Genomic DNA, 51,529 nt, shown 5'->3' with positions numbered 1-51,529 from the left:
TTATGTGTACACCTGTAGGAGCTGCCGAAGGCTGCGATCTTTTGATTTTGCTTGATCTTAGTTGTCGTAACCCAGGTTCGGCGCCAGCCAACGCTCGGTTACGCTCAGCTCCTGACCTTTACGCGAGGTGTAACTCTGCACCTGATCCTTGTCGATCTTGCCCACGGCGAAATACTGCGCCTGCGGGTGAGCGAAGTACCAGCCGCTGACCGCTGCCGCCGGGAACATCGCGTAGTGCTCGGTGAGGAACACACCGCTGCGGCCGGCCTTGAGTTCTTCCGCTTCCGGGTCCAGCAGCTTGAACAGCTGGGCTTTCTCGGTGTGGTCCGGGCAGGCCGGGTAGCCCGGTGCCGGACGGATGCCGGTGTATTGCTCCTTGATCAGTGCCTCGTTATCCAGCGCCTCATCCTTGGCATAACCCCAGTAGTCTTTACGCACCTGCTGGTGCAGCCACTCGGCACAGGCCTCGGCCAAGCGGTCGGCCAAGGCCTTGACCATAATCGAGTTGTAGTCGTCGCCCGCATCCTGATAGGCCTTGGCGACCTCTTCGGCACCGATCCCCGCGGTGGTGATGAAGCCACCCACGTAGTCGGTCACTTCACTGTCTTTGGGCGCCACGAAGTCGGCCAGGGAGAAGTTCGGCTTGCCATCGGTCTTGATGATCTGTTGACGCAAGTGGTGCAGCTTGGCCATTGGCTTGCCGTCATCGCCATAGAGCTCGATGTCGTCGTCATGCACCTGGTTGGCCGGCCAGAAGCCAAACACCGCGCGGGCGCTGATCAGTTTCTCGTCGATCAGTTTGGTGAGCATTTCCCGGGCATCTTTGTACAGCGAGGTGGCGGCTTCACCGACCACTTCGTCCTGGAGGATGCGCGGGAACTTGCCGGCCAGGTCCCAGGATATGAAAAACGGCGTCCAGTCGATGTATTCGGCCAGAACGTTGAGGTCGATGTTGTCCAGCACCCGCGTACCGGTGAAAGTCGGTTTGACCGGCGTGTAGCTCGCCCAGTCGAATTGCGGCTTCTTGGCGACGGCCGCGCCGTAGCTCAGGCGTTCGGTGCGGGCGCTGCGGTTGGCAGTGCGCTCGCGAACCTCAATGTAGTCCAGGCGGGTTTTCTCGACGAAGCCGGCCTTGAGTTCCTTGGACAGCAACTGGGTCGCCACGCCCACGGCGCGGGAGGCGTCGGTGACGTAGATCACCGCGTCGTTGCTGTACTTCGGCTCGATCTTCACCGCCGTGTGCGCCTTGGAGGTGGTCGCGCCACCAATCATCAACGGCAGGTGGAAGTCCTGACGCTGCATTTCGCGGGCGACGTGGACCATTTCATCCAGCGACGGGGTGATCAGGCCGGACAGGCCGATGATGTCGCACTTCTGTTCCTTGGCCACTTGCAGGATTTTTTCCGCCGGGACCATCACGCCGAGGTCGATGATGTCATAGCCGTTGCAACCCAGCACTACGCCAACGATGTTCTTGCCGATGTCGTGCACGTCGCCTTTCACGGTCGCCATCAGGATCTTGCCCTTGGCCTGCGGCTTGTCACCTTTTTCCAGTTCGATGAACGGGATCAGATGCGCCACGGCCTGCTTCATCACCCGAGCGGATTTCACCACCTGAGGCAGGAACATTTTACCGGCGCCGAACAGGTCGCCGACGATGTTCATGCCGGCCATCAACGGGCCTTCGATCACTTCGATCGGGCGGCTGAAGGACAGGCGTGATTCTTCGGTGTCTTCAACGATGTGGGTGGTGATGCCTTTGACCAGCGCATGCTCCAGACGCTTGTTGACGTCCCAGTTGCGCCACTCTTCGGTCTCGGCTTCCTTGACGCTGCCGTCGCCCTTGTACTTGTCGGCGATGGCGAGGAGGGCGTCGGTGCCTTCCGGGGTGCGGTTGAGGATCACGTCTTCCACGGCGTCGCGCAGCTCCACCGGGATCTGGTCGTAGATCTCCAGTTGGCCGGCGTTGACGATACCCATGGTCAGGCCGTTACGGATCGCATACAGCAGGAACACCGAGTGAATCGCCTCGCGCACCGGGTTGTTGCCACGGAACGAGAACGACACGTTGGACACGCCGCCGGAGGTCAGGGCGTACGGCAGTTCGTCACGGATGTAGGCACAGGCGTTGATGAAGTCCACAGCATAGTTGTTGTGTTCTTCGATGCCGGTGGCCACGGCGAAGATGTTCGGGTCGAAAATGATGTCTTCCGGCGGGAAGCCGACTTCGTTGACCAGAATGTCGTAGGAGCGTTTGCAGATTTCCTTCTTGCGCGCTTCGGTGTCGGCCTGGCCGGCTTCGTCGAAGGCCATCACCACCACGGCGGCGCCGTAGCGCTTGCACAGCTTGGCGTGATGGATGAACTGCTCGACGCCTTCTTTCATGCTGATCGAGTTGACGATGCCCTTGCCCTGGATGCACTTGAGGCCGGCTTCGATCACTTCCCACTTCGAGGAGTCGATCATGATCGGGACGCGGGAGATGTCCGGTTCGCCGGCGATCAGATTGAGGAAGGTCACCATGGCCTTCTTCGAATCGAGCATCCCTTCGTCCATGTTGATGTCGATCACCTGGGCGCCGGCTTCGACCTGCTGCAGGGCGACTTCCAGGGCTTCGGTGTAGTTGTCTTCGCGGATCAGGCGGGCGAACTTGGCGGAGCCGGTGATATTGGTGCGCTCGCCGACGTTGACGAACAGCGAGCTGCGATCGATGGTGAACGGCTCAAGGCCCGAGAGGCGGCACGCCTTGGGAATGTCCGGAATCTCGCGCGGCGCATATCCGGCCACAGCCTTGGCGATGGCTTCGATGTGGCCCGGCGTGGTGCCGCAGCAACCGCCGACGATGTTGAGGAAGCCGCTCTGGGCGAATTCTTCGATGACCTTGGCGGTTTCCGATGGCAATTCGTCGTACTCGCCGAATTCGTTCGGCAGGCCGGCGTTCGGGTGCGCGGAAACGTGGGTGTTGGCCTTGTTCGACAGCTCTTCGAGGTACGGGCGCAATTCGCGGGCGCCGAGGGCGCAGTTCAAACCGACGGAAATCGGCTTGGCGTGGGCCACGGAGTTCCAGAACGCTTCGGTGGTCTGGCCCGACAGGGTGCGGCCCGAGGCGTCGGTGATGGTGCCGGAAATCATGATCGGCAACTCAATGCCCAACTCCTCGAACACGCCCTGGACGGCGAAGATCGCCGCCTTGGCGTTCAGGGTGTCGAAAATGGTTTCGATCAGGATCAGGTCGGCGCCGCCTTCGATCAGGCCTTTGGTGGATTCGGTGTAGTTCTCCACCAGTTCATCGAAGGTCACGTTGCGGTAGCCGGGGTTGTTCACGTCCGGGGACAACGAGCAGGTGCGACTTGTAGGACCGAGCACGCCGGCAACGAAGCGCGGCTTGTCCGGGGTTTCCAGGGTCTTGGCGTCGGCGACCTTGCGCGCCAGGCGTGCGCCTTCTACGTTTAACTCATACGCCAGGCCTTGCATGCCATAGTCAGCCAGAGAGATCTGGGTGGCGTTGAAGGTGTTGGTTTCCAGAATGTCGGCGCCGGCGTCCAGGTAGGCTTTTTCAATGCCGCCAATCACATCCGGGCGAGTCAGTACCAACAGGTCGTTGTTGCCTTTGACATCGCTCGGCCAGTCAGCGAAGCGTTTGCCACGGTAATCCTGCTCTTCGAGCTTGTAGCTCTGGATCATCGTGCCCATACCGCCATCGAGAATCAGGATGCGCTCTTTGAGGGCGTGCTTGAGAGCTTGAAGGCGAGCGCTGCGATCGGACATTTGGACTACTCGGTAAGACCATGACGAAGGGCCGGGATGATAGCAAACCTGTGCGCTTTTGGAGCAAGACTCGAATTTGCATGAATATCGTTCATGTTGGCAAGGATGACAGACCGGTAGAATCGCGGCGTTTTTCCAGGATTCAGGACCAGGGACATGTCGTATCGCTTCGTCATCAGCACATTGTTTTTGTTTTTAAGCTGGGGCGCTGTGGCGCAAAGTCCGGCGATTTCTTCTGTCATTTCATACAGCCGCGACATTCAACCGATCTTCACTGAAAAGTGCGTGGCCTGCCACGCCTGCAACGACGCCGCCTGTCAGCTCAACCTGGGCAGCGGCGAGGGCGCGGCACGGGGCGCGACGAAAATCCCGGTCTACGACGGTGACCGCCGCCAGGCCGTTGCGCCGACCCGACTGTTCTATGACGCCTCCGGCAAACAGGCCTGGCAGCAAAAGGGCTTCTATTCGGTGCTCGATGCCCGGGGCAGCCAGGCCGCACTGATGGCGCGGATGCTGGAACTGGGCCACAAAACCCCATTGCAGCCCAGCGCCAAGCTGCCGGAAGACATCGTCCTGGGCCTGAACCGGGAAAACATGTGTGCCATGCCCGCGGAGTTCGACGGCTACGCCGCTTCGCACCCGAAAGAAGGCATGCCACTGGCAGTGACCGGCCTGACTGACCAGCAGTACCAGACGCTGCAACGCTGGCTGGCGGCAGGCGCGCCGATCGATCAGCAGGCGCTGGCGCCCAGCGCCAGGGAAGCCTTGGAGGTGGTGCAATGGGAAAACCTGCTCAATTCCCCGGGAGCCCGGGAAAGCCTGGTGGGGCGCTGGCTGTTCGAGCACTGGTTCCTCGCCCATCTCTACTTCAAGGATGGCGAGCCTGGGCATTTCTTCCAGTGGGTGCGTTCGCGCACCCCGACCGGCCAGCCGATCGACCTGATCAACACCCGTCGCCCGAACGATGATCCGGGCACGCAGTTTTACTATCGCTTGTGGCCTGTGCAGGGCGTGATCGTGCACAAGACCCACATCACCTATGCGCTGAGTGCGGCGAAACTGGCGCGGGTCAAGAGCCTGCTCTACAGCGGCAACTGGCAGGTCGACGCATTGCCGGGCTACGGGCCGCAGAGCCGGGCCAACCCGTTTGCCACCTTCGAAGCGATCCCGGCCCAGGCGCGCTATCAGTTCATGCTCGATAACGCCGAGTACTTTGTGCGCACGTTTATCCGCGGCCCGGTGTGCCGCGGGCAGATCGCCACGGACGTGATCCGCGATAATTTCTGGGCGCTGTTCCAGGCGCCCGAGCACGATCTCTATGTCACCGATCCGAACTATCGCGGGCAGGCCACGCCGTTGCTGGCGATGCCGGGGCAGAACGACGACGTCGGCAGCGTCCTCAGCCTGTGGCACGACTACCGCGACAAACGTAATGAATACGAAGCCTTGCGTCGGGACAGCTACGCTGACCTGCCGGCGCCAAGCTGGTCGACCCTGTGGGCGGGCAACGACAATGCGCTGCTGAGCATCTTCCGCCATTTCGACAGTGCTTCGGTGACCAAAGGCCTGATCGGCGACGTGCCGCAAACGATCTGGCTGTTCGACTATCCGCTGCTGGAGCGTACTTACTATCAACTGGCAGTGAACTTCGATGTGTTTGGCAACGTGTCCCACCAGGCCCAGACGCGGCTGTATTTCGACCTGATCCGCAACGGTGCCGAGCAGAATTTCCTGCGCCTGATGCCTGCCGATTCCCGGGATGGCTACCTCGACGACTGGTATCAGAACAGTGGAAAATTCAAGATGTGGCTGGACTACGAGTCCATCGACGATGACAAGCCGACTGCGTTGAATCTCAATCCGCAGGATCCCAAGCGCGACTTTGCCATGCAGTTGCTGGCCCGTTACGGCGATCTCAATGCCAGACCCGACCCGATCAACCGCTGCGACGGCGCCTACTGCTCGCGGCCGAACATTGATCCGGACCTGCAAAGTGCCGAACAGACGCTAAGCCGCCTGACTTCGCGTCCGGCGGCCGGGTTGAAAGTGATTGATCAACTGCCGGAAGCGACCCTGCTGCGCATCGAAACCCGTAGCGGCAAGCGTGAGGTCTATAGCCTGCTGCGCAACCGTGCCCACAGCAACGTCGCATTCCTGCTTGGCGAATCGCTGCGCTATCAGCCGGGGCTCGACACTCTGACGATTTTCCCGGGTGTACTCAGCAGCTATCCGAACTTCATGTTCAACATCCCGGCCGGGCAAGTGCCGGCGTTTGTGGATGCGATGGAAAGCGCCAAGGATACCGACAGCTTCGAGAAAATCGTCGAACGTTGGGGAATACGCCGCAGTCATCCGCAATTCTGGGCTTATTTCCATGACCTGAGCCGCTACATCCAAGAAACCGATCCGGTGGAAGAGGGCGTGCTGGACATGAACCGCTACGAGAATCTCTGAACCACCACAAATCCCCTTGTAGGAGCGAGCTCGCTCGCGATGGTCTCAAGTGCTCCGCGTAAACCCGGGAGTGCGCGTTATCGTTGGCGACCATCGCGAGCAAGCTCGCTCCTACAGAAAACCAGGGGGATCGTCGGAATCTTTCCCGACAAAAATACTAGGACTTTGTCCGGCGCGTTGATTGGCGTAAACTGCGCCCAAGCCTGCGAGGAGTTTCCATGACCGCTATTACCATCACTGACGCCGCCCACGATTATCTGGCTGATCTGCTGTCCAAGCAGAACACCCCGGGCATCGGCATCCGCGTCTTCATCACCCAGCCTGGCACCCAGTACGCCGAAACCTGCATTGCCTACTGCAAGCCGGGCGAAGAAAAACCCGAAGACACCGCGCTGGGGCTCAAAAGCTTCACCGCGTACATCGACCACTTCAGCGAAGCCTTCCTGGACGATGCGGTTGTCGACTACGCCACCGACCGCATGGGCGGCCAGCTGACCATCAAGGCGCCAAACGCCAAAGTACCGATGGTCAATGCCGACAGCCCGGTCAACGAGCGCATCAACTACTACCTGCAAACCGAGATCAACCCGGGGCTGGCCAGCCATGGCGGTCAGGTCAGCCTGATCGACGTGGTCGAAGACGGCATCGCCGTCCTGCAGTTCGGCGGTGGTTGCCAGGGCTGCGGCCAGGCCGACGTGACGCTGAAGGAAGGCATCGAGCGCACTTTGCTCGAGCGCATCCCGGAGCTCAAAGGCGTTCGCGACGTGACCGACCACACGCAGAAAGAAAACGCCTATTACTAAGGTGTTCGCTGCGGATTGAAAAAACGGCGCCCCGTGAGCGCCGTTTTTTTATGGGTGAAATTTACTGACGCCATCGCGAGCAAGTCGGATCGCCGCACCGTCGCTCCCACAGTTGACCGCATTTCAATGTGGGAGCGAGCTTGCTCGCGATGGGGCCCTACGGGCGATACAAATGAGCATGCCCCGCGCGATAAAGCGATGACTCGCTGAAGTGGTCGCTGCCCAGCACCCGACCCACCAGAATCAACGCCGTACGGCGAAAGCCCTTGGCTTCAACCTTCCCGGCAATATCCTCGAGTGTTCCCATCACCCAATCCTGATCCGGCCAGCTCGCGCGGTGGACCACCGCAATCGGGCAATCGGCGCCGTAATGGGGCAGCAGTTCCTCAACGATCTTCGCCAGGTGATTGACCCCCAAGTGAATCGCCATGGTCGCGCCGTGTTGCGCGAGGCTGGAGAACTCCTCTCCGGGTGGCATGGTGGTCTTGTCGGCGTAGCGCGTCAGAATCACGCTCTGCGAAACGTCCGGCAGCGTCAGCTCCGCACCCAAAAGCGCAGCGCAAGCGGCTGTGGCCGTCACGCCTGGGACGATTTCGAACGCAATTCCCAACTCGCGCAGATAGCGAATCTGCTCGCCAATGGCGCCATAAAGACTCGGATCGCCGGAGTGCACCCGGGCAACATCCTGACCGTTGGCGTGGGCGGTCCTGATCAGGTCGATGATCTGTTCCAGGTGCAGTTCGGCGCTGTTGACCACCTGTTCGGCACAGTGACCTTCCAGTACGGCGGCCGGTACCAGGGAACCGGCATAAATGATCACCGGACAACTGCGAATCAGCCGCTGGCCCTTGACGGTAATCAGTTCGGGGTCGCCGGGACCTGCGCCAATGAAGTAGACGGTCATCGTCGGTTCCTGTGGGGAAAAAAGGGGCTGAACAGGGCTTCAGATGAAGAGTGTTCATGATCAACGGTGGGGATTATCGGGTTTTTTATGCCGCGCCGGCCAATGCCAGGGTTGCCTGGGCGTATTTTTGTCGTGGAATCAGCAGTTTTGCCGGGGCCTGGGCCAGTTGTTCCGCCAGGGCCAGTGCGGCGCTTTCCGCCACGCCGTAGCAACCGGTGCGTTCAAACGCTATTTGCGATTGATGACTGAGTTGCGGTTCATAAGCGGCCAGTTGTTCACTGCTGAAATACATCAATTCCAGGCCAAGCTGCTGGGCCAGTTCGATTAGCGCAGGTTCGTCACGCTTGGAGTCGATGCTGGCCAGGGCCTTGATTTCATGACGAGCAATCTGGTGCGCCTCCAGTGCCTGATCGAGCAGCGCCAGCAACGTGCTGACGGGGCAGCCGCGCTGGCAGCCCAGGCCGACCACCAGGGTCGGCGCTGTGCTGATATCCGTCATGCGTGGTATTGACCATCGCTTTTGCGACGGAACAACCAGGCGCTGATCAGGCCCAGGGCCAGCCAGAACGCCACGTTGGTCAATTGCGAAGCGATTTTGAACTGGGCTTCCAGTGCCTCCGGAGCGAGCATCGAATGCACTTCCGGTTGCGGCGCGCCAATCACATGGGGGACGGCGAGAATCGCTGCGCCGAGGACTTTCATCAGCCAGTGACGGCTGAATACGATCAGGGCGATACCGACGGCAGTGGAAGCAGCGGTGCCAATCCACCACAGTTGCCGTTGTGCCAGATCGGCGGCGGCAGTGCCGGGCAATTCAGGTGGCAGGCCGAGCGTCGGCGCGAGCACGAACGTCGCATAACCGGCCAGGCCCCAGAGCAGGCCCTGGGAGGTTTTGGTCGGCGCACGCAAGGTGTACAGGCCGGCGAGCATCAGGGCGAAACCGACCGCTACCACCAGGTTGCCGCCGGTGGTCGACAGCACGCGCTGCCAGCCGTCTTCCGGCTCCCAGGCTTGCGCATCGTGAGTGTGGGCAGCCATCGCACCGTCGGCGTGTTCATGCATTTCAACAGCGGCCGGCTCGGATTTTTCGTAGGTCTCGGCCTGCAAAATCAGCGGAGCGACCCAGAAGCTTTGCAGCAGGGTCAGCAACAGGGCGGCCAGCAACCCGGTGAAACCTGCGGTTTGCGCAATACGCTTGATCATGACGACAGCTCTCAATGGCACGGGAACGCGGAGCTGTGACGGGTATCGTGGGCGGCGTTGTGCACGGCTTCGATGTGCGAGAAACCGGCAAAATACACAAGGCAGGCGCCAAGGATCGACGCGCAGACGGCGACGGTCAGACGTTGGGTCAGGGTTGAGGTGGTGCTCGCGGATGTGTGTTCGGCGCTGCTGATGATCGACATGGCGTTTCCCTCTGGTCTGTCAGCGGGGATTAAGAGCGCATGCAAAAAACCGCACGACCAGGCGCGCAAGGTTTCAAACAGCGCCCGCCCACCGCGGGTTTGTTGGTTCAGTGACCGTACTGGTCACTTTGTGTTGCGGGCCGGTCTCCGGGCTCACGAGGGGCAAAGGCTTGGCCTGAACCTGAAAGCATCACCTTCCCATGCCGTATTGGCACAGTGGATCTGACGCTTCGCTCGCTTACCGTTGCGGGGGCAGCACCGGACTGACATGGCCTTAGAGTAAAGCACATGATTCACCGGTTTCCCGTTTCACCCTGTGAAGGGCACCCGTAACAAGGTGCGTAGGAGAGCATGGGCGGGGGTTGGGCGTCAATTGGCAAGGGTTCTCAATTCGGAACCGGGTCGACCCAATCGCGAGCAAGCTCGCTCCCACATTTGACCGCATGCTCCTGACAGAACTCGATCCCCTGTGGGAGCGAGCTTGCTCCGGGCGGCGTTCCGACGATGGCGTCATTTCAGGCACTAGAGAACTCAGCATGAACATTGACCCGCCCCAATACCATGCGTAGCCTTGCGCTTTCGAGGTTCTTCGGCGTTTGCCGAAGCTAAGAAGGGAACGCGGTCGATGCCGCGGCTGCCCCCGCAACTGTGAACGGTGATGTTCGTTGCCACGCCACTGCAGGCTCAATCCATGAGGCCGGCGGGAAGGCGCAGCGAATGCCAGGCTCAAGGCCGGCACACCGTCAGCCAGGAGACCTGCCTCGTCACAGATTCTCACTTTCAACCGGGCGGGGTGATCCGGTGGCGAACTCTTCAGGCACACGCGCCCGCGTTGCCGGTCGTCGTCCCGTATGCCCGCCACCTTAGCCATAGGGCATCCGATGAAAACACTGGCCAAACTCCCCGTCACCATCGTCACCGGCTTTCTCGGCTCGGGTAAAACCACACTGCTGCGGCACATGCTCGACAACGCCCAGGGTCGCCGCATCGCGGTGATCGTCAACGAATTCGGTGAGTTGGGTATTGATGGCGAAATCCTCAAGCAATGCTCCATCGGTTGCACCGAAGAAGAAGCCAACGGCCGTGTCTATGAGCTGGCCAACGGCTGCCTGTGCTGCACCGTCCAGGAAGAATTCTTCCCGGTGATGCGCGAACTGGTGGCCCGTCGCGGCGATCTCGACCATATCCTCATTGAAACGTCCGGCCTGGCCCTGCCCAAGCCGCTGGTGCAAGCCTTCCAGTGGCCGGAAATCCGCAGCGCCTGCACGGTGGATGCGGTAATCACCGTGGTCGACAGCCCGGCCGTGGCCGCCGGCACCTTCGCCGCCTTCCCGGATCAGGTCGACGCCCAGCGCAAACTCGACCCGAACCTGGACCACGAATCGCCGCTGCACGAACTGTTCGCCGACCAACTGGCCAGCGCCGATCTGGTGATTCTCAACAAAGCCGACCTGATCAACCCGGCGGACCTGGCCCGCGTGCGCCTGGAAGTCGCCGAGGAATTGCCGCCAGCGGTGAAAATCATTGAAGCCAGCAGCGGTCGCCTGCCACTGGACGTGCTGATCGGCCTGGGTGCCGGCTCCGAAGAACACATCGACAGTCGTCACAGCCACCACGACCATCATCACGATGGTGACGATGATCATGACGACCACGATCACGACGCCTTCGATTCGATCTCCATCGAGCTGCCGCAAGCCGACGAAAGCTTGCTGCTGGATGCGCTGACCCAATTGGTGGTCCAGCACGGCATCCTGCGGGTCAAGGGTTTTGCGGCGATCCCGAACAAACCGATGCGCCTGCTGATCCAGGGCGTGGGCACGCGTTTCGACAAGCACTTCGACCGCCAGTGGGGCGCCGAAGAAGCACGCGTAACCCGCCTGGTGCTGATCGGCCAGGAACTGGACGCCGCCGTGCTCGAAGCGCAATTGCGCGCCGCGCTCAGCGTGTAAGCCATGCACCTGCTCAGGACCCAACCCGGCGGTTTCGTGTCGGATGACAACATTGCCGACCTTGGACAAACCCCTGCCGAGCTGGTGGTCCTGTGTAGCGGCGATTCCAGCCTGGCGCTGCTCGCCGAAGCGGCGCAGCAATTGCCCGAAGATTACCCGAGCGTGCGCCTGGCCAACCCGATGCTGGTGCAGAACCATGCCTCGGTCGATTTGTACGTCGATGAAGTGCTGCGTCACGCCAGGGTGATCCTGATTTCACTGCACGGCGGCATCGCCTATTGGCGTTACGGCATCGAGCGCCTGGTCGAACTGTCGCAGCGCGGCGTGCAGGTGATTCTGGTGCCGGGCGATGATCGTCCGGACCCGGAGCTCAGTGACCTGAGCACCGTCGGTGCCGAGGATCGCGACCGGCTCTGGCAGTTTCTGCGTCAGGGTGGCATGGGTAACGCCCTGGATTTCTTCCGCTGTCTGGCCAACCGCTGGCTGGCGCGTGATTACACCTGGGGCGAGCCGCAAACCCTGCCGCGCACGGCGATTTACCATCCGCACCAACATTCTGCCGCACTGAGCGACTGGCAAGCCGACTGGCACGCCGATCAACCGGTGGCGGCGGTGCTGTTTTACCGCTCGCATTTGCAGGCGGCGAACACCGCTTTCATTGATGTTTTTTGCCAGCGTTTACAGGCGGCGGGGTTGAATCCATTGCCGATTGCGCTGGCCAGTCTTAAAGAGCCAGCTTGCCTTTCCATGGTCGAGGACTGGCTGGACGAGGCCAGCGTCTCGGTGATCCTGAACACCACCGGTTTCGCCCAGTCCAGTCCCGAAGCGCCGCACCTGCGGCCGTTCCGTCGCGATATTCCGGTGATCCAGGCGATTTGCGCCCAGGACAACGAGCCGGGTTGGCGTGCCAGTGAACAAGGGCTTGGCCCTCGCGACCTGGCGATGCACATCGCCTTGCCGGAACTGGACGGGCGTATCATCAGCCGTCCGATCAGCTTCAAGGACCTGGCGTGGCGCAGTGAGCGCAGTCAGTCGGATGTGGTCTGCTATCGGCCACAACCGGAACGCATGGATTTCGTTGCCGAACTGGCGCGGCGCTGGGTCGATCTGGCGCGGGTGCCAAATGCAGAAAAACGCATTGCCCTGATTCTTGCCAATTACCCGACCCGCGACGGTCGCATCGGTAATGGCGTCGGCCTCGACACCCCGGCCGCCGCGCTGAATATCCTGCGGGCGCTGCATGCCGAAGGTTATCCATTACCGGTTGAGTTGCCGGACAGCGGCACCGCGCTGATCCAGCAGTTGCTGGGTGGCGTCAGCAACGATCTCGAGACCCTCGACCTGCGTCCGTGCCAGCAAAGCCTGGGCATGGATGATTATCTGGCGATGTTCAATGCACTGCCCGAAGCCAACCGCGCGGCGGTGCTCGAACGTTGGGGCGCGCCGGAGAGCGACCCGATGTGCCGCAGCGGACGGATGATGATCGCCGGCCTGCGCTTGGGCCTGACCTTCGTCGGCATTCAACCGGCGCGGGGTTATCAGGTCGACCCGAGCGCGGTGTATCACGACCCGGACCTGGTCCCGCCCCACGGTTACCTGGCGTTTTACTTCTGGCTGCGCAACACCTACGGCGCCCACGGCGTGATCCACGTCGGCAAGCACGGCAACCTCGAATGGCTGCCAGGCAAAGGCGTGGGGCTCTCGGAAAATTGCTGGCCGGATGCACTGCTCGGGCCGCTGCCGAACATCTATCCGTTCATCGTCAATGACCCGGGCGAGGGCGCCCAGGCCAAGCGGCGCACCCAGGCGGTGATCATCGATCACTTGATGCCACCGCTGACCCGCGCCGAAACCTACGGCCCACTGCGTAACCTCGAACTGTTGGCCGACGAGTATTACGAAGCGCAGTTGCTCGATCCGCGCCGCGCCCGCGAGTTGCAGCGCGACATCCTGCAACTGGTGCGCGACACCCACATCGACCGTGAACTGCAGCTGGACGAGCAGCTCGACAGCGATGCCGATGCAGCGATCTGGTTGCCGCGACTCGACACTTATCTGTGCGACTTGAAAGAGTCGCAGATCCGCGATGGCCTGCATGTGTTCGGCGAATCGCCCACCGGGCGTTTGCGTATCGATACCTTGCTGGCGTTGTTGCGCATTCCACGGGGCGATGGCCGCGGTGCGCAGTCGAGTCTGCTGCGGGCACTGGCCAAGGCCTTCGGACTAGGGTTCGATCCGCTCGATTGCGCCTTGGCCGAGCCGTGGACCGGACCGCGTCCCGAGCCGCTTTTGCTGATCAGCGACGAGACCTGGCGTACGGCGGGCGATACCCGCGAACGCCTCGAGCTGTTCGCCACCCAACTGATCTCGGATGCTTTGGCTGACCATTGTGGGAGCGAGCCTGCTCGCGATGGAGTGTCAGTTGGCATCAATGTGGCTGTCACTCCATCGCGAGCAGGCTCGCTCCTACAGGGGGGCGCGGACTGGATTGAGGTACAAGCCATTATCGATGGTTTGCGTGACGTCATTGCCCCGCGTCTGGACGCCTGCGGCCCCGCAGAAATGCGCGGCTTGCTCGATGCCCTGAGCGGTCGCTTCGTCCCGGCCGGTCCCAGCGGCGCGCCGAGTCGTGGTCGCCTGGACGTACTGCCCACCGGGCGCAACTTCTATTCGGTGGACGTGCGCAACCTGCCGACCACCACGGCGTGGCGCATCGGGTTCCAGTCGGCCAACCTGATTCTCGAGCGCCACCTGCAAGACCACGGCGATCATTTGCGCCAGCTCGGTCTGTCGGTGTGGGGCACCGCGACCATGCGCACCGGCGGCGATGACATCGCCCAGGCCATGGCGCTGATGGGCGTGCGTCCAGTCTGGGCGACCGGCAGCCAGCGGGTCGATGATTTCGAGATTCTGCCGCTGAGTTTGCTCGATCGTCCGAGGGTGGACGTGACCTTGCGTGTGTCCGGTTTCTTCCGTGATGCCTTTGCCAATCTGATTCGCTTGTTCGACGCGGCGGTGCAAGCGGTCGCTGACCTCGATGAGCCGGACGACCTCAATCCGTTGGCGGCCAAGGTACGCGCCGAGCGTGTAGCCTTGCTGCAATCGGGGCTCGATGAAGACGCTGCGCGACGTCAGGCCGGCTGGCGGATTTTCGGGGCCAAACCCGGTGCCTACGGCGCGGGTGTGCAGGGCGCCATCGACGGTCGTCTGTGGCAAACCCGCGAGGACCTGGCCGAGGTTTACCTCAACTGGGGCGGCTACGCTTACGGCGGTTCCGACGAGGGCACCGCCGCCCGCGAACAGTTCAGCCAGCGCTTGAGCCAGGTACAGGCGGTGCTGCAAAACCAGGATAACCGCGAGCACGACTTGCTCGACTCCAACGATTACTACCAGTTCCAGGGCGGTATGCTCGCGGCGGTGGAAAGCCTGAAGGGCGAGGCCGCAGCCAGCTATCATGGCGACCACAGCCAGCCGGACCTGCCGAAGATTCGCACCTTGAAGGAAGAGCTGAACCGGGTGATCCGTTCCCGTGCGGCCAATCCGAAGTGGCTCGAAGGCGTTAAGCGTCACGGCTACAAAGGTGCGTTCGAAATGGCCGCGACAGTCGACAACCTGTTCGCCTTCGATGCCACCACGCAGTTGATCGACGATCACCAGTACGCGTTGCTGGCCGATGCCTATTTGCTCGATCCGGACACCCGGGATTTTGTCCGCGAACACAATCCCCACGCCTTGCGCGACATGACCGAGCGCATGCTCGAGGCGCAACAGCGCGGGCTGTGGAAGGAGCCGGGCGAGTACCGCGAGGCACTGGAGAGTCTGTTGCTGGATATAGAAGAAGACAGCTGATGCGCTTAAACCTGTGGGAGCGAGCTTGCTCCGGGCGGCGTTCCGACGATAGCGGTCTATCAGGCAACATCTTTTTCGACTGAACAAATGCCATCGCGAGCAAGCTCGCTCCCACAGGTATTGGTGTTTCTACCCCCGACCATGACTGAGATAAAACAATGACCGACACCCCGCATTTCCCGCTCTCCGCCGTGGTCGGCGCCGACGAATTGAAGCTGGCCCTGTACCTGACCGCCATCGACCCGAAAATCGGTGGTGTGCTGATCGAAGGCCCGCGGGGCATGGCCAAGTCGACCCTGGCCCGGGGTCTGGCGGACCTGCTGGCCAGCGGTCAGTTCGTCACCTTGCCATTGGGCGCCACCGAGGAACGCCTGGTCGGCACCCTCGATCTCGATGCGGCGCTGGGCGAGGGGCGCGCACAGTTTTCCCCCGGCGTACTGGCCAAGGCTGACGGTGGCGTGCTCTATGTCGACGAGGTCAATCTGTTGCCCGATCACCTCGTTGACCTGCTGCTCGATGTGGCCGCCAGCGGCACCAATCTGGTGGAGCGTGACGGCATTTCCCATCGGCACTCGGCGAAGTTCGTGCTGATTGGCACCATGAACCCGGAAGAGGGTGAACTGCGTCCGCAACTGCTTGACCGTTTCGGCTTGAATGTCGCCCTCGGTGGTCACACTGCGCCGACCGAGCGCGGGCAGATCATCCGCCGTCGCCTGGATTTCGACAGTGATCCGCAAGGTTTCTGCGCCGAATGGGAATCGGCGCAGGCGTCTCTGCGCGAGCGTTGCCGGAACGCACGCAATGCACTGGCTAGCATTCCCCTCGACGACCAGGCGCTGGCACAGATTACCGAGCGTTGCTTTGCTGCCGGGGTCGATGGATTGCGCGCCGATCTGGTCTGGCTGCGTGCCGCACGGGCTCATGCCGCCTGGCGCGGGGCGAACGCCATCGCCGAGGAAGATATCGACGCAGTCGCCGAGTTCGCCTTGCGCCATCGTCGTCGCGAGCATTCAGCTCCGGCGCCTCAGCCATCCCAGGCGACGCAACAATCGGCGCCGCAGCACGCCAACCCAAGCGAAGGGCAGGGCCAGTGGGGCGAGTTGCCTGCCCAGGCGCTCGCGGTCGGCGCACGACGTGAAGTGCCGAGCTGGCCAAAAAAGCCCTAGGCATTCGCCCTCGCTGCGACGCGGGGGCGAATGCCAGACCCCGGGCCGGGCGGCTGGACCACGGCAAACAAGGCAAGCGTCATGCAGCACGTAGCGGTTCGGTCAACTGGCCCGGCACCTTGCTTAATGGTCGGCCCCGTCAGCGTGCTGATCTGTTGTATCAACTGCGCACCCGTTCGCCCCAAGAATTGTGGCTGGTGATTGTCGATGCGTCGGCTTCGACCCGCCGTCATCAGGCGTTGAGTGATGCCAAAGGCTTGCTGGCGCAGCTGTTCGATGATGCCTACCGCCAACGTGCGCGCCTGGCGTTGCTGACCGCCAGCGGCTCGGTGCCCAAGTGGCAGGTGCAAGGGTTGAAGGCTTCCAACGGTTTGCGCCATTGGCTCGATGGGCTCGGCGCAGGCGGCGGAACGCCGTTGCTGGCGGCGCTGGGTGAGGCGAGGCACTGGCTGACCGCGCGGCAAAAACGCTTTCCGGCGGAACAGCAAAGACTTTTATTGGTGACCGATGGGCGGCTGAAGGACTGGTCCATGCTGCCGGCAATCGAATGCCCAGGGCTGGTGATCGACATCGAACGCGGGCCGATTCGTCTTGGGCGCAGCAAAGTATTGGCTGCGCAGCTGCAATCGGATTATCGACATATGGACGATCTGCCTCCAGGCTGAACATTGCGCTGTCTGTGCTGGCCTCTTCGCGAGCAAAGTTGCTCCCACATCAGATCTGGCAAAGATCCGGTGTGGGAGCGGCGGTGCGGCGATCCGACTTGCTCGCGACGGCATCAATCCGGTTTCGGGTCGTCAGGGTAAAAATTCATCGACGATCTATGCTCACCGGGCAAATCCATCACAGGAGTGAACCATGCGTATCCTGGCCGTCAATGAACAGGGCGATTTTCGCGTCAAGGCTTACGCCGGCACCAATGGCGTGCTGTTGGCCATGGACCTGGCCGAATCCCGTCGCATTGGCCTGTTGGGTTTTGCCATTGAAAAACAGCAGGGCAGCAAACCCTGGATGTTTCTGTTCAATAGCCTGACGTTCCCGGACAAGGACCATACCTTCCCCCAGTTGCACGCCACGCCCAGTGATATCGCACCGTTACAGAAATTCCGCTGGGCCGATTACGCGGTCAATCCGGGGATGACGATCCATTATCGGGTCTACCTGGTCTACGGCAGCCACAATGCGCCACAACTGGGTGAGTGCCTGGAGGTAACGGTCACCTCCGACGATGGCCATCCCGGCAACCAAAGTGTCAATTTCAACCGCGCAGTAGCCGCCAGTCAGGCGTTCGAGCGCAAGTTTCCCGATCTCGATGCACTCATTGGCAAAAAGAACAAGCTGCCCATCGAAGCCTGGCCCGATGCCCCGCGTAGATGGTTGGAGAACGGTTTGCTCGGGCGCTTGTTGGGGTTTATCGCGCGTGCTGTCGATGGCCAGTGGGCGCTGGATATCGCCATCTATGAGTACCAGTTACAGGTGATAGTCGACGCAGTGGAGGCTGCGCTGGAACGCGGCGTGAAAGTTCGCGTCCTTTATCACGCGCAACCGGGCGACGACACTACCGTCTTGAACGAGGTCAGCCTGAAAAATATCCCCCAGGCGAACAAACGCGGGCGGGTCACCCACAATATCTTTCACAACAAGTTCATGGTCTTGAGTCGGCTCGACGCAGCGGGGCAGTATCAGCCCGAAGCGGTACTCTGCGGCAGTACCAACTTCACCCCCAACGGCGTTTACCGTCAGGCCAACGTGGTGCATGTGCTGGACGATACGCGGCTCAGTACCCGTTATCTGCAAACCTTCGAGCAGGTCTGGAGCACGCCGGCAGATGTCGGCGCCACGCGGCAATGGATCACGCAGCACAACCCGATGGATCCGACGCAGGCACTTTTCGCCGGGTTCTCGCCGCGCTCGGGCGGGGGTGACCTGGATGAGTTCGTCTCGATCATCAATGCCGCGAAAAAGGACGTGCTGTTCGTCACTGCGTTCGCCTTGCCCGACGCCATCCTCAACGCCTTGCTCGGCTTGCCCCATGACGACATCCTGCGCTATGGCCTGCAAAACACCGCCAGCGAAATCACCGGGTTTCACGCCGACCGCACCGCTGAATTCACCACCGTTGCCCTGCTCGACAAAGGGCTGGAAGGCTGGCTCAAGGAAAGCAGGGAGGGTCAGAAGGGCAATATCCTGGTGCACACCAAAGCCATCGTCACTGACTTCACCAGTGATGCGCCGACGATCATAAGCGGTAGCCACAACCTCAGCGACGCAGCCAGCAACGGCAATGACGAAAACTATCTGATCATTCGCGGCGATACCGATCTGGCAGACCGTTATGGCCTGGAGTTGCTGCGGTTCTACGAGCATTACCGCTTTCGCTATTTCGCGAAAAAACTTGCGCTCAAGCAGGTCCAGCCGTTGGCGACGGATAACAGCTGGACTGATCACTATTACCGCGCGGGGGATCTACGGATGTTGTCGCGACTGCGGTTTACCGGCCAATAGCGATCCATCAGTCCGCGTTCATGGCCTGCCGATACTGCCGGGTCCGCCTGGCGATGTACAACTGATCCAGAATCAACGCCAACAACGCCGAAACCTTGGGTCGGGTTTTGCGCCCACGACTCAAGCGATGCAGCTGGAACTTGACCACCGCCATGTTCGCCAGCGCCGCCAGGGGCTTGCGCTTCCAGCGGATCGGCGGCAGTTGCGGATGGCTGTTCTGGCCTTCGCGCCAATGCTTGACCAAGTGCGGCTCCACGGCCAGTGCGGTGCCGATTCCGGTCATGGCGATGCCGCTTCGAGGACCTGTTCGACGATTGCCAAACGCCGGATCCCGCCCGTCACCATCACCGGCATCCGCGCCGAAGGCATGACCTGCGATGAAAATGCCGAACGGGTTATGACGTCATTCAAGCACCAGGTCAGGTCGGGACACGGGAGCAATCCAGACCGCAATACTGGCGATCTAGATCAATATGCAAAATGTGTGTAGCCGATCAAATTCATGCTTTAAGCCCATCCGGCGCCAATTTTTTCAGCACTTCATCTTCATTGGTTTTGTACATCGCCGACCTTGTTGTTGTGCTGGTTGTCGAGAATCGCTTTACCCCACGGTCGGTAGCGCAGGGAGAAAACCGACGTCGGGTGGCAGCGCGGCGAGGTTGATTGCGGGGGCATCGGTTCGGCGCGGAAGGGTTGCCCGGCAGCGCTGACTTGCCGGAACGCTTCCCTGACGATACCAATGGAGCAGGGCAGTGCATTGGCGTAGCCGTTGCGAACCAACAGTGGCAAGCGCTCTGTGCCTGCACCGTCTTGCCACCACACCTGAATCCCGGTGTTCGCCAATTCACCCAGCCACTGGCCATTCACCTGTGGCGCGAGCTTGCCGACGCTGAACACGCTGATGTGCAGCGGTGCGTCGAGTTTGCCGGAAAAGTCCTTGAGCTGGCGTTGCAGGGTTTGCCGGCGATTGAGCGGCAGGAAGTGCAGGTCATCCAGTTCCATGGGCAAATACCAGCCGCTGACCGGGAGTTTCCAGTCTTTGCGCAGCTTCTGCTGCTGGGTCAGCGACTGCCCAAGTTGCGCCTGCCAGTACGTCGCCAGTCCGGCACTGTCCAGTTCATCGATGCGTTGGTAATAGGCCGGGTCCATGCGTAGCCCCAGCACCAGTTTCAAGCCTTGGGCCTGGGCCAGTTTCAGGCTGCCGGCGAGCCAGCCGTTGGCGCCGCCGAAGTCCGAATCTCCGTAGGCCGTCCACTGCACGATCACCGTGTGCGCGCCTTGTCGGGCGGTGTCCTGCCAGATTCGCTGCCATTGCGCCTGGCTCAGGTTGGCATCGGCATTGAGCGGCTGGTAGAAAATCCGCTCGTCGGCATGGCTCGCCACACCACCCAGCAACAGGCACAAAACCAGAAGTAGTCGCCTCATCAGAAATTCAACTCCACGCCCAGTAGCACGCCGTTGCCGCCGTCATACAGATTGCCGCCCAACGCTTGTTGATACTCGGTGCGTACAGTCAGGTGTGCGCGATAGGCGTTGTAAATGTCATCGTTGAACCACCATTGCCAACGCAGGCCCAGACCGGTGCGCAGATCCTGGCGCCAGTCGTTGCTCGGGTCCTGGCTGGCGAACTCGAGGAAACCGTACGGCATGATCGTTTGCGCGCCGTTGAACGGCAGCTTCCAGGTGTGCCCTTGCTGGAAGCGCGACAGCCATTGATGGTCGCCGGCCTTGGTCCACCACGCCGCGTCAAGGTAGAGGAAGCGCTCCTCCCAGTCGCTTTCATCGACTCGCCAATCGTTGCGGAATCGACCCTGATCAAGGAACGACGCCGTGGCGCGCAACAGGTAGTCAGTGGTGGTGTGTCCATCGTCACGTTGATCGTCCACCTGATCGGACAGCTTTTCGGGTACCAGCATCTGGCCGAGGCTCAGGCCATGGTTGTCCTGGTCATCGAACTGGCTTTGTTTGTAGAGCTCGCCATAGAAGTTGATGTTGGCGGTGCCCCAGGGCTTGTAGCGCAGGCCGACGCCGGTGCCGAGGGATTCGGCATAGCTCGAACGGCCCACGCCGCCAAGCAGCACGCGGCCATAGACCGACAGCGTGCTGCCGGCGCGGCTGGGTTCATCGCCCAATGCGTGGTCCCACATGGCCAGTTGTACGTTCTGCGAGCTGGAGCGTCGCTGCGTGCCGGTGCTCTGGTCAGGGCGTACGAAGTCGTTGGTCGATATCCCGGCCGGCGACCATGTGCTGGCGATGGTGACTGAGTCGCGACGGGACAGGCTTTCGTGGGCGCGACGCTGGCGATAGCGACGCGCTTGCATGCTGCCTTCCTCGTCATCGGCGGTCACCGGGTTCTGTTCCAGGTCGATCACCCGGCGCAGTTCCTTGCGCGCCGAGGCGCTGTCTTCGACCTCGTCATAACGCCAGGCCAGGGTTTCGCCGAGGCGATAGTCTTCCGGGAAGTCCTGGGTGGCGCGTTGCAGATACGGGATGGCGCGGGCGCGTTCTGCCTTGGTCTCGGCACCGGCCAGGCGCACGCCGTAGTCGGCGCGATAACGGGGATTGGCCGGATCCCGGCGCATGGCCTCGGCCAGCCACTCGGTACTTTGTGGCAGGTCGCCGGCCTTTTGCGCGGTGACGGAGGCGGCGTAGAAGTGCTCGGCATCCGGTGCAAGTTGCAGGGCGGAACGCTGGCGCTGCAGCGCGAGCGTGTGATCGCCCCGGGCATCGGCAATCGCCGCGCCCAATGCCCAATCATTGGCGCCACGGGTGCGGCTTTGTTGCCAGTAGTGTTCGGCCGTTTGCGTGTCGCCGATATTCAGGGCACCACGGCTGGCAGTGAGACGGGCATTGTCGCTGAGTTCGGCGTCCGGAATGCTGCGCCAGATGGCCAGGGCACCCGCCGAATCTCCGGCAGCTTCCAGGGCGTAAGCCAGTGGCAAGCGACTGTTTCGGTTACCCATTTTTTCGGCGGTCTGGTAATACACCACTGCTTCGCCGGGGCGCTCAGGCATTGCGCAGCGGCCGAGGGCGCGGTAATCGCCTGCGGCTTGCGGGTGATCGCCAATGACCTGTTGAACCGCGCTGCACTGGCCGTTTTCCGCCAATTGCGCCAGCAGTTGCCCTCGAGTGGCGGGGTCGACGCGGTTGAGCAGCGAAACGATGCGTTGCTGTTGTGCCGCGGTCGGTGTCGACGCGGCATACAACCCTGCCAACCGTTGTAGCAAGGGCGTCGGCAGATTGCCGCCGTGGCGGTCGTAGGCGTTCTCGAGCAGCTGTTGCGCATGTTCCCGTTGGCCGGCATTCAGCGCCAGGTAGGTAGCCTGATTCAGCGAATCGAGATTGCCGGTCTGCTGGTAATACCGCTCCCAGAAGACCGCCGCTTCGCTGTTGCGACCCGATGCCTGGAGCAGTTCGGCGCGGCGTTTGACCACGTCGGCGGTCTGCGGTTGGCTGGCGAGGTAGGCCATGACTTTGTCGCTGCGGCCCTCATCCTGCCAGACATCCAGCAGGCGTTCGCGGCGTCGCGAGTCCCAGGGTTCCGGCAGGCGTGTTGTTTGCAGCAGTTCGGTGGCTTGCAGACGCTGGGCGAGGATCAGCCAGGCCTGCGGATTTTCTTCGGGTTGGCAACTTTTCAACTGAGTCAGCGCAGCTTGCGGATCATGCCGCGACAGCCAGTCGGCGGTTTCCAGGCAGGGCCGCTGCAACTCACCACTCAAGCGTTGCACCGTGGCACTGTCGCCGGTTTGCCGCGCCAGTTCCCACAGGCGCTGGCGCTGCGCCGGATCGGCAAGATCGGCAGGCGGCAGCGATTGCATCCAGCGCTCTGCCTGCTGGACGTGGCCCATGGCGATCGCCCGGTCGACCATGGCCAGTCGAGTCTTGCGCGCGGCTTCCGGGCTTGGCGCTGTTTGCAGCAATTGCTGCAAGGGTTGCTCGTCAAGGCGTTGCACGTAGGCGTTGGCCAGGCGTTGCCAGCCTTGGGCATCGAGTTGTTGGTTCGCGGCCAGAGGCGCCAGTTCCTTGACGGTGCCATCCCAATCGCGCAATTGCTCGGACCAATTGGCCCGGGCCAGTTGCAGCGCTCGCTCATCACCCTTGGGCGGCAGTTGCGCCAGCCAGTCATGGGCCGAGGCTGCACTGCCGCGCTTGGCCAGGCTCGCGCTGTAGGCCTGCCACAGGCGCACGCGCTGGTCCAGATTGCTGGAGCCTATCCACTGCTCCACCTGTTTTCTGTCCGGTGGGTCCTGTTCGATCCAGGCCAGGCGCAAGTTGAGCAGAGTGTCGCTGTTGGCCGGAGTATCCGGTAGCGCTTGCACGGCGTCTTCGTAGCGTTGCTGCTTGACCAGCGATTGCACCAGTAACGCCCGCGCTTCATCGTTTTCTGGCACTTTGCTCAGCAAGTGGCGCATCAGCCGTTCGACTTCCTTCCAGTTGCCGTTTTTCGCTTCGCGGTAACTTCGGTCCATATAGGGGTAACTGCGGAACTGATCGAAATCGGTCAACGGTTCGGCTTGCACCCACGCTGTCGTGTTCAGGCAGAGCAACAGGCTACCGGCCATCAAGGTTTGACGATGGACGGGCTTCATACGACCTCCCGGGCGATGCAGTAGGCAGCGTGCTGCTCGCTCGTCTGATCGGACAGGGCCTGTTCGAGGATTTCCTGGGTGATCATGCCGCGTTCAATCAAGTGTTCACCTAGAGACATTTTTTCCGCATCGAAATCGATCAGCGCCTGATTGAACAGGGTTGGCGGCACCATGCCGCGTACTTGCAACAGATTGCCCAGCAACACCTGGTGATGGCTGACGCGCTCGATCAGGTCTTCGTCGTCCTGATGTTGCTCAAGCACCTCAAGCATCTGATGTACTTCCTCGCTTTGACGAGGGCTGGCGTACCAGTAGCGGATTCCCAGTGTAACCCGACCTTGTGGTGCAAGGCGGCAACGCACCGGGCGTTTCAGTTGACGGCTGATGGCTCCCATAGACACCTGGCTCACCGGACCTTCGGAAGCCAGCACCAAGGTTCCGTTTTCCTCGGCGACCGGCAGCACGCCATAGTGTGTGGCGATTTTGCGCGGCACCGCATCGATCAGGCGCTTGTCGAGTTTGAACGGATTGAGTGGCGCCCATTCCAGGTCCAGCTGTTCGGCCAGGGTCTGCACCAGTTGCGTAGTGTCGATGTGTCCGCGCAGCAGCAGTTCTTGACCCAGGCGCCGGCGTACCGGGTTGGTGATCGCTGCCTCGAGTTGATCTTCAGTGAGCAGGCCTTTTTCCACCAGTCGATGGCCCAGCGGTGTGCGCTGGGCCTCGGCCAGGGCCGGAAATTCATGAGTGGTCTTGTCCCAGGCGACGCGACGTGAATCGCCCATTTGCATCACCTGGCGTAGCGCCCGAAGGTTGGCGAAGAAATTGACGAAATTGCTCCACATCATTCGGGGGGCTGACAGCAGCCCTTCGCCCAGACCGTAATAACGGGTGACAAACCAACCGCGCTGAAACAGCCGATTGAGCAGCATGAAGCCGTTGAGCCACAGCAGGGTCGCCAACAACGTGCTGTCGGAGAGGAACGACGGGTACCGCCAGGCATTCGGCGTGATCACGGTGACCAGCCACATCGCCAGCAACACCAGAAGCAGAATGTTCACCAGGAAGCTCAACAGGTACGCAATCAGGCCACGGCGGTCGCGCCACAGAAAATAATTGAGCAGGCCCTTGGAGCTCCAGCCCAGATTCTTGGTGCCCTGGAACACTATGCCGACGATCCATCGTGACTTCTGGCGGATCGCGTGCCGCAAATCCCTGGGGAAGTGCTCGCGCACGCAGATCACCTGGGAAAACGCACGGTCCATCCCGAACACCCAAGGCTGTTCAAGCGCCAGTTTCGGGTCGGTCACCGAGTAGCGGGCGAAGATGCACTTCATGCCTTTTTGCTTGAGGCGAAAACCGATGTCGTAGTCCTCGGTGAGGCTCTGCACGTCGAACGCAATGCCATCACCGTCCTCGAGCAGGGCACTGATGGCCTTGCGGCTGAAGCAAGTGCCGACCCCGGCGCTGGGCACTTGCCCGGTCAACGCCTCGCGCACGATGACATCCTTGCCATGGTTCTCGGCGAACTCGTCGACATAGTGCCCGGCGGTGAAGCCTTTCCATTCCGGTGCGTAGGGGTAGACCGGAATCTGGATCAGGTCCTTGGCCGGCAGCAGGTAGTTGAACAGGCGCAACTCCATGGGCGAAATCACGTCCTCGGCATCGTGCAGGATGAAGCCGGCGAACTGGATTTTTGCATCGTTTTCAAACCGCAGGATCGCGTCGATCACATTGTTCAGGCAGTCGGCCTTGCTGGTGGGGCCGGGGCGCGCGCACACCACTTTGTGCACGTTGGGATAGTGCAGGCACACCGCATCGACGTCGGCCTGGGTCTCGGCGTCGTTGGGGTAGGTGCCGACGAAAATCTGATAGTTCTCGTAGTCGATGGTCGAGGCGGCCAGGCGCGCCATTTCGCCGACCACGCCGACCTCGTTCCACGCCGGCACCATGATCGCCAGGGGTTTTTCGCCGATGGAGTACAGCCGTTGCTCATCGGCGCGCTTGAATTTTTCATAGATCCGCCAGCGCCGGATCAGTTTGCGGGTCCAGTACACCAGGTCGATGAACAGGTCATCGAGCCCGAGTATGAACATCAGCAGGGCCAGGGTAATCGCGAGGTATTTGAGTGCGAACAACGCATAGGCAAAGAAGTCGACAAAAGCCAGGCTCATACGGCTCTACCCGCCGCCCGGTGTTTCAACCAGATGCCGAGGCGATTGGCGATGCGTTCGCTGGCGTGTCCGTCGCCATAAGGACTATGGGCCCGGCTCATGCGCTGGAAGGTGGCGTCATCATCGAACAACAGGCTCGATTCCTTGACGATACGATCGGTGTCGGTGCCCACCAGCACCACCGTTCCGCCTTCGAGCGCCAATGGCCGCTCCGTGACATCACGCAGCACCAACAACGGTTTGCCAATGGCGGGGGCTTCCTCCTGGATGCCACCGGAATCGGTGAGAATGAAATGCGCGCGGCCCATCAGCCAGACGAAATGCTGGTAATCCTGCGGCGCTACCAGATAGATATTGGGTTTGTCCGAGAGAACGCTGTAGACCACCTTTTGCACCTGCGGATTGAGGTGCACCGGGTAGACGAATTGCACATCGGGATAACGTTCGGCGAGGGTAGCCAGGGCCAGGCAGATGTTGCGAAAGCCGCCGCCGAAGTTCTCCCGGCGATGCCCGGTGATCAGCACCATGCGCCTGTTGTCGTCGAGCATGGCCAGCGGCGAGTCGGCGGCCGGGTGCCAGTGGGTTTCCTGTTGGTGATTGCGCATCCATACCAACGCATCAATCACCGTATTACCGGTGACCTCAATGTTGGCCTTGGACACACCTTCGCGCAGCAGGTTGTCTTCGTTATTGGCGGTCGGCGCGAAATGCAGGTCGGCGATGACCCCGGTCAGGTGCCGGTTGGCTTCCTCCGGCCAGGGTGCGCGCAAGTTCCCGGTACGCAAACCCGCCTCGACGTGGCCGATGGGCAACTGGCGATTGAAGGCGGCGAGGGCGGCAATGAAGCTGGTGGTGGTGTCGCCGTGCACCAGCACGATATCCGGTTGCACCCGCTCGTAGGCTTTGTCGAGCTGCCCCAGCAATTGTTCGGAGAGGCCGTTGAGCGTCTGGCCCTGGGTCATCACCTGCAAGTCTTCATCGACCGTCAGTTCGAACGAGTCGAGGACCTGCTTGAGCATTTCCCGGTGCTGGCCAGTGGAGCAGATGTTCAGGGTGATACCTGGCCAATTACGCAGGACCCGCGCCAAGGGCGCCATCTTGATGGCCTCCGGACGCGTACCGAAAACCATCATGACTTTAAATGACATCAACCCTCCTGGGACCGCACGCGCCGGATACGTCGCGGCTGCTAAAACCGGCTATTTCTCGGACATAGAATAAAGCAGTCGGATGGGGCGTTGTCCAATGAACTGCACTGGCTCGCAGTTCTTGCTTCGAATGGGTTCATCTGCGCCCGGTTGTGAACCAGATACCCGCCCTTTGTAGCCAACGGTAGCGGTCAGGAGGCCGTGCGTTTGGTAACGATTTTTCCTGTTTGCATGCATCCCCCTGATTCAAAACAAATTTCAATTTCGCTCACATTTCCTCCACATCCGGTGGCACACTTTCTGCTGTCTATTCCGTTGTTACATACATAGTTCCGGTATAGCGGAATAAACATCACCCTGGAGTGCTTGCCATGCATCGCCGACCTTCCTTGTTCACAGCATGTGTTTTTCTGTTCGCAGCCTCTGCCGCTGCCATGGGCGTGGCCCAGGCAGCAGACAGCAAGCTCGATAGCGTTCTGGCCCGCGGCAAACTGATTGTAGGCACCGGCAGCACCAACGCGCCGTGGCACTTCCAGGGCGCGGATGGCAAGTTGCAAGGCTTTGATATTGATATCGGGCGCATGGTGGCCAAGGGCTTGTTCAACGATCCGAGCAAAGTCGAGTTCGTGGTGCAGTCGTCCGACGCACGTATCCCCAACCTGCTGACCGACAAGGTCGACATGAGCTGCCAGTTCATCACCGTGACGGCCAGCCGTGCCCAGCAAGTGGCGTTCACCCTGCCGTACTACCGCGAAGGTGTCGGCCTGCTGCTGCCGGCGAACAGCAAGTACAAGGAAATCGATGACATGAAAGCCGCCGGTGACAGTCTCACCGTGGCGGTGCTGCAAAACGTCTATGCCGAAGAACTGGTGCACCAGGCGCTACCCAAGGCCAAGGTCGATCAGTACGACAGCGTGGACCTGATGTACCAGGCCGTGAACTCCGGCCGCGCCGACGCAGCGGCCACCGATCAGTCTTCGGTGAAGTACCTGATGGTGCAGAACCCTGGCCGTTATCGCAGCCCGGCCTACGCCTGGAGCCCGCAGACCTATGCGTGCGCGGTCAAGCGCGGCGACCAGGACTGGCTGAACTTCGTCAACACCACCCTGCATGAAGCCATGACCGGCGTTGAGTTCCCGACTTACGCAGCGTCGTTCAAGCAGTGGTTCGGTGTGGATCTGCCAACGCCGGCGATTGGCTTCCCCGTCGAATTCAAATGATTCCGTGAGAGTGGGGCGATTTGAGTCGCCCCGCTCAAGGTACTTCTGACCATGAACTATCAGTTGAACTTTGCCGCCGTCTGGCGCGATTTCGACACCTTGCTGGCGGGGCTCGGTATGGGCCTTGAACTGGCGCTGGTGTCGATCGCCATCGGCTGCGTGATCGGCCTGATGATGGCGTTTGCCTTGCTGTCCAGGCATCGCGCATTGCGGGTGCTGGCGTCGGTGTATGTCACGGTGATTCGTAACACGCCGATCCTGGTGTTGATCCTGTTGATCTACTTTGCGTTGCCGAGCCTGGGGATCCGGCTGGACAAGATCCCCTCGTTCATCATCACCCTGTCGCTGTATGCCGGGGCGTACCTGACTGAAGTGTTTCGCGGCGGCTTGCTGAGCATTCCCAAGGGTCTGCGAGAAGCAGGGTTGGCCATTGGCCTGGGCGAGTGGCAGGTCAAGGCCTACGTCACCGTGCCGGTGATGCTGCGCAATGTGTTGCCGGCCCTGTCGAACAACTTCATTTCGCTGTTCAAGGACACTTCGCTGGCGGCCGCGATTGCCGTACCTGAGCTGACCTATTACGCGCGCAAGATCAATGTCGAGAGCTACCGGGTGATTGAAACCTGGCTGGTGACCACGGCGCTTTATGTGGCGGCCTGTTACCTCATTGCCATGATGCTGCGTTACCTCGAACAGCGTCTGGCGATTCGCCGATAGGAGGCCCCATGTACGAATCCCCCAGTTGGTTGCATGAGTTGTGGGTGGCGCGGGAAGTGCTGTGGCAAGGCTTCCTGACCAGCGTCCAGGTGTCGGTGCTGGCGATTTTGCTCGGCACACTGGTTGGCGTCGTCGCCGGGCTGGTGCTGACCTACGGCAAATTCTGGATGCGCGCACCGTTTCGTTTTTATGTCGATGTGATTCGCGGCACGCCCGTGTTCGTGCTGGTGCTGGCGTGCTTTTACATGGCGCCGGCGCTGGGCTGGCAGATCAGCGCGTTCCAGGCCGGTGCGCTGGGGCTGACGCTGTTCTGCGGCTCCCATGTCGCCGAGATCGTGCGCGGTGCCTTGCAGGCCTTGCCGCTTGGGCAGATGGAGGCGAGCAAGGCCATCGGCCTGACGTTCTACCAGGCCCTCGGTTACGTGTTGTTGCCCCAGGCGCTGCGGCAGATTCTGCCGACCTGGGTCAATTCGTCGACCGAGATCGTCAAGGCCTCGACCCTGTTGTCGGTGATCGGCGTTGCCGAGTTGCTGCTCAGCACCCAGCAGATCATCGCCCGGACCTTCATGACCCTGGAGTTTTACCTGTTCGCCGGATTCCTGTTCTTCGTCATCAACTACGGCATCGAGTTACTCGGCCGGCACATTGAAAAGCGGGTGGCTTTGCCATGACTCAGACTCAAACCAATGCACAAAACGGCCAATCCCTGCTGGACATTCGCGGCCTGCACAAGCGTTACGACCAGCTTGAAGTGCTCAAGGGCGTCGACCTGAGCATGCAGCGCGGCAACGTGGTAACGCTGATCGGTTCCAGCGGCTCGGGCAAGACCACGCTGCTGCGCTGCGTGAACATGCTCGAAGAGTTCCAGGGCGGGCAGATCCTGCTCGACGGTGAATCCATCGGTTATGACGAGGTCAACGGCAAACGCATTCGCCACCCGGAAAAAGTCATTGCCCGCCATCGCGCCATGACCGGCATGGCGTTCCAGCAGTTCAACCTGTTTCCGCACCTGACTGCATTGCAGAACGTCACCCTGGGTCTGCTCAAGGTCAAGAAACTGCACAAGGACGAGGCCGTGGCCCTGGCCGAGAAATGGCTGGAGCGTGTTGGCCTGCTGGAACGTCGTGATCACTTCCCCGGTCAGTTGTCTGGCGGTCAGCAACAGCGCGTGGCGATTGCTCGCGCAATCGCCATGAACCCGAGCCTGATGTTGTTCGACGAAGTGACCTCGGCCCTGGACCCGGAACTGGTCGGCGAAGTGCTGAGCGTGATCAAGGGCCTGGCCGAAGACGGCATGACCATGCTGCTGGTGACCCACGAAATGCGCTTCGCCTTCGAGGTTTCGGACAAGATCGTTTTCATGAATCAGGGGCGTATCGAAGAGCAGGGGCCGCCCAAGGACCTGTTCGAGCGCCCGCAATCGCCACGACTGGCGGAATTTCTCAAAAGCACTCGCTTTTAACGTCATTTTCAAAGCAGGAGAAACACCCATGAGCATTACTCGTTACGGCACCGGCAGCACCGCCGCTGGCGGTCAGCCTCGCCCTTTCGCCCGCGCCGTTGAAGCCGATGGCTGGCTGCACGTTTCCGGGCAGGTGCCGGCGGTGGACGGCGAGATCATTGTCGGTGGCATCGTCGAGCAGACCCACCAGACCATGAAAAACCTGATCGCGATTCTCGAAGAGGCAGGTTTCGGCCTGGAAGACGTGGTGCGTGCTGGCGTGTGGCTGGAGGATCCGCGGGATTTCACGAGTTTCAACAAGGTCTTCTCCGAGTACTTCAAACCCGAACACGCCCCGGCGCGGGCCTGTGTGCAGGCGAACATGATGGTCGACTGCAAGGTGGAGATCGACTGTATTGCTTACAAGAAAAAGGCTTGATCGGCGGTTGCTCTTGTAGGAGCTGCCGAAGGCTGCGATCTTCTGGCGTTTTTTGATGGGTGCTGCCAAGGCAAGATCAAAAGATCGCAGCCTGCGGCAGCTCCTACGGGCGACTTTGAATGGGGACCACTGAAATGACCGAAGACACCATCAAGCGCCGGGCACGCGGTCTGGACCGGGCATTCGATATCCTCGATTTCCTCAAGGAGATCGGCCAGCCCCTGCGCCCGAACGACATTGCCAACGGCATCGGCAGCCCCAAATCCACGGTCTACGAACTGGTGGCCTCGCTGCTGGAACGGCGGATCCTGGAGCCGGTGGGCAAGGACGGTCATGTCTACCTCGGTCGTCAGTTGTACTTTCTCGGCCAGGCCCACTTGCGCCATTTCGACCTGACCCGCGAGGCCGATCACGCCCTGCAGGAAATCGTCAGCCAGACCCATGAAACGGCGCAGATGTGTCTGCTCAACGGGCGCAAATACACCGTTGCGCTGATGAAGGAGGGGGAACGGCATTTCCGCATTTCCTCGGACATTGGCGAAAACGCACCCATCCCCTGGACCGCCTCCGGGCGGCTGTTGCTGGCGCACCTGAGCGACCAGGCAATCGTCGACCTGATCGACCACGACGACTTCATCCTGCCTGACGGCGAACGCTTGCCTCTGGAGCAGTTTCTCAAGGAAATCCGTCAGGCCGGGATCGATGGTTTCTTTTCTTTCGATAGCGTCGCCGACACCTTTACTCATTGCTTCGCCGCCCCGGTCAAAGACCCTGGCGGCGTGGCCATCGCGACCCTGTGCATCGTCGCTCCACGAGCCGATGCCAAGAAAAACTACAATGACTACCGCCGGGTGCTGATCGACAGCGCCAACAGCCTGGCCCGTCGCATCAACGAATAACAGCGGCTGCCTGCAGCCGCGTGAACTAGGAGTTCGACCATGTCTTCTGCCCCCCATACTGCCAACGTGGACAAAGGCGCTGCCCCGATCGGCGCCAGCCTGGTGCGTGACGTCAGCCTGCCCGCGCTGGTACTGCACCGCGAGGCGCTGGAACACAACATTCGCTGGATGCAGGACTTCGTCAGCAACAGCGGTGCGGAACTGGCGCCCCACGGCAAGACCAGCATGACCCCGGCGCTGTTCCGTCGCCAACTGGACGCCGGTGCCTGGGGCATCACCCTGGCCAGCGCCACGCAAACCCGTGCCGCCTACGCCCATGGCGTGCGCCGGGTGTTGATGGCCAACCAGTTGGTCGGCATGCCGAACATGGCGCTGATCGCCGACCTGCTGGCCGACCCGACGTTCGATTTCTATTGCATGGTCGATCATCCGGACAACGTCGCCGACCTCGGCGCCTATTTCGCCTCCCGCGGCGTGCGCCTGAACGTCATGATTGAATACGGCGTAGTCGGAGGTCGTTGCGGTTGCCGCAGCGAGCAGGAAGTGCTCGATCTGGCCAAGGCCATCGCCGCGCAACCGGCCCTGGCCCTGACCGGGATCGAAGGCTACGAAGGCGTGATCCATGGTGATCACGCCGTGACCGGTATCCGCGATTTCGCCGCGTCACTGGTGCGCTTGGCGGTGCAGTTGCAGGACAGCGGCGCCTTCGCCATTGCCAAGCCGATCATCACCGCGTCGGGCTCGGCCTGGTATGACCTGATTGCCGAATCCTTCGAAGCGCAGAACGCCGGTGGACGTTTCCTCAGCGTGCTGCGTCCTGGCAGTTACGTGGCTCACGACCATGGCATCTACAAGGAGGCGCAGTGCTGCGTACTCGACCGTCGCAGCGATCTGCACGAAGGCCTGCGTCCGGCGCTGGAAGTGTGGGCGCACGTGCAGTCATTGCCGGAGCCGGGGTTTGCGGTGATTGCCCTGGGCAAGCGCGACGTGGCCTACGACGCCGGCTTGCCGGTGCCGTTGTTGCGGTACAAGGCGGGTGTGGTGCCGGCCAAAGGCGATGACGTGAGTGCGTGCAAGGTGACCGCGGTGATGGATCAGCATGCGTTCATGACCGTGGCGCCAGGGGTTGGTCTGCGGGTGGGCGACATCATTTCGTTCGGCACATCGCACCCGTGCCTGACGTTCGACAAGTGGCGTATCGGCTGTCTGGTGGACGAGCAACTGAACGTCATCGAGACCATGGAAACCTGTTTCTAAAGTTTGAGACCGAGTTGCGGTCATCGTCGGATCGCCGCCCGGAGCAAGCTCGCTCCCACAGGGTTTTGTGTACACCGAAGATCCAATGTGGGAGCGAGCTTGCTCGCGATGAGGCCCGACCAGACAACACCGAAACACCAGAGACCCCACAACAATGAACACCATCAACACCCTCGGCCCCAACACTCCACGCATCGCCCTGATAGGCGAATGCATGATCGAGTTGCAGCATCGCGCCGACGGCAGCCTGCAACAGAGCTTCGGTGGCGACACCTTGAACACGGCGGTGTACCTGTCCCGGGAACTGGGAGAGAACGGCACCGTGGATTACGTCACCGCCTTGGGCGATGACAGTTTCAGCGACGCGATGTGCCAGAGTTGGGCCGCGGAAAACATCGGGCTCGGCATGGTTCAGCGCCTGCCGGGACGTCTGCCGGGTTTGTATTGCATACAGACTGACGCCGCCGGTGAGCGACGCTTTCTGTACTGGCGCAACGAAGCGGCGGTACGCGATTGCTTCACCACCCCGGCCGCCGCGCCGATCCTTGCGGCGCTGCCGGATTACGACGTGCTGTACTTCAGCGGCATCACCCTGGCGGTACTCGGCGTGCAAGGCCGGGAAAAGTTGCTGAACACCCTGATCGAAGCCCACCAGTGCGATGCGCGAATTGTGTTCGACAACAACTACCGGCCACGGCTGTGGGCGTCGGTCGAGGACGCCCGGGCGGCGTATCGCCGTGTGCTGCCGCATGTCGACCTGGCGTTGCTGACAGTGGATGACGAAGAGGCGTTGTTCGGTTACTCCGATTGTGAGGCGGTGTTCGCTGCGTATGAGCAGATGGGTACGCCGGAGGTGGTGCTCAAGCGCGGCGCCGAAGCGTGCCTGATTCGTTGTGATGGCGAGTCATTCGAGGTGCCGGCGCAGAAGGTAGCGCGGGTGGTGGACACCACGGCGGCGGGGGATTCGTTCAGTGCCGCGTATCTGGCTTCGCGGCTCAAGGGCGGCAGCCCTTCGCAAGCTGCCGAGGCCGGGCATCGGTTGGCGAGCCGGGTGATTCAGGTACCAGGGGCGCTGATCCCACGGTAAGCGGTGAATGGCCGCTGGCTGCGCCATCGGATCGCGAGCAAGCTCGCTCCCACAATTGATTTGTGCCCGGCGCAGAACCCCTGTGGGAGCGAGCTTGCTCGTGATGGGGGCCGAAAGCCAACAGCATCAATCCCGGTAAAACACCTGCACCAGGTGATACCCGAACTTGCTCTTGATCGGCCCATGCACCACCCGCAGCGGTTTTTTGAAGATTACCGCATCGATCACGCCGACCATCTGCCCCGGGCGTACTTCACCGAGGTCACCGCCGCGCTTGCCCGAGGGGCAGGTCGAGTACTTCTTGGCCAGGACATCGAACGCTTCACCCTTGGCGATGCGTTGTTTGAGCTGCTCGGCTTCTTCCGAGGTTTTCACCAGAATATGGCGGGCTTGAGCTTTCATGTGGCGGTTACCTTGCAACGGTGGTGGCTATGTGGGTGGCAGCGGGGGCGCGCGATTATGCCTCAACTCAGTTTGGTTGACCGATCATCGTGCGAATCTTGTTGGCCAGCAGGTCGATGGAAAACGGTTTGGCCACCATGTCCATGCCTTCTTCGAGGAAGCCCTGGCGTTCGGCGGCGATTTCCGCGTAACCGGTCATGAACAGTACTTTCAGTTCGGGGCGGTGCTGGCGGGCGATTTCTGCCAGTTGCCGGCCGTTCATGCCTGGCAACCCGACGTCGGTCACCAACAGGTCCAGCCGCAGGTCTGACTCCAGCACCGGCAGGGCACTCTTGGCATCTTCGGCTTCATGGGCGCGGTAGCCGAGCTCCTTGAGCAGGTCCAGTACCAGCATGCGCACCGCCGCATCGTCCTCTACCAGCATCACGGTTTCGCCGGCAATCGCCGCCGGTGCCTCGCCGCCGACGGGCGACAGGACTTTTTCCGACTCGGCCGAATGCAGACGCGGCAGGTACAAGCGCACGCTGGTGCCCCGTTCAGGCAGGCTGAACAGACTGACGTGGCCCCCCGATTGTTGGGCGAAACCGTAAATCATCGACAAGCCCAAGCCGGTGCCCTGGCCAATGGGCTTGGTGGTGAAGAACGGGTCGAATGCCTTGGCCAGCACCAAGGGCGTCATGCCGGTGCCGTTGTCGCTGACGGTAATCATCACGTAGTCGCCGGGCTTGAGTGGTTCCAGGGTCGTGATGTCGCTGCCGTCGAGGTACACATTGGCGGTTTCGATCTGCAGCACGCCGCCATCCGGCATGGCGTCCCGGGCGTTGATCACCAGGTTGAGCAAGGCGTTTTCCAACTGACTGACATCCGTGCTGATCCACCAGATGTTTTCGGCCAGTTGCAGTTTGAGTTCGATGTGGTCGCCCTTGGTTCGACTGAACAAGTCTTCGAGCGAGTGAACCAACTCGTTGGGGTTCAGCGGCTTGCGGTTGAGCGACTGTCGCCGGGAGAACGCCAGCAAGCGATGGGTGAGGGCGGCGGCACGGTTGGCCGAGGACACTGCCGCCTCGGTGAATCGGCCGATCTCGCTGGCACGGCCGTCGGCGATGTAGCGCTGCATCAGGTCGAGGCTGCCGATGATGCCAGTGAGCATGTTGTTGAAGTCATGGGCGATGCCGCCGGTAAGCTGGCCGACCGCATCCATTTTCTGGGCATGGCGCAAGGCGTCTTCGGCACGCTCACGTTCGAACATCTCGTTCTGCAGGCGCTCGTTGGCCTCGGCCAGTTGGCGGGTGCGGGCGGCAACCCGTTCCTCAAGGGTTTCGTTCAGGTTGCGCAGGGCTTCTTCGGTCTTTTTGCTTTCGGTTTCATCGATCACGAAGATGTAGAAACCGTTTACCGCGCCGTCTGCGCCGTGGCGTGGCAGGTAATTCATCAAGGCCTGGCGGATGCTGCCGTCGCGGTGTGGCGTGCTGATGCTGAAACAGCAGGGCCGGCCGGACAGCGCCTCAGTGATGTACGGGGCGCGCAGTGCATAGGCTTCTTCGCCGATCACTTCAAGAATGGTTCGCCCGTAAAGTTCTTGCGGCGTCAGCCCGTACCAGTCGAGGTACGCCGCATTGTTCAGGCGAAAGCGTTCTTCGCGGTCAACGTAACTGATCAGGACCGGCATGGCGTTGATGATCAGTTGCAGCTCGGTCTGGCTCTGGCGCAGGGCCTGTTCGGTGTGTTTACGTTCGGTCAGGTCCAGGGCGGCGCCGAGGAAGCGCATCGGCCGGCCGTGGTGATCCTTGTAGCAGCGACCGCGGGCAAACACCCAACGCATCTGGCCGTCGGTTTGGAGCAGGCGATACTCCTCGGCGTACTCAGTGCCGTGGGTGATGCAATGCTTGATGCTGCGGGCGATCAGGGCGCGGTCTTGCGGGTGTACGCCGTGCAGGTACTCGCTGATCGGCAACTGGCTGGCCATGGCCGGGTCGATCCCGTGCAGTTGGGCAAAATGCGCATCGGCGATGAAACGGTCCTCGCTGATGTCCCAGTCCCAGGTGCCGACCGCATCGGTGGCGGCGAGGGCCAGTTGCAGGCGCTCCTCGGTTTCACGCTGGGCCTTGAGGCTGGCCGCCGAGCGCTGTTCGAGTTCGAGGGCGATGCGCCGGCGTTCGTTGGTTTCGATGGCGGTGACCAGGATCCCGGCCACCTTGGCACTTTCGTCACGGATCGGGCTGTAGGTCAGGTCGAGCCAGAAGTCGGATTCCCGGTCCCCGCGTTGCAGGGTAAAGCGCTGCTCGCTGTAGGTTCGCACCTGACCTTGCAGGACGGCGCTGTATATCGGGTCGGTAAAGTCTTGCAACTCTGGCCAGATCAGGTGTGTCGGTTGGCCGAAAGCGTGTGGATGTTTGCTTCCGGCGAGCAGGGCAAAGCCGTCGTTGTAGATCTGTGTCAGCTGCGGGCCCCATAGCAACAGCATCGGCATTGGCGAGTGGATGACGATGTCCACGGCGGTTCGCAGGCTTTGTGGCCATTTACTGGCCGCGCCCAGCGGGCTGCTTGCCCAGTCGATTCGGGCGATCAAGGCCTGGGCATCGCTGGCGGTTGGTGTTGCGTTCATTCGGGAGTCCTGCACATGAGTCGCTTTGGCTGGCCTCTATTCTTGCACAGGTGGTCGATTGTGGAGGACCCGTCAGGGTGAGCGGTAGGCGACACAGTACCCTGTGGGAGCGAGCTTGCTCGCGATGGCGTCGGGTCAATTTGCATTGATGTCAACGGACACTCCGCTATCGCGAGCAAGCTCGCTCCCACAGGTATCCCATTTCAATCCATCAGTTCGGGCCGGTCACGAAATTGTTCCAGCGCCTCGGGATTGGCCAGCGCATCAGTGTTCTTCACTTTCTGCCCGTGCACCACATTGCGTACTGCCAACTCAACGACTTTGCCGCTGATGGTCCGGGGAATGTCAGTCACCGCGACAATCTTGGCCGGCACATGACGCGGCGTGGTGTTGGCGCGAATCGTCTGGCGGATCTGCTGTTGCAGCGCCTCGTCCAGTTCGAGCCCGTCGTGCAAGCGTACGAACAGCACCACCCGCACGTCATCCTGCCACTGCTGACCGATGGCCACGCTGTCGAGTACCTGGGGGACTTTCTCCACCTGACGATAGATTTCCGCCGTGCCGATGCGCACGCCGCCGGGGTTGAGCACGGCATCGGAGCGACCGTGGATCATCATCCCGCCATGGGGCAGTTGTTCGGCGTAATCACCTTGGGCCCAGACGCCGGGGAACAGGCTGAAATAGGATTGGCGCAGTTTCTCGCCATCGGGATCGTTCCAAAGGCCAATGGGCATTGCCGGGAAATGCCGGGTGCAGACCAGCTCACCTTTTTCGCCGATTACCGGGTGGCCTTCGTCGTTCCACACTTCGACGGCCATGCCCAGGCTCTTGCCCATGATCTCGCCACGCCTGACCTGCGACATCGGGTTGCCGTTGACGAAGCACGAGACGATGTCGGTGCCACCGGACATCGAGGCCAGACACACGTCAGCCTTGAAGTCGCGATAGACGAAGTCGTAACTCTGCGGTGACAGCGCCGAGCCGGTGCATAGCAGCATCTTGAGGCTGCTCAGATCATGGCTTTCACGGGGCTTGATACCGCTGCTTTCCAGGGTCGCGAGGTATTTGGGGCTGGTGCCAAAGACACTGATGCGTTCGTCGTCGATCAGGTCGATCAGGCACTGCGGCTCGGGGTGGAACGGCGAGCCGTCGTACAGCACCACGGAGCTGCCTGTCGCCAGCGCCGACACCAGCCAGTTCCACATCATCCAGCCGCAGGTGGTGTAGTAGAACAGCCGTTCACCGGGGCCGAGATCACCATGCAGGCCGTGTTCCTTGACGTGTTGCAGCAACACGCCGCCGGTGCTGTGGATGATGCATTTGGGTACGCCGGTGGTGCCGCTGGAGTAGAGGATGTACAGCGGATGGGCGAAGGGCACGGGGACGAAATCCGGCTCGCCGCCGGGCGTGTAGAAATCGTCCCACAACGTCACATTGGCCTGGGTGCGGAATTCTTCTATGTGCGCGTGTGGCCGGGCGTAAGGCACGATGATCAACTGTTGCAGCGAAGGCAGACGCTGGAGAATCTCGTTGACCTTGGCGGTTTGGTCGATTTCCTTGCCGGCGTAGCGATAACCGGCGCAGGTCACCAGCACTTTCGGTTCGATCTGGCCGAAACGGTCAACCACCCCTTGGGTGCCGAAGTCCGGCGAAGAGCAGGACCAGATGGCGCCAAGGCTGGTGGTGGCGAGCATGGCCACCAGGGTTTGCCAGGTGTTGGGCATGCACGCGGCGACCCGGTCGCCAACCCTGACGCCGGCTGCTATCAGCCCGTTTTGAAAGCCGGCGACATGTTCCGCGAGTTCGGCCCAGGTCAAATGTTCACGCAGACCGTTTTCGCCAACGGCTACCACGGCGATCGCATCATCGCGTCGCTGTAGCAGGTGTTCGGCAAAGTTCAGCGTTGCGCCGGGGAACCATTGGGCGCTGGGCATCTGCAGGCCTTCGAGCAGCACCGCGTCAGGTTGCTCGTGGAAGCGGATGTCGAAGAAGTCGACGATGGCCTGCCAGAAGTCCGGGCGTTGCTCGATGGACCATTGGTGCAGGGCAGGGTAGTCGTCGATCTTGAGGTGATGCCGCTGATTGATGAAACGCCGGAAGGCCTCCATGCGGGTCTTGCCAATGCGTTTGGCGTCAGGTTGCCAGAGGATGTCGGACATGGTTTGCCTCTTCTTATGCCTTTAGATCCATTCGCGGGCAAGCCCGCTCCCACAGGTTTTGCTTTTTTGCTGGAAATCAGTTCAACACAAAATCCACCGGCTCCAGCTGTGGCGGCAACTCTGTCACACCCAGGGCCGCCAGTACATCACGCTCGATGTTGCGCACGATGGCGTCGGTGGGCAGGTCGTTTTCGTCGCGGCCGAAGGGGTCTTCCAGTTCATCGGCAATCGCATCCAGGCCGAAAAAGGTGTAGCTGACAATCGCGGTGAAAATCGGTGTCAGCCAACCCAGGGGTTCGGCCATGGCAAACGGCAAGAGGATGCAGAACAGGTAAATGGTGCGGTGCAGCAACAGGGTGTAGGGGAACGGCAGCGGGGTGTTCTTGATTCGTTCACAGACGGCCTGGGCATGGGTCAGGCTGGTCAGGTGGTTGGCCATGAGCGTGTAGCGCCAGTCGTTGATCGCCCCTGACTCGTTGAGTGCCGAGCACTGCTGACCGACCTGCATCAGTATCTGCCCGCTGACGTCCGTGGTGTTGCCCTTGGGCATCGGCTGCAGCCAGTCGCCACTGGCGGCCAGTTCGTTTTCCTGGCGCAGCCGCGCGTTGAGGGCATGGGCAAAGCCACACAGGTTGCTGAGGACCGTGTGTCGCTCATCCGTGTCTTTGATAGCCAGGGTTTCACGAATCATCGAGCGGACTTCCACGATCACATCGCCCCACGCCTTGCGCGCTTCATACCAGCGGTCGTAGCAGGCGTTGTTGCGAAAGCTCATGAAGATCGACAACGACAAACCCAGCAGCGTGAAGGGCGTGGCGCTGACCTTGGAAAAGTAGCTGGGGTGCAAGGTTTCGATGAGCACGATGGCCGAGGCGAGCAGCGTCACCATCAGGCTGCGCCAGGCGATGCGTTTGGCAATCGAACCCTTGAGGGACGTCAGCACGCCGATCAGGTTGGGTTTGGGTCTTACGATCATGGGTTTCAGCCGCCCGTCATGTTCATGAAGCGAATGACCTGAACATCGTCGTTCACTTCGAAGTTGTGTCGATAAGGCTTGAGTTTCATCGCCTCGATAATGGCTTTTTCCAGGCGCTCGGGCTGTCCGGGGTGGCTGCGCAAGACCGCCTTGAGATCCACGGCGTGCTCATTGCCCAGGCACAGCAGCAGACGTCCTTCCACGGTCAGTCGCACCCGGTTGCAGGTGCCACAAAAGTTGTGGCTGTGGGGGGAGATGAACCCCAGGCGAATCTGCGGCGCCTCGGCCAGGCGCCAGTAGCGCGACGGACCCTGGGTCGACTCGGCGGAATCAATCAAAGTGTAGCGTTCGCCGATGCGTTCACGGACCTGGGCACTGGAGAAAAACGCTTCGGCGCGGCTGTGCTCGTGGATGGTGCCCAGCGGCATTTCCTCGATAAAGGAAATGTCGAGGTTGCGGTCGATGGCGAAGCTCACCAGATCATTGATCTCATGGTCGTTGCGGCCCTTCATCACCACGCAATTGAGCTTGGTATTGCGAAATCCAGCCTGGTTGGCCGCGTCGATGCCCTTGATCACCTGCGCCAGATCACCGGTGCGGGTGAGTTCGCGAAAACGTTGCGGGTCCAGGCAATCGAGGCTGATGTTGAGGCGCTTGACCCCGGCTTCGAACAACGGCTCGGCCAGTCTGGCCAACTGCGAACCATTGGTGGTCATGCACAGTTCACGCAGGCCGGGCAGGGCGGCGATCCTCTCGCACAGTTGCACCACGCCCGGACGGATCAGCGGCTCGCCCCCGGTCAGGCGGATCTTGCGGGTGCCCAGTGCGACGAAGCTTTGTGCCAGCTGATAAATCTCTTCCAGGGTCAGCACCCGTTGGCGGGGCAGAAACTGCATGTCCTCGGCCATGCAATACACGCAACGGAAATCGCAGCGGTCGGTGACCGACATCCGCAGATAGTCCACGCGCCGGGAGTAGCCATCGATCAAGACTCGTTCTGACATGACACCCTCGCTTGGCGCTTTTTTGTATGAAATTTCCGTCATTGACGGACTTGTTGAGCGCAGGCTAAGAGCAACTTTAATGGGCGTCCAATCACTATTAATGACCGGCTGATCGACTGGGTCGATGATCAACTTTATTTCGTGAATAAAAGAGCTTTAAGTGATTTCAAGTAATTGAAAAACAAGGATAAAAACCGTGATAGAGCATCTCGATAATGTGGTCATAAATAGCGATTAGACAATATTTAAACGCCATTCATATGCTTTCTCCGCAAATCGAACAATGACCTGAATCAGGTCGAAGCCTGTGTGCATTGTTACGGAGAAGTACCATGTCTCAAGTCGACCGCTATAAACCCTACAAAGGTGCCGCCGCTGGTTGGGGGGCGCTGATCGCTGTTACCAAAAACTGGCTGGGCAGTGAAAACGCGCTGAAGAACATTCGCGCCATGCTCAAGACCAACCAGAACGGCGGGTTCGACTGCCCCGGTTGTGCCTGGGGCGAGTCGCCGGAAAACGGCATGGTCAAGTTCTGCGAAAACGGCGCCAAGGCGGTTAACTGGGAAGCCACGGGCCGTTTGGTCGACCCGGCCTTCTTCAACAAATACAGCGTCTCGGCGCTGGCCGAGCAGAGCGATTACTGGCTGGAGTATCAAGGCCGCCTGACCCACCCGATGCGCTATGACCCGGCCACCGACCGTTACGTGGAAACCACCTGGGACGAAGCGTTCGCGACGGTCGCCCGGCACCTCAACGCGCTGGAATCGCCGGATCAGGCCGAGTTCTACACCTCGGGCCGGGCCAGCAATGAGGCAGCCTTTCTCTATCAGTTGTTCGTCCGGGCCTACGGCACCAACAACTTTCCGGACTGCTCGAACATGTGCCACGAAGCCAGCGCGGTGAGCATGATCGAAAGCCTCGGCGTGGGCAAAGGCACCGTGGTGTTTGACGACCTGGAGCATGCCGATGCGATTTTCGTCATCGGCCAGAACCCCGGCACCAACCACCCGCGGATGCTCGAACCGTTGCGCGAAGCGGTCAAGCGCGGTGCACAGGTGATCTGCATCAACCCACTCAAGGAGCGCGGACTGGAGCGCTTCCAGCACCCGCAGCACCCGATCGAAATGTTGCTGAACGGCTCCGAGCCGACCAACACCGCGTACTTCCGCCCGGCACTTGGCGGTGACATGGCGGTCATGCGTGGCATGGTCAAGTTCCTGCTGCAATGGGAGCGCGAAGCACAGGCCACCGGCGGCGAACCGGTGTTCGACCATGAGTTCATCGCTGAACACACCTCGGGAATGGGCGCCTACCTTGGGGAAGTCGACGCCACCAGTTGGGAGCACATTGAGCAGCAGTCAGGCATGTCTCTGGCGGATATCGAACTCGCCGCCCGCATGTACGCCCGGTCCAAGCGGGTGATCATGTGCTGGGCGATGGGCCTGACCCAACACACGCACTCGGTGCCGACGCTGCAGGAAGTCATCAACCTGATGCTGCTGCGCGGCAATGTCGGCCGTCCGGGCGCGGGTCTGTCACCGGTTCGCGGTCACAGTAACGTGCAGGGCGACCGCACCATGGGCATCAACGAACTGGCACCTGCGGATTTGCTCGATGCCCTGGAAAAACGCTTCTCCTTCAAGCCGCCGCGCGAGCATGGTCACAACACTGTGATGGCGATTGGCGCGATGGAGCAGGGGCGTTCGAAGGTGTTTATCGCCCTGGGCGGCAACTTTGCCCAGGCCACCCCCGACACGCCGCGCACCCACGCTGCGTTGCGCAAATGCGACCTCACCGTGCACATCGCCACCAAGCTCAACCGCAGCCATCTGGTCACCGGCCGTGAAGCGCTGATCCTGCCGTGCCTGGGCCGCACCGACATCGACATCCAGGCCGAAGGACCGCAAGGCGTCACCGTGGAAGACACCTTCAGCATGATCCACATCTCCCACGGCCAACTGAAACCGAAGTCGAAACACCTGCGCTCGGAGCCTGCGATCATTGCCGGCATCGCCGCCGCGACCCTGGGCAAGCACCCGATCGACTGGAACTGGGCCATCGGCGATTACGGCCGCATCCGCAACATGATTGCCGACACCATTCCCGGCTTCGAAGACTTCAACCGGCGATTGCTGCATCCGGGCGGTTTCCACATGCCCAACGACGCGGCCAAACGCATCTGGAAAACCGCCAGCGGCAAGGCTCAGTTCACCCCGAGCGTGTTGCCGGAGCACCTGATCAGCGAGGGCGTGCGCAACCTGGCGGTCAAGCCGCACCTGATTCTGCAGACCATGCGTTCCCACGATCAGTACAACACCACGCTGTACGGTTTGGACGATCGCTATCGCGGGGTCTACGGCATGCGCGACGTGGTGTTCGCCAACGAGCAGGACATTCGCCGGCTGGGTTTTGAACCGGGGCAGAAGGTCGACCTGGTGGCGCTGTGGGACGACGAGCGTGAGCGTCGGGTCAGCGGTTTTACCCTGATCGCCTACGACATTCCGGCCGGTCAGGCGGCGGCGTACTACCCCGAGACCAACCCGCTGGTGCCGCTGGAAAGTTACGGTGACCGCACCTTCACCCCGACTTCCAAGTTCGTCGCCATCCGGCTGGAACAGGCGAAGGCCAGCAACCTGATTTCGACTTCCGCCGCCTGACACCGGGGGCGGCCCGATGCCGCTCGCGTAACCCTTTCGACTTGTGTTGGCTGCAGGCCCCCCCGGCCTGACGGTGGCCCGGCCGTGTGCCGCCGTTTTTCAGCCGCGATGAGGATATCGACATGTTTAACCTGGAGGCACTGGACCTGGCGCGCATGCAATTCGCGTTCACGGTTTCGTTCCACATCATCTTTCCCGCCATCACCATCGGGCTGGCCAGTTTCCTGGCGGTGCTCGAAGGGCTTTGGCTGAAGACCCACAACGACACCTACCGCGATCTCTACCATTTCTGGTCGAAGATCTTCGCCGTCAACTTCGGCATGGGCGTGGTCTCGGGGCTGGTCATGGCCTACGAGTTCGGCACCAATTGGAGCCGTTTCTCCGACTTTGCCGGCAGCATCACCGGGCCGTTGCTGACCTATGAAGTGCTCACGGCGTTCTTCCTCGAGGCCGGTTTCCTCGGGGTCATGCTGTTCGGCTGGAACCGGGTAGGGCGCGGCTTGCACTTCTTCTCGACGGTCATGGTCGCCATCGGCACGCTGATTTCGACCTTCTGGATTCTCGCCTCCAACAGCTGGATGCAAACGCCCCAGGGCTTCGAGATCGTCGACGGTCGCGTGATGCCGCTGGACTGGCTGGCCATCGTGTTCAACCCGTCGTTCCCGTACCGCCTGGCGCACATGGCGATTGCCGCGTTCGTGGCCACGGCGTTCTTTGTCGGCTCGTCGGCGGCGTGGCACCTGCTGCGCGGCAACGACACCCGGCAAGTGCGCAAGATGCTGTCGATGGCGTTGTGGATGGCCTTGGTCGTTAGCCCGATTCAGGCGGTGGTCGGTGACGCTCACGGCTTGAACACCCTGGAGCACCAACCGGCGAAGATCGCTGCCATCGAAGGGCACTGGGAAAACAACGGCAGCGAAGCGACGCCGCTGGTGCTGTTCGGTATCCCCGACATGCAGGCCGAGAAAACCAGATACGCCATCGAAATTCCCTACCTGGGCAGCTTGATCCTGACCCACAGCCTCGACAAGCAGATCCCGGCGCTCAAGAGCTTCCCGAAAGAGGATCGCCCCAACGCGACGATCATCTTCTGGAGTTTCCGCGTCATGGCCGGGCTCGGCATGTTGATGGTGCTGGCCGGTGTGCTCGGCCTGGCCCTGCGCCGCAGCGGTGCCATTTACCGCAATCGCTGGTTCCTGCGCCTGATGCTGTGGATGGGCCCAAGCGGCCTGATCGCCATGCTCGCCGGCTGGATCACCACCGAAGTCGGGCGCCAGCCGTGGGTGGTGTATGGCCTGCAGCGGACGGCGAATGCGGCATCGAATCACAGCGTCACGCAGTTGAGCATCTCGCTGGCGCTGTTCGTGGTGATCTATTTCTCGGTGTTCACGGTGGGCATCGGCTACATGATGAAACTGGTTGGCAAAGGGCCGCAGCCGCATCACGGGCATCCCGTCGACGGGCATTCCGATCAGGTCATCACACCGCGCCGGCCGCTGTCCGCCGACGCTGAAATCCTCGAAACCGACGCCCGCGTCAATTGAAGGAAGGGAGTTGAGTCATGGGTATTCAAGGTATCGATTTATCGTTGATCTGGGGCGTGATCATCGCCTTCGGCGTGATGATGTACGTGATCATGGACGGCTTCGACCTGGGGTTGGGCATCCTGTTTCCGCTGATCCCGGATGCGAAGGAGCGCGATGTGATGATGAACACCGTGGCACCGGTCTGGGACGGTAACGAGACCTGGCTGGTGCTGGGCGGCGCGGCGCTGTATGGCGCGTTCCCGCTGGCCTATTCGGTGATTCTGGAAGCGTTGTACCTGCCGCTGATCCTGATGTTGTGCGGCTTGATCTTTCGCGGTGTGGCGTTCGAGTTTCGTTTCAAGGCCAGCCCTGAAAAGCGTCATGTCTGGGACATGGCGTTCATCGGCGGTTCGCTGCTCGCGACCTTCTCCCAGGGCGTGGTGATCGGCACTTACATCGCCGGCATCCCGGTGGTCGACCGCCAGTTCGCCGGTGGTTCGCTGGACTGGCTGGCACCGTTTCCGCTGTTCTGCGGAGTCGGGCTGATCGTCGCTTATGCGCTGCTCGGCAGTACCTGGTTGCTGGTCAAGACCGAAGGCATGCTCGAATCGCGGATGCGCCTGTTCACCCGGCCCCTGGCCTGGCTGCTGTTGGCGGTGATCGGCGTGATTTGCGTGTGGACGCCAATCCTCCATCCGGAAATCGCCACCCGTTGGTTTGCCCATGCGCACCTGGCGGTGTTCGGTGGCCTGGCGGTGCTGGCCTTGCTGGCGATGTTCGGCTTGCTCAAGACCCTGCGCCAACGCCACACCCATTGGCCGTTCGCCTTCACCCTGATGCTGGTGTTCCTGGGCTACATCGGCCTCGCGTTCAGCATCTGGCCGAACATCGTGCCGCCGTCGATCGGCCTGTGGGCAGCGGCGTCACCACCTACCAGCCAGTTGTTCATCCTGATCGGCGCGCTGTTCATCCTGCCGATCATCCTGATGTACACGGTCTGGAGCTACTACGTGTTCCGCGGCAAAGTGAGGATTGGCGATGGCTACCATTGATAGGAATCAAACCGCACCCGCGCGCTGGTACAAGCGCCTGGGATGGCTGGTGGTGATCTGGCTGGGCAGTGTGGTTGCGTTGGGGGTGGTGGCGGGGGTGTTGCGGATGTTGATGCATGCGGCCGGGATGAGTAGCCACTGATGCGTACTGCCAGAAAACCGAAATGGCAGTTGTGACAAATGACTTGTGGCGAGGGAGCTTGCTCCCGCTGGACTGCGCAGCAGGCCCTCTTTTGGGGCCGCTTCGCAGCCCAACGGGAGCAAGCTCCCTCGCCACAGGTTACTTATTGCTCTCTCTATACTTCTTAAATGAACAGCATTGCCGCAATAGCGGGGCTGTAGGTGATCAGGGATCAATATGACTTTGCATAAAGTGCCCACGTGTTCGTTTTTCGGCCGGTGAATAAACAGGTTACGGAGATTTCAGGTTGTTTTAGCGGAATACAGCGAACGGTTACTCCAAGCTCTCCGATGGCTTTTTCAACTTTTTTGTCTTCGGTGAAGGGGGCGAGAACAAAGGCGCTAAGTTTTGTGTTCTGTTTGAAGCGCTTTTTGAATTCGTCCAGAGTAGTGATCGTTGTGGTGTTGTCGGACAATTTCTTCTGTGCTGCCTCTAACATGTCTTTTTGAAGGGTGGCCAGTGTTTTCGAGATGTTATTAACGAAATCTCCAGTGTCAAGTTTCAGAAGGATTTTGCAGTTGTTTCGACAGAAATAGGACACCGCATTTTGCTCCAGTTCCTTTATGCCAATCTCGATCCGGACAGGGACGCCACGCTTGATGTGGTACCATTTTTTTTCGCCACTGTTCATGTCCCGCCAATCAACACTGGCCCGAAGGTTTTGCCCCTTCAGTTTTTTCCGACAAATCTGCTTTTGCAGTTTTTTGCAGTAGTCATGAATGGCATCTGCATTCTGTTCGTTGCGCACGATCGGGATAATGACGACCTGCGTCGGTGCCACGAGGGGCGGGAGTACTAGTCCATCATCGTCACCATGGGCCATTATCATCGCGCCGATCAGTCGCGTGGATACTCCCCAAGACGTGGTCCATGCCAGTTCTTTTATCCCTCCTTTGTTCACGAAGCGGATGTCTGAACTTTGTGCGAAGTTCTGGCCTAAAAAATGAGAAGTACCTGCTTGCAGGGCCTTGCCGTCTTGCATCATCGCTTCAATGGTGTAGGTGCTGACGGCGCCCGGAAAACGTTCCCAGGAGCACTTTTCGCCCTTAATTACTGGTATGGCCAGGTGCTCGGTAGTAAAGCGCTCATAGATATCCAGCATCTTTAGCGTTTCGTCCAAGGCCTCATCATGAGTTGCGTGAACGGTGTGACCTTCCTGCCATAGGAACTCCGATGAGCGCAGGAAAATCCGAGGACGCATTTCCCAGCGCAGTACGTTCGCCCATTGATTGATAAGTAGAGGCAGATCCCGATAACTTTGTACCCATCGTGAAAAGGATGCACCGATGACCGTTTCACTGGTGGGCCTGATGATCAACGGTTCTTCTAGTGTTCCTGCGGGAGTAAGCGCTCCATCCGTTGATTTTTCGAGACGATGATGGGTTACAACCGCGCACTCTTTGGCAAAGCCTTCAACATGCTCTGCTTCTTTTTGAAGAAAGGATAACGGAATCAAAAGTGGAAAATATGCGTTTGAATGCCCTGTGTCTTTGATTTTCTTATCAAGTTCTCGTTGAATCTGCTCCCATATGCCATACCCCCAAGGACGGATTACCATGCAGCCTCGAACTGGAGAGTACTCAGCCATTTCTGACTGGATAATCACTTGTTGATACCAGTCAGAAAAGTTTTCATTTCTTGTAGGTGATATTGCGTTTTTCATAGGACCCTTGCTTTGAAGTCGAAATTGTTATTCGAAATGGTGTCGTAAGGGGTAGGTATATTTATTGAGCTTTGAAATTTCAAGACTTCATGTGTGGTTTTTCATATTTCAGAAATTTCCTTCAGAAGGATCTTTCTTTTTGTAAAGTTACTTCGCACTTCGAAGTGTTCGTTGACCACAAAGAACCCCCGACGCAATCGCTTCGGGGGCTAGGGCACTCACTGCGCCCCAAACACCGCCGTCCAGTAAATCCCCGCATCGCTCTTTGGATCGGTCGCATACGCTGCGCCCAGTTCGCGGAACTGCGGGTTCATCAGGTTGGCGCAATGACCAGGGCTGACCAGCCAGCCTTCGACCACCTTGCGTACGCTGTCCTGCCCGGCGGCGATGTTTTCGCCGATCTGCTGGAAGTCGTAGCCGGCCAGTTCCGCGCGGTCGCCCGGGGTGCGGCCATCGCGGTCCTTGTGATCGAAGTAGTTATTGTTGGCCATGGAGCGCGAGTTGCCTTCGGCGGCGGTGGCCAGCGTGGCGTTCCAGGCCAGCGGCGCGGTCGCATTGAAAGACTGGGTGCCGCATTGACGCGGCTTGGCTCGTGCGGCATTGAGTTCGATGAGCAGCTTCTGGCCCTCGGTCTGCCAGTCGCCCAGGTGTGAACTCAGCAGTGGCCGCGCCACGACGATGCGCCACTGATTGTCCTGGCGGCTGACGCCGACATCGACGAATTGCGGGTCGAGGACGATCTGGCAAAAACTCTCCTGAATCGCCTTCATCGCCGAGGCGGCATCGCGAGGCCCGGACAGGCTGATGGCCTGCACATTCTTCATGGGATAACCCGCAGCGGCCATGGCCTGCTGCAGATTGCCGATGCTCGGGCCGGACAGCACCAGGCGCGGGTCGGCCGACAGCGGCGGCAGCTCCGATGAGACCTGGCCGGCACAGCGCTGCAGTTGGCTGCGGTAGACGTTGATCGATTCGACCAATTGCGCTTCGTCCGCCGCGATAGCGTTAGCGGCGAATACCAGGCCCAGAGACAAACCGGTCAAACGCATTGCGGATGAGATGAAACCCATGAATATCCCCTTGAGCAGATTGCGCCCATGATGCGCGAAGTTGGTCCATCCAGGACAACGGATTTATCCAGAGTGTAGTGGGGTGGGCGAAATCATTTCACTACTAGACTGAATCGAACCACTCACCGAGTGACACCGACCATGCGCCTCGACTGGATCGCCACTTGCCTCGCCTTCATGTTGTTTGCCGGCCCGGTGTCCGCTGCGGATCAAGCGCAAAAGCAGCAAGCGGCCGAGAACAAGGCCGAGGTGCTGGAACAGAAAGCCGCCGAGAACAACAACCCCGCACCGGTGCCCAAGGCTGAAGCGATTACCCCGTCCGAAGTCCAGGCCGTCGACCCGGCGGGCGTCGCGCCGCTGGACGATGCGATCACGTGCCTGGCCCGGTCCATTTACTGGGAAGCCAGGGGCAAGGACACCGCCGACATGGAGGCAGTGGCCAACGTGGTCATGAATCGCCTGGGCCACGAGGGCTTTCCGGACACGGTGTGCAAAGTGGTCAAACAGGGTTCAGAAACCAAGAGTTGCCAGTTTTCCTGGTGGTGTGACGGCAAATCCGATTCGGTGCAGGAAGAGGTGCCTTACGCGATGGCCAAGGAAATCGCGCGCAAGGCCCTGAACAAGGAACTGCCGGACCGCACGCAGGGTGCACTGTATTTCCACGATCGTACCGTCAAACCGGATTGGGCCACGCAATACATCAAGACCGTGGATATCGGTTTGTTCCGGTTTTACAAGCCACATGACGATTCGGCCAGATAATAGCGGCTGTTTCGGCCAGATATGGTTTTTTTTGCTGAGGTTGCGCACGGCGTTATCGAAACTGAAATGTTTCTGTTTTATAAGCTTCACAACGAAACCGTGCGCGAATGACGCCATAAGCAGGAGCTACACATGAAGCCCACGAGGGTCTGGATCAGTAATCTCGCGTCGATCGCAGCGCAGTCGCAGGCGTGCGTCCAATGACCGTTCTGGTCACCGGTGCAGCCGGTTTCATCGGTTTTCATACGGTTCAGCGCTTGTGCCGCGAGGGTCAGGAGGTTGTTGGGATCGACAACCTCAACGACTACTACGACGTGGAACTCAAGCACGCACGCCTCAAGGTGCTGGAGACTTTGCCGGGCTTTCGCTTCCGGAAAATGGACATCGTCGATAAACCGGCCCTGATGAGCCTGTTTCAAGAACACCGTTTTACCGAGGTGGTGCACCTGGCCGCTCAGGCCGGAGTGCGCTACTCGCTGGACAACCCGGATGTCTATGGGCAATCGAACCTGGTGGGTTTCCTCAATGTGCTGGAAGCCTGTCGGCACCATCGCCCCGAGCATCTGATCTACGCCTCGAGCAGTTCGGTGTACGGCACCAACAGCAAGATGCCGTTCAGTGTCGAGGACCCTGTCGAACATCCCGTTTCGCTGTACGCCGCCAGCAAGCGCGCCAATGAACTGCTGGCCGAAAGTTACTGCCATTTGTATGGCCTGAAAGCCAGTGGCCTGCGCTTTTTTACCGTCTACGGTCCATGGGGTCGCCCGGACATGGCGCTGTTCAAGTTTACCGACGCCATCCTCAAAGACCTGCCCATCGACATTTACAACCAGGGGCAGATGTCGCGCGACTTTACCTACGTCGACGACATTGTCGAAGGTATCGCCCGACTACGCCCAAGGCCTCCGGTGCCGGAAGGCTCCGCCACCGGGGTAAACCGGCTCTTCAACATCGGGCGTGGCATGCCGGTGGCGTTACTGGATTTCGTCGACTGCCTGGAGTCCGCCCTGGGCCTGCAGGCCCGGCGCAACTACATGCCGATGCAGGCCGGTGATGTGGTCAAGACCTGGGCCGATGTCTCGGCACTGGCCGAGTGGGTGGGCTTCAGCCCGCAGGTGACGCTCGAAACCGGCGTCGGCGAGTTTGTGAAGTGGTATCGGCAGTTCTATCAGATTTGAAGCGTTCGCCTCTGATCTCGAAAAAATCAAAAGGGCGAGAGAGACCCCATGAACCAAGACATTTTTGTATCCGTACTGATTCCCGCCAAGAACGAAGCGAACAACCTCAAGCCGCTGCTTGAAGAAATCCGCGTCGCATTGGCCGCTGAATCGTACGAAATCATCGTCGTTGACGATGGCAGCACCGATGCGACCCTGCAGGAATTGCGGCAGATCCGCCAGAACGGCCTGAACACCTTGCGCATCCTCCATCACGAGCGCTCGCTGGGGCAGAGCACTTCGCTGTACCACGCCGCACGGGAGGCGCGCGGGCAATGGCTGGCGACCCTCGATGGCGACGGCCAGAACGACCCGGCGGACATCCCCGGCATGCTGGCGCTGGTGCGCGGCGAACCGGGCCAGGTTGACGTGCAACTGGTCGCCGGGCATCGGGTCAATCGCCGTGATACGGCGAGCAAGCGCTACGCCTCGCGTTTCGCCAACAACCTGCGCCGCCGCCTGCTCAAGGACGCCACCCCGGAC

Annotated in this window: 38 protein-coding genes, 1 pseudogene and 2 riboswitches; of the genes and pseudogenes, 22 read left to right on the top strand and 17 right to left on the bottom strand. The window is 60.7% G+C overall.

What is annotated here, in order from left to right:
• Nucleotides 1-57: 57 nt before the first annotated feature.
• Nucleotides 58-3,768: a methionine synthase gene (gene metH, locus AC1DXW_RS22055; protein WP_477760446.1), complete on the bottom strand. Its 3,711-nt coding sequence runs from the start codon at nt 3,766-3,768 to the stop codon at nt 58-60.
• A gap of 156 nt (nt 3,769-3,924) precedes the next feature.
• Here metH and AC1DXW_RS22050 point away from each other — a divergent pair, with 156 nt between their 5' ends.
• The gene (locus tag AC1DXW_RS22050; protein WP_477760445.1) at nt 3,925-6,222 is read left to right on the top strand and encodes a fatty acid cis/trans isomerase; all 2,298 of its coding nucleotides are present in this window, start codon (nt 3,925-3,927) and stop codon (nt 6,220-6,222) included.
• Nucleotides 6,223-6,440: 218 nt separating this feature from the next.
• Entirely contained in the window at nt 6,441-7,025 is a 585-nt protein-coding gene (gene nfuA, locus AC1DXW_RS22045; protein WP_007912592.1) for a Fe-S biogenesis protein NfuA, read from the top strand.
• 157 nt (nt 7,026-7,182) lie between these two features.
• Here nfuA and cobM read toward each other — a convergent pair whose 3' ends face one another.
• The 4 genes from cobM to AC1DXW_RS22025 all read right to left on the bottom strand — a co-directional run bounded on the left by cobM (nt 7,183) and on the right by AC1DXW_RS22025 (nt 9,335).
• Entirely contained in the window at nt 7,183-7,929 is a 747-nt protein-coding gene (cobM, locus tag AC1DXW_RS22040) for a precorrin-4 C(11)-methyltransferase (RefSeq protein ID WP_477755171.1), read from the bottom strand.
• Between the two features lie 85 nt (nt 7,930-8,014).
• Complete coding sequence (locus tag AC1DXW_RS22035) at nt 8,015-8,428, bottom strand: cobalamin biosynthesis protein (protein WP_223460948.1); 414 nt, start codon at nt 8,426-8,428, stop codon at nt 8,015-8,017.
• A complete protein-coding gene (locus AC1DXW_RS22030) occupies nt 8,425-9,132 on the bottom strand; it encodes a CbtA family protein (protein ID WP_477755172.1) in 708 nt (235 codons plus the stop codon). Before AC1DXW_RS22030 ends, AC1DXW_RS22035 begins: the two co-directional genes overlap by 4 nt.
• An 11-nt stretch (nt 9,133-9,143) precedes the next feature.
• Nucleotides 9,144-9,335, bottom strand: coding sequence for a CbtB domain-containing protein (locus AC1DXW_RS22025; protein WP_150755732.1), 192 nt, complete (start codon nt 9,333-9,335; stop codon nt 9,144-9,146).
• A 121-nt stretch (nt 9,336-9,456) separates the two neighbouring features.
• Nucleotides 9,457-9,681, bottom strand: a riboswitch (cobalamin riboswitch).
• Between the two features lie 219 nt (nt 9,682-9,900).
• A riboswitch (cobalamin riboswitch) is annotated at nt 9,901-10,113 on the top strand.
• A 103-nt stretch (nt 10,114-10,216) separates the two neighbouring features.
• Between AC1DXW_RS22025 and cobW the strand changes: the two genes are divergently transcribed.
• The 5 genes from cobW (at nt 10,217) to AC1DXW_RS22000 (ending at nt 18,807) form a co-directional block, all read left to right on the top strand.
• Nucleotides 10,217-11,287, top strand: coding sequence for a cobalamin biosynthesis protein CobW (cobW, locus tag AC1DXW_RS22020; RefSeq protein WP_477755173.1), 1,071 nt, complete (start codon nt 10,217-10,219; stop codon nt 11,285-11,287).
• A gap of 3 nt (nt 11,288-11,290) precedes the next feature.
• Complete coding sequence (gene cobN / locus AC1DXW_RS22015) at nt 11,291-15,136, top strand: cobaltochelatase subunit CobN (protein WP_477760444.1); 3,846 nt, start codon at nt 11,291-11,293, stop codon at nt 15,134-15,136.
• A 158-nt stretch (nt 15,137-15,294) separates the two neighbouring features.
• The gene (locus AC1DXW_RS22010; RefSeq protein ID WP_477755174.1) at nt 15,295-16,302 is read left to right on the top strand and encodes a magnesium chelatase ATPase subunit I; all 1,008 of its coding nucleotides are present in this window, start codon (nt 15,295-15,297) and stop codon (nt 16,300-16,302) included.
• 119 nt (nt 16,303-16,421) lie between these two features.
• A complete protein-coding gene (locus AC1DXW_RS22005; RefSeq protein ID WP_477755175.1) occupies nt 16,422-16,967 on the top strand; it encodes a vWA domain-containing protein in 546 nt (181 codons plus the stop codon).
• 193 nt (nt 16,968-17,160) lie between these two features.
• On the top strand, nt 17,161-18,807 hold the full coding sequence (locus tag AC1DXW_RS22000; protein ID WP_477755176.1) for a phospholipase D-like domain-containing protein: 1,647 nt from the start codon (nt 17,161-17,163) through the stop codon (nt 18,805-18,807).
• A 7-nt stretch (nt 18,808-18,814) separates the two neighbouring features.
• Here the strand turns inward: AC1DXW_RS22000 and AC1DXW_RS21995 are convergent.
• From AC1DXW_RS21995 to wecB, 5 genes and pseudogenes are all read right to left on the bottom strand, one after another.
• Nucleotides 18,815-19,167 (bottom strand): annotated as a pseudogene (locus AC1DXW_RS21995) (HisA/HisF-related TIM barrel protein); the annotation flags it as partial.
• 186 nt (nt 19,168-19,353) lie between these two features.
• Complete coding sequence (locus AC1DXW_RS21990) at nt 19,354-20,232, bottom strand: DUF4434 family protein (protein WP_477755177.1); 879 nt, start codon at nt 20,230-20,232, stop codon at nt 19,354-19,356.
• Nucleotides 20,232-23,396, bottom strand: a complete 3,165-nt coding sequence (locus AC1DXW_RS21985) for an NfrA family protein (protein WP_477755178.1) — start codon at nt 23,394-23,396, stop codon at nt 20,232-20,234. The genes AC1DXW_RS21990 and AC1DXW_RS21985 overlap by 1 nt, the downstream gene beginning before the upstream one ends.
• Nucleotides 23,393-25,567: a cyclic di-3',5'-guanylate-activated glycosyltransferase NfrB gene (gene nfrB / locus AC1DXW_RS21980; RefSeq protein ID WP_477755179.1), complete on the bottom strand. Its 2,175-nt coding sequence runs from the start codon at nt 25,565-25,567 to the stop codon at nt 23,393-23,395. The genes AC1DXW_RS21985 and nfrB overlap by 4 nt, the downstream gene beginning before the upstream one ends.
• Nucleotides 25,564-26,715, bottom strand: a complete 1,152-nt coding sequence (gene wecB / locus AC1DXW_RS21975; RefSeq protein WP_477760443.1) for a non-hydrolyzing UDP-N-acetylglucosamine 2-epimerase — start codon at nt 26,713-26,715, stop codon at nt 25,564-25,566. Before wecB ends, nfrB begins: the two co-directional genes overlap by 4 nt.
• Nucleotides 26,716-27,086: 371 nt before the next feature.
• Here wecB and AC1DXW_RS21970 point away from each other — a divergent pair, with 371 nt between their 5' ends.
• From AC1DXW_RS21970 to AC1DXW_RS21935, 8 genes are all read left to right on the top strand, one after another.
• Nucleotides 27,087-27,935 (top strand): transporter substrate-binding domain-containing protein, encoded by an 849-nt coding sequence (locus tag AC1DXW_RS21970; RefSeq protein WP_477756633.1) that lies wholly within the window; start codon nt 27,087-27,089, stop codon nt 27,933-27,935.
• Between the two features lie 51 nt (nt 27,936-27,986).
• Nucleotides 27,987-28,649 carry an amino acid ABC transporter permease gene (locus AC1DXW_RS21965; protein WP_108217292.1) on the top strand — a complete coding sequence of 221 codons (663 nt, stop codon included), beginning with the start codon at nt 27,987-27,989 and terminating at the stop codon, nt 28,647-28,649.
• 8 nt (nt 28,650-28,657) lie between these two features.
• A complete protein-coding gene (locus AC1DXW_RS21960) occupies nt 28,658-29,320 on the top strand; it encodes an amino acid ABC transporter permease (RefSeq protein ID WP_218430801.1) in 663 nt (220 codons plus the stop codon).
• A complete protein-coding gene (locus AC1DXW_RS21955; RefSeq protein WP_477755209.1) occupies nt 29,317-30,111 on the top strand; it encodes an amino acid ABC transporter ATP-binding protein in 795 nt (264 codons plus the stop codon). The genes AC1DXW_RS21960 and AC1DXW_RS21955 overlap by 4 nt, the downstream gene beginning before the upstream one ends.
• A gap of 28 nt (nt 30,112-30,139) precedes the next feature.
• On the top strand, nt 30,140-30,529 hold the full coding sequence (locus tag AC1DXW_RS21950) for a RidA family protein (RefSeq protein ID WP_477755210.1): 390 nt from the start codon (nt 30,140-30,142) through the stop codon (nt 30,527-30,529).
• Nucleotides 30,530-30,663: 134 nt separating this feature from the next.
• Nucleotides 30,664-31,428, top strand: a complete 765-nt coding sequence (locus AC1DXW_RS21945) for an IclR family transcriptional regulator (protein ID WP_108217296.1) — start codon at nt 30,664-30,666, stop codon at nt 31,426-31,428.
• Nucleotides 31,429-31,467: 39 nt separating this feature from the next.
• Nucleotides 31,468-32,685, top strand: a complete 1,218-nt coding sequence (locus AC1DXW_RS21940) for an amino acid deaminase (protein WP_477755211.1) — start codon at nt 31,468-31,470, stop codon at nt 32,683-32,685.
• Between the two features lie 154 nt (nt 32,686-32,839).
• Nucleotides 32,840-33,772 carry a sugar kinase gene (locus AC1DXW_RS21935; RefSeq protein WP_477755212.1) on the top strand — a complete coding sequence of 311 codons (933 nt, stop codon included), beginning with the start codon at nt 32,840-32,842 and terminating at the stop codon, nt 33,770-33,772.
• Between the two features lie 126 nt (nt 33,773-33,898).
• Here the strand turns inward: AC1DXW_RS21935 and AC1DXW_RS21930 are convergent, their stop codons facing one another.
• The 5 genes from AC1DXW_RS21930 to moaA all read right to left on the bottom strand — a co-directional run bounded on the left by AC1DXW_RS21930 (nt 33,899) and on the right by moaA (nt 40,918).
• Nucleotides 33,899-34,174 carry a peptidylprolyl isomerase gene (locus tag AC1DXW_RS21930; RefSeq protein ID WP_007898282.1) on the bottom strand — a complete coding sequence of 92 codons (276 nt, stop codon included), beginning with the start codon at nt 34,172-34,174 and terminating at the stop codon, nt 33,899-33,901.
• A 67-nt stretch (nt 34,175-34,241) separates the two neighbouring features.
• Complete coding sequence (locus AC1DXW_RS21925) at nt 34,242-36,779, bottom strand: PAS domain-containing hybrid sensor histidine kinase/response regulator (RefSeq protein ID WP_477760442.1); 2,538 nt, start codon at nt 36,777-36,779, stop codon at nt 34,242-34,244.
• A gap of 203 nt (nt 36,780-36,982) precedes the next feature.
• Nucleotides 36,983-38,938: an acetoacetate--CoA ligase gene (locus AC1DXW_RS21920; protein ID WP_477755214.1), complete on the bottom strand. Its 1,956-nt coding sequence runs from the start codon at nt 38,936-38,938 to the stop codon at nt 36,983-36,985.
• A gap of 76 nt (nt 38,939-39,014) precedes the next feature.
• Nucleotides 39,015-39,914, bottom strand: coding sequence for a bestrophin family protein (locus AC1DXW_RS21915; RefSeq protein WP_477755215.1), 900 nt, complete (start codon nt 39,912-39,914; stop codon nt 39,015-39,017).
• A 5-nt stretch (nt 39,915-39,919) separates the two neighbouring features.
• Nucleotides 39,920-40,918, bottom strand: a complete 999-nt coding sequence (moaA, locus tag AC1DXW_RS21910; RefSeq protein WP_477755216.1) for a GTP 3',8-cyclase MoaA — start codon at nt 40,916-40,918, stop codon at nt 39,920-39,922.
• 332 nt (nt 40,919-41,250) lie between these two features.
• On the opposite strand from moaA, the gene AC1DXW_RS21905 reads away from it, so the two are divergent.
• The 4 genes from AC1DXW_RS21905 (at nt 41,251) to AC1DXW_RS21890 (ending at nt 46,295) form a co-directional block, all read left to right on the top strand.
• On the top strand, nt 41,251-43,575 hold the full coding sequence (locus AC1DXW_RS21905; RefSeq protein ID WP_477760441.1) for an FdhF/YdeP family oxidoreductase: 2,325 nt from the start codon (nt 41,251-41,253) through the stop codon (nt 43,573-43,575).
• 122 nt (nt 43,576-43,697) lie between these two features.
• On the top strand, nt 43,698-45,119 hold the full coding sequence (locus AC1DXW_RS21900; protein ID WP_477760440.1) for a cytochrome ubiquinol oxidase subunit I: 1,422 nt from the start codon (nt 43,698-43,700) through the stop codon (nt 45,117-45,119).
• Between the two features lie 17 nt (nt 45,120-45,136).
• Entirely contained in the window at nt 45,137-46,153 is a 1,017-nt protein-coding gene (cydB, locus tag AC1DXW_RS21895; protein ID WP_477755406.1) for a cytochrome d ubiquinol oxidase subunit II, read from the top strand.
• A complete protein-coding gene (locus tag AC1DXW_RS21890; protein ID WP_477755405.1) occupies nt 46,140-46,295 on the top strand; it encodes a DUF2474 domain-containing protein in 156 nt (51 codons plus the stop codon). Before cydB ends, AC1DXW_RS21890 begins: the two co-directional genes overlap by 14 nt.
• A 211-nt stretch (nt 46,296-46,506) precedes the next feature.
• Here the strand turns inward: AC1DXW_RS21890 and proS are convergent, their stop codons facing one another.
• Both proS and AC1DXW_RS21880 read right to left on the bottom strand, forming a co-directional pair.
• Nucleotides 46,507-47,997 carry a proline--tRNA ligase gene (proS, locus tag AC1DXW_RS21885; protein WP_477760439.1) on the bottom strand — a complete coding sequence of 497 codons (1,491 nt, stop codon included), beginning with the start codon at nt 47,995-47,997 and terminating at the stop codon, nt 46,507-46,509.
• A gap of 218 nt (nt 47,998-48,215) precedes the next feature.
• A complete protein-coding gene (locus tag AC1DXW_RS21880) occupies nt 48,216-49,067 on the bottom strand; it encodes a CAP domain-containing protein (protein WP_477755403.1) in 852 nt (283 codons plus the stop codon).
• A gap of 141 nt (nt 49,068-49,208) precedes the next feature.
• Here AC1DXW_RS21880 and AC1DXW_RS21875 point away from each other — a divergent pair, with 141 nt between their 5' ends.
• The 3 genes from AC1DXW_RS21875 to AC1DXW_RS21865 form a co-directional block, all read left to right on the top strand.
• On the top strand, nt 49,209-49,829 hold the full coding sequence (locus tag AC1DXW_RS21875; RefSeq protein WP_477755402.1) for a cell wall hydrolase: 621 nt from the start codon (nt 49,209-49,211) through the stop codon (nt 49,827-49,829).
• A gap of 200 nt (nt 49,830-50,029) precedes the next feature.
• Entirely contained in the window at nt 50,030-51,007 is a 978-nt protein-coding gene (locus tag AC1DXW_RS21870; protein ID WP_477755401.1) for an NAD-dependent epimerase, read from the top strand.
• Nucleotides 51,008-51,055: 48 nt separating this feature from the next.
• Nucleotides 51,056-51,529: glycosyltransferase family 2 protein (locus tag AC1DXW_RS21865; RefSeq protein WP_477760438.1), on the top strand; the 474-nt coding region annotated here is incomplete at its 3' end.

The organism is Pseudomonas sp. P4_C4 (assembly GCF_056402055.1).
This window is presented reverse-complemented; position numbering and strand designations above follow the sequence as displayed.

What these genes read in the sequence shown, in the direction of transcription:
- AC1DXW_RS21970 (WP_477756633.1), top strand. Translation starts at nt 27,087, where the DNA reads ATGCATCGCCGACCTTCCTTGTTCACAGCATGTGTTTTTCTGTTCGCA.
- AC1DXW_RS21905 (WP_477760441.1), top strand. Translation starts at nt 41,251, where the DNA reads ATGTCTCAAGTCGACCGCTATAAACCCTACAAAGGTGCCGCCGCTGGT.
- AC1DXW_RS21935 (WP_477755212.1), top strand. Translation starts at nt 32,840, where the DNA reads ATGAACACCATCAACACCCTCGGCCCCAACACTCCACGCATCGCCCTG.
- AC1DXW_RS21955 (WP_477755209.1), top strand. Translation starts at nt 29,317, where the DNA reads ATGACTCAGACTCAAACCAATGCACAAAACGGCCAATCCCTGCTGGAC.
- AC1DXW_RS21915 (WP_477755215.1), bottom strand. Translation starts at nt 39,914, where the DNA reads ATGATCGTAAGACCCAAACCCAACCTGATCGGCGTGCTGACGTCCCTC.
- proS (WP_477760439.1), bottom strand. Translation starts at nt 47,997, where the DNA reads ATGAAAAACGCAATATCACCTACAAGAAATGAAAACTTTTCTGACTGG.
- AC1DXW_RS21990 (WP_477755177.1), bottom strand. Translation starts at nt 20,232, where the DNA reads ATGAGGCGACTACTTCTGGTTTTGTGCCTGTTGCTGGGTGGTGTGGCG.
- AC1DXW_RS22030 (WP_477755172.1), bottom strand. Translation starts at nt 9,132, where the DNA reads ATGATCAAGCGTATTGCGCAAACCGCAGGTTTCACCGGGTTGCTGGCC.
- cobM (WP_477755171.1), bottom strand. Translation starts at nt 7,929, where the DNA reads ATGACCGTCTACTTCATTGGCGCAGGTCCCGGCGACCCCGAACTGATT.
- AC1DXW_RS22035 (WP_223460948.1), bottom strand. Translation starts at nt 8,428, where the DNA reads ATGACGGATATCAGCACAGCGCCGACCCTGGTGGTCGGCCTGGGCTGC.
- cydB (WP_477755406.1), top strand. Translation starts at nt 45,137, where the DNA reads ATGGGTATTCAAGGTATCGATTTATCGTTGATCTGGGGCGTGATCATC.
- wecB (WP_477760443.1), bottom strand. Translation starts at nt 26,715, where the DNA reads ATGTCATTTAAAGTCATGATGGTTTTCGGTACGCGTCCGGAGGCCATC.
- AC1DXW_RS21940 (WP_477755211.1), top strand. Translation starts at nt 31,468, where the DNA reads ATGTCTTCTGCCCCCCATACTGCCAACGTGGACAAAGGCGCTGCCCCG.
- AC1DXW_RS21890 (WP_477755405.1), top strand. Translation starts at nt 46,140, where the DNA reads ATGGCTACCATTGATAGGAATCAAACCGCACCCGCGCGCTGGTACAAG.
- AC1DXW_RS21950 (WP_477755210.1), top strand. Translation starts at nt 30,140, where the DNA reads ATGAGCATTACTCGTTACGGCACCGGCAGCACCGCCGCTGGCGGTCAG.
- nfuA (WP_007912592.1), top strand. Translation starts at nt 6,441, where the DNA reads ATGACCGCTATTACCATCACTGACGCCGCCCACGATTATCTGGCTGAT.
- AC1DXW_RS21880 (WP_477755403.1), bottom strand. Translation starts at nt 49,067, where the DNA reads ATGGGTTTCATCTCATCCGCAATGCGTTTGACCGGTTTGTCTCTGGGC.
- metH (WP_477760446.1), bottom strand. Translation starts at nt 3,768, where the DNA reads ATGTCCGATCGCAGCGCTCGCCTTCAAGCTCTCAAGCACGCCCTCAAA.
- AC1DXW_RS22000 (WP_477755176.1), top strand. Translation starts at nt 17,161, where the DNA reads ATGCGTATCCTGGCCGTCAATGAACAGGGCGATTTTCGCGTCAAGGCT.
- nfrB (WP_477755179.1), bottom strand. Translation starts at nt 25,567, where the DNA reads ATGAGCCTGGCTTTTGTCGACTTCTTTGCCTATGCGTTGTTCGCACTC.
- cobN (WP_477760444.1), top strand. Translation starts at nt 11,291, where the DNA reads ATGCACCTGCTCAGGACCCAACCCGGCGGTTTCGTGTCGGATGACAAC.
- AC1DXW_RS21945 (WP_108217296.1), top strand. Translation starts at nt 30,664, where the DNA reads ATGACCGAAGACACCATCAAGCGCCGGGCACGCGGTCTGGACCGGGCA.
- AC1DXW_RS21960 (WP_218430801.1), top strand. Translation starts at nt 28,658, where the DNA reads ATGTACGAATCCCCCAGTTGGTTGCATGAGTTGTGGGTGGCGCGGGAA.
- AC1DXW_RS22025 (WP_150755732.1), bottom strand. Translation starts at nt 9,335, where the DNA reads ATGTCGATCATCAGCAGCGCCGAACACACATCCGCGAGCACCACCTCA.
- AC1DXW_RS21870 (WP_477755401.1), top strand. Translation starts at nt 50,030, where the DNA reads ATGACCGTTCTGGTCACCGGTGCAGCCGGTTTCATCGGTTTTCATACG.
- moaA (WP_477755216.1), bottom strand. Translation starts at nt 40,918, where the DNA reads ATGTCAGAACGAGTCTTGATCGATGGCTACTCCCGGCGCGTGGACTAT.
- AC1DXW_RS21900 (WP_477760440.1), top strand. Translation starts at nt 43,698, where the DNA reads ATGTTTAACCTGGAGGCACTGGACCTGGCGCGCATGCAATTCGCGTTC.
- AC1DXW_RS22050 (WP_477760445.1), top strand. Translation starts at nt 3,925, where the DNA reads ATGTCGTATCGCTTCGTCATCAGCACATTGTTTTTGTTTTTAAGCTGG.
- AC1DXW_RS21925 (WP_477760442.1), bottom strand. Translation starts at nt 36,779, where the DNA reads ATGAACGCAACACCAACCGCCAGCGATGCCCAGGCCTTGATCGCCCGA.
- cobW (WP_477755173.1), top strand. Translation starts at nt 10,217, where the DNA reads ATGAAAACACTGGCCAAACTCCCCGTCACCATCGTCACCGGCTTTCTC.
- AC1DXW_RS21920 (WP_477755214.1), bottom strand. Translation starts at nt 38,938, where the DNA reads ATGTCCGACATCCTCTGGCAACCTGACGCCAAACGCATTGGCAAGACC.
- AC1DXW_RS21875 (WP_477755402.1), top strand. Translation starts at nt 49,209, where the DNA reads ATGCGCCTCGACTGGATCGCCACTTGCCTCGCCTTCATGTTGTTTGCC.
- AC1DXW_RS22010 (WP_477755174.1), top strand. Translation starts at nt 15,295, where the DNA reads ATGACCGACACCCCGCATTTCCCGCTCTCCGCCGTGGTCGGCGCCGAC.
- AC1DXW_RS21930 (WP_007898282.1), bottom strand. Translation starts at nt 34,174, where the DNA reads ATGAAAGCTCAAGCCCGCCATATTCTGGTGAAAACCTCGGAAGAAGCC.
- AC1DXW_RS21965 (WP_108217292.1), top strand. Translation starts at nt 27,987, where the DNA reads ATGAACTATCAGTTGAACTTTGCCGCCGTCTGGCGCGATTTCGACACC.
- AC1DXW_RS21985 (WP_477755178.1), bottom strand. Translation starts at nt 23,396, where the DNA reads ATGAAGCCCGTCCATCGTCAAACCTTGATGGCCGGTAGCCTGTTGCTC.